We start from the raw sequence: 57,671 nt of genomic DNA on the forward strand, positions 1-57,671 counted from the left end.
CCTGGTCATGACCCGTTCGAGCGCCGCCGAGCGGGTGCCGCTCGTGCTCGTGGGCAGCGGGTTCGTGCTGTACACCGCGTCCGACGTCTCCTTCGCGCTGCTGTCCGCCGCCGGCGGCTTCACCTTCGGCAGCCCCGTCGACCTCGGCTGGGCCGGCGGCTACGTCGCCATCGCGCTCGCCGCCCGCCACCCGGCGGCGTCCGGCAGCTCGCAGGCCGCCCGGCCGGGGGACGGCACGCCGGTGCTCGGCACCGTGGTGACGTTCTGCATCTTCCTCGCGGCGGCCCTGGTGCGCGTCAGCCAGACCGACAAGCAGCTCCCGTGGGTGGCGAACATCCTGTGGGTCGCCGTGCTCGTCGCCGTCGTCGTGCGCCAGATCCTCGTCGTCGCAGACAACGAGTCGCTGCGTCACGGGCTGGAGCGGCGCGTGCAGGAGCGCACCCAGCAGCTGCGCTCGCTGGCGAGCGAGCGCGCGCTGACGCTCGAGTCCGTGGCCGACGGGATCTACGGGGTGGACCTCCAGGGGCGGGTGACCTTCGTCAACGCGGCCGCGGCGGACATGCTCGGCGCGTCCGCCGACGATCTGGTCGGCCACGACGCGCACGCCACGTTCCACGCGCCGGACGAGGACGGCAACCCGTACCCGGTCGAGGACTGCTACGTCACCGACGCCCTGCGCGACGGGCTGACGGCCGCCGCCGAGCAGGACGTCTACCGGCGCCTCGACGGCCAGGACGTGCCCGTGGAGGTCACCGCGAGCCCGCTGCGCGACGACGGCGGGGTCCGCGGCGCGGTCGTCGCCTTCCGCGACGTCACCGAGCGGCGTGCGATGGAGCGCATCAAGGACGAGTTCGTCTCCGTGGTGAGCCACGAGCTGCGCACGCCGCTGACGGCGATGCGCGGCGCGCTCGGGCTCATCGACAGCGGCGCCCTCGACTCCTCGCCCCAGCAGGCCGCCCGCATGGTCCGCATCGCGCTCGCGAGCAGCGAGCGCCTCGGCAGGCTCGTGGACGACATCCTCGACATCGAGCGCCTGGACGCGGGCACGACGCGGCTGGAGCTGGCAGAGCACCGTGTGGACGGGCTCGTGGCCACGGCGGTGGACCAGGTCCTGGTCCTCGCGGACCGCGCCGGGGTCGCCCTGCGGCTGGCGGGCACCGCCGAGGTGGTCCGGGCCGACGGCGAGCGCATCGTGCAGACCCTGACCAACCTGCTGGGCAACGCGGTGCGGTTCTCGCCGCCCGGCAGCACGGTCCGGGTGTCGGCCGTGGCGGCGGGCGAGCTCGTCGAGGTGCACGTCGACGACGAGGGCCGGGGCATCCCGGCGGACAAGCTCGAGACGATCTTCCGCCGGTTCGAGCAGGTCGACGCCTCGGACACCCGCGAGCGGGGCGGTTCCGGGCTGGGGCTGGCGATCGCCCGCACGATCGTGGAGCGGCACGGCGGGCAGCTGTGGGCGCTCAGCGAGGGCGAGGGGCAGGGGTCGAGCTTCCGGTTCACCCTCCCGCGTGCCACCCGGGCCGTGGCCGCCCCCGAGGCGCCGCGGGACGGTGCGTCGGCGCTGCCGCGGGTGATCGTGGTGGACGACGACCGGCAGGTGGTCGAGGTGCTGCGCACGGTGCTGGAGGGGCGGGGGTACGACGTGGTCGGTGTCACGGACGGGGAGGCGGCGCTCGAGCTCGTGGAGGACGAGCACCCGGCCGCGCTCGTGCTCGACCTCGCGATGCCGGGTACTGGCGGTGCGGAGGTGCTGAACCGGCTGCGGTGGTCCGCCGCGACCGCCGGGGTGCCGGTCGTCGTGGTGTCCGGGACGCGTCCCGTGGACGCGCTGGAGACGGCCGCGCTGGCGGACGACTGGCTCGTCAAGCCCGTGGAGCCCGCGCGTCTCGTCGAGACGGTCCGGAGCGTCGTCGGCCGCCGCCCGCACCACAACCGGGTGCTCGTCGTCGAGGACGACGACGACCTGCGGGGCGTGGTGGTGTCGGTGCTGGAGAACGGCGGGCTCGACGTCGCGCAGGCGGGTTCGGTGGCGGAGGCGCGGGACGTGCTCGCCCGCAGCGCCGAGCCCGACCTCCTGGTCCTGGACCTGGTGATGCCCGGCGGCAGCGGGCAGGAGCTCGTCACCGAGCTGCGCCGGGACGGGCGCCTGAGCCGGGTGCCGCTCGTGGTGTACTCGGGTGCCGAGGTGGGCTCTCAGGAGCGCGAGGACCTGCGCCTCGGGCGTACGGTCTTCCTGACCAAGGGTCGTGCGGCGCCCGACGTCGTCCTGCGTTCCGTGCTCGACCTGCTCGATGCCGCGGCTGGCCGCCCGGGGGGTGCCGGCAGACCGGACGAGCTCCATGTCCCGAGGACCTGAAGGACCTGATGACCGATTCCCTGACCGATTCCCTGACCATCCGGATCAGTGCCGGTACCGGTACCGGGCGGACCACGCTCGCCGCGTTCGACGCCGCCCTCGCCGCCGCGGGCGTCAGCGACTACAACCTCGTCCGGCTGAGCTCCATCGTCCCGCCGGGCAGCCGGGTCCTGGAGGTGGACGGCGGCGACCAGCTGCGCGGCGGCCACGGGGACGCCCTGTACTGCGTGTACGCGCGGGCGCACGCGTCCCTGCCGGGGCACGAGGCCTGGGCGGGGCTCGCCTGGTCGCGGCGCGACGACGACAGCGGGGCCGGGCTGTTCGTCGAGCACGACGGACCGTCGCCGGAGCAGGTCACCTCGGACCTGGCGCACAGTCTCGAGGACCTCTCGGTGACGCGCGGCGGCGTGTACCACCCGGAGGGGCGGCGGGTCGCAGGCATCACGTGCGTCGCGCTGCCGGTGTGCGCCGTGGTCGTCGCGACCTACCGGCGCGCGGGCTGGGGGGAGCTCGGCGGTGGCTGACGTCGCCTTCGAGCGGACCGTGGACGCCCGGGACGCAGAGCGCTTCTGGGACCTGTACCTCGAGGCGTTCGCGCCGCTGCGTACGCGTGCCGCCGCCCGGCACGTGCTGCGCCGTGACGAGTTCGACGAGGAGATGGCCGACCCGCGCGTGACCAAGCTGCTGGCCCGGGACGAGCACGGCGACCCGGTCGGGCTCACCACGCTCGCCACCGACCTCGCCGCGGTGCCGTGGGTGAGCCCCGAGTTCTTCGCCGCCCGCTATCCGGGGCACGCGGCGCGCGGGGCCGTCTGGTACATCGGGTTCACGCTCGCGCACCCCGGCCGGCGCGCCACGCGCACCTTCATGGACATGCTCGACGCGCTCGTCGCCCACCTCGCCGAGCACCGCGTCGTGTGCGCGTACGACGTGTCCCGGTTCAACGACGACTCGCTGCGGTTCGCCGAGCACCTGCGCCGCCACCTCGAGCGCACCCGGGACGTGACCGTCGAGACCGTGGACCGGCAGACGTACTACGCGACGACGTTCCACTGACCTGCGCCGTCGTCCCGCCTGCCCGCCGCGCGGCCCGACGACGGGCGGTCCGCCGCGTTCCTGCATACCGTGGGGGCCAGGCGATCGGGGGCGGGCGCTCCCCGAGGGGAGGGTCGATGGCGGACGTCACCGCCGGCACGTCCTCGGACGAACCGTCCGGGGTCTGGTCCGCGCTGGTCGTCGAGGACGACCCGGACGCGGGGGCGTTCACGCGCACCGTCCTCGAGGAGCACGCCGGGCTGCGTGTCGTCCTCGCGGCGGACGCGGACACCGCGCTGGCGGCCCTGCGGGCCGAGAGCTTCGACCTCGTGGTGATCGACGTCGAGCTCCCGGGGCGCTCCGGCCTGCAGATCCTGCCGGAGGCGCACCGGCTGGCCGCCGGCGTCCCGATCATCGTCCTGACCGCGCACAACCGCGTCGACTACGCGGTGAGCGCGCTGCGCGGCGACGCCGCCGACTTCCTGGTCAAGCCCGTCGACGTCGCCCGGCTCACCGAGCGGGCCACGACGCTCGCGGGCCAGGGCCGGGCGCGGCGCGCGGCGAACCGGAAGAAGACCGTGCTGGCGGTCGGCGCCCACCCGGACGACGTCGAGATCGGCGTCGGTGGCACGCTCGCCGCGCACGCGAGCGCCGGGGACCGGCTGGTGATCCTGACGATGTCGGGCGGCTCGGTGGGCGGGCCGGCGGAGACGCGGCAGCTGGAGTCGCAGGCGGCCGCAGGCATCGTGGGTGCGCGGCTGATCCACCTGGGCTTCGAGGACACGCACCTGGACCCGGCATCGGGCGTGATCGCCGCGGTGGAAGAGGCGATCCGGGACGTCCAGCCGGACCAGGTCTACACGCACAGCGAGCACGACCGGCACCAGGACCATCGAGCGGTGCACCAGTCCGTGCAGGTCGCGGCCCGTGCCGTGGCGGACCTGGCCTGCTTCCAGAGTCCGTCGTCGACCATCGCCTACCGGCCGGACCGGTTCGTGGACATCGCCGAGCACCTGGGCACGAAGCTGCGGATGCTGGGCGCGTTCGCCTCGCAGGCGCACCGGGACTACATGGCGGAGGACATCGTGCGGGCCACCGCGCGATACTGGTCGCGCTACACGCGGGGCCGGTACGCGGAACCGCTGGAGACCGTGCGGGCCACGATGCGGCTCCTGCCGTCCGGCCAGGGCCTGTTCGCGGAGGGCCTGGCCGCGGAAGGCTCGGCCGGGGAGCCGGAGCACGGGTGAGGACGCCGGGCGAGGGGTCCGGGGACGACGAGTTCATCGCCACGGTCGGTCACGACCTGCGCTCGCCGCTGACGCCGGTGCTCGGGTACGCCCAGCTCCTGGCCGCGGGCCCGCTGACCGACGAGCAGCGGCGGTACGTGGAGGTCATCGAGCGCAACGGGCGGCGCCTGCTGCGCCTGATCGACGAGCTGGTGGTGAGCATGGAGATCTCGGCGGGGAGGCTGGACGTCGCACGGCGGGACGTGGACCTGGCCCGGGTGGTGCGCACCTGCTGCGTCGGGCTCGATCAGGCGGCCCGGGCGGCGGGGGTGTCGCTCACGGTGACGGCGCCCGGTCCGGCGCCGGTCCAGGGTGACCAGGGCCTCCTGGCGCAGGTGGTCGAGAGCCTGGTGGGCCGGGCGATCAAGCTCACGCCGCGCGGTGGTGCGGTGACGGTCCGGGCCGGGGGGCGGGACGGGGCGCCGGAGGCGGTGCTCGAGGTCGCCGACACCGGTCCCGGCCTGGGCCCCGGCGAGCTGGCGCGGCTCGAGGAGACCTTCGGCCGGACCCGCGACGCCGCGGGCCGGCCGGCCGGTGGCGTCGGGTTCGGGCTGCCGGTCGCGCACGCCGTCGTGGAGGCGCACGGCGGCACCCTGGGCGTCGACAGCGCGCCCGACCAGGGGACGACGGTCACGGTGACGGTGCCGACGGGCTCGTCGTCGCCGACGGGCTCGTCGGCGGGAGCCGGGTCCACACCTCGCTGAGGGCGGTCCAGTGCGCGTCCGTCATCAGGACGTACGGGGTGACGTTGACCGCCGTGACGCCGTGCGTGCGAGCAGCGCGGACCGCGTCGGCCATCTCTCGCGGCGAGATCATCGCCTGTTCGGCGATGGTCGCGGCGGGCTCCAGGTCGGGGTTCTGCTCCCAGAGCCCCACCGAGACGGTGAGCTCGCTGATCGGGATGCCGGAGCGGGCGAGCGCCGCGGTGAGCCGCTCGACGTCGTCGGGCGTCTGGTTCGGGTGGGTCATGCCGACGAAGGCCCACAGCACCAGCCGGTCGGCATGCCGGGCGAGCACCTCGTAGTCCTGGCCGGCGTCGGGCCGTCCCGCGGCCGGGTCGTCCCAGTCGACACGGACGTCCACCGCGAGGGCGGGCCGCTTGCCCGTCTCCGCGGCCACGTCGTCCAGCACGACGGCCGCGCGGTCCAGGAAGCCGGCGATCACCTGTGACCGCCACCGCGCGAGCTCGGGCGCGTCCTCGTCGATGCTCCCGTCCTCGAGCCGCGGCCAGTCCGCCGCGCCCGTCATCTCCCGGTACAGGGCGGCGTCGTCGTCACCGAAGGTCTCGTCGTCGAACTTGAGCTCGGTGAACGTGATCTGGTCGGGCCGGTACCGGCCGGCGAGCTCCCCCAGGAGCTCGAGGTAGCGGTCCCCGACGGGGCCCTCGTGGATTGCCGTGGCCGACGGCTGGTTGACGGCGGGGACCCCGTCGGCGCCGATCCCTCCCACCGTCGGGTCCCGCGCGATCCAGCCAGGTGTCAGGGCGTCGATCAGGAGGTCGACGAACCGCGGCTCGCCCTCGGGGCCGCGTGCCGTCTCGGCGATCGCGTGGGCCAGGTGGTCCCGGCCGGACTCCGCCGCGACGTCGGGGTGGTCGGGCCAGTCGAACGCGGTCCACTCGACGCGGCCGGCCGCGAGGGTCACCGCGTTGGCGTGCACCTCGTCGAGCCGCTGCCGGACACCGTCCCAGTCCTGGTCCGGATCGACCACGTCCTCGATGCCCAGGCTGACCGACTGGAAGTCCGGCGCCTCCAGGAGCGCGCGGCCCACCGTCGGCGCCGTCGGCTCCCCGGAGCAGGCGGCGAGCGGTGCGGCGCACGCGACCGCGAGGACGGCGGCGATGCCGGGCGTCAGGGTGCGGCGTGCACGGTGGTCCATGGTTCCGTCCTCTCGTCTCCGGCGTCCTGTCCGGCGAGCCGCGCCCGGGCCTCTCCCGTGGCGGCGTCCCGGGTCCGCTATCCCGTGTCGACGGAGACGGTCCCGGTCCGGTCGAGCTTGTTCCACCGGTTCTCGGCACCGCGCAGCTCCAGCCAGGTCGCGCGGAGCATGACCAGGCTCATCAGCGCCGAGAAGAACGGCCACAGGGGCAGGGTCCAGGCGTACCGGAGGTCGCCGGGGGACCGGTCCAGGAGGACCGCGAGCAGGAGCAGGGCGAGCGACAGGGGCAGCCCGATGAACAGCAGCACCGCCCAGAACGTGTCCGGCACGGCGCTCGTCTCGCCCAGGAGCCCCAGGGCCAGGAGGATGACGAACGCGGCGACCTGGACCACGGGCACCAGCACCTGTGTGACGACGTTGAACGCCAGGTAGGGGCCGAACACCCCGTAGCGGGGGTTGCCGATCATGCTCCGGTGGATCCGGACGGCCTGCAGCAGGCCGCGCGCCCAGCGCACCCGCTGCTTCCAGAGCCCGCGCAGCGTGGACGGCGACTCCGCGTGGACCAGCGCGCGCGGCGCGAACGCGACCCGGTACCCGGCCCGGTACACCCGCCAGGTGAGCTCGAGGTCCTCACCCACGGTGTCCTCGCGCAGGGGACCGGTGCGTTCCAGGACGTCGCGGCGGAAGGCCCCGGTGTTGCCGGAGACGATCGGCAGGCAGTGCAGCACGTCCAGCGCACGGCGCACCAGCCCGGTGCCGACATGGCTGATCAGGGCCAGGTACCGGGTCTGCACCCGATCGAGGTTCACGGTCCGGTCGTCGCCGCACACGGCGCCGACGCCCTCGTCGGTGAAGGCGCGGACCATCTCGGTGAGCGTGTCGGGACGGAACACGCCGTCGGCGTCGACCAGCACGAGGATCTCGCCGTGCGCGTGCCGGACACCGTGGTTGAGCGCGGCGCCCTTGCCCCCGTTGGGCTGCGTGAACGCGCGGACGCCGGGCAGCTCGGCGGCGAGCGCCCGCAGCTTGGCGTAGGTGTCGTCGGTGGAGCCGTCGTCGACGCACACGACCTCGAAGTCGGGGTAGGTGCTGCGTGCGATGGACCGCACGCAGGCGTCCAGCACGACGCCCTCGTTGTACGCGGGCACGACGACCGAGATCGACGGCGGCGAGCCCGGCGTCGCGTCGTCGAAGAACGTCCCGACGTGCGGCGGGGTGCCGGCCGGCGGGGGCCGGTGGCGCACCTCGAACCACACGGAGCACGGGACGAAGAGCAGCCGCACGAAGCCGACCACGAGGATCGTGACGCCGAGCACGAGGGCGGCTGCCGACAGGGCCTGCGTCACCGGGCGACCTCCTGTGCGGGCGGGCCCGGTGCGGGTCTCGCCGACGCGGCGAGCGCGGCGTCCAGCAGCTCGGGGGCGTGCGCGCAGTTGGCGCCGAACCGCCCGTTGACCTCCAGCACGACGGGTGTGCCGGAGGCGTCGCGCCGGACGTCCAGGTCGACGGGGCCGACCAGCCCCAGGGCGTCGGCTGCCCGCCGGGCGGTCTCCTCGACGTCGGGCTCGGCACGTTCGGCGAGCCGCACCACGGCGGTCGCGTTGCCGACACGCCCCTGCTCGAGGGCGGTCTTCTCCAGGACCACCACGGTGCACGTGCCCGACGGCGTGCGGTACAGCTGCGGGCTGTACTCGGTCCCGCCGGCGAACGACTGCACGATCCAGGAGGCGTCGAGGCCGGCCCAGGCGGGGCCCGGCAGGTCCGCCGGCGACTCGACCAGCCGCACCCCGCGCCCGCCGCGCGAGACGCGGGGCTTGACCACCAGCGGCCCGCCGGCCCAGGCGAGCGCCTCGGGTACGCCCGGGAAGTCCGTGGGCGGCGCGTGGCGGGGGACCGGCACGCCCGCGCGGTCGAGCGCCAGCATGGTCAGCAGCTTGTCGGCGGCGATCGCGGCGGGGCCCGGGGAGGCCGTGAGCACCGTGCCGGCCGGGCCGTGCGCGGACCCCGGGGCGCGGCCGAGCGCCTCGGCGAGCACGGCGACCTGCGCCAGCTCGTCCTGCACGGTGGGGATCACGAGGCCCGGGGCGTGCCTGGCGATCAGGTCCCGCATGCCGGAGGCGTAGTCCCAGGCGTCGGCGCGCGGCGCGTGGTCGGTGACCGGGAAGTGCGGGTCGGTGACCGGGGCGATGTCGACCCCCACCCACGTCAGGTCGGCTCCCGCCGCGGCGCGGGCCGCGAGCTGCGCGCCGAGCGCGCGGCCCGCGGGACCCCCGGCACCGGTCACGAGCAGGGCGGTCATCGGACGGTCCGCATCGGCACGCTCCTTGGTCGGGTCTACGGCGAGTCTCGCGCGCAGCGGCGCGCGACGCACTCCGAACCGGTCAGGGGCGATGCCGGCGTGCGGTGGCCGCCGCGGCCCCGCCGCCCTGCCCGGGGAGCACCGGCCGGGCGGGCCGGCGCGCCGGGCCGGTGTGCTACAAAGGCCACGACAGACAGTGTCCGCCCGGGGCACGCCTCCTCAGAGAGCCCCCAGTGACCGACCATGCCAGGAGCCGCCGCGAGCGCGGCCGCCAGTACCGCCTGGAGGACGCGCTCGTCTCGGCCCGCGGCCTCCTGACGAAGCACGGGGTCGACGGCGTGACGATGACCGCCGTGGCCCGCGAGCTGAGCGTCAGCGGGCCCGCGCTCTACCAGTACTTCGACGGGCGCCCGGGCCTCCTGAGGGCGACGTACGACGACGTCACCGAGGAGCTGCTCGCGCACGTCGGGGTGGCGCTCGGCCGGCAGGACCCGGGAGACCTGGCCGCGCAGGTGCACGCGGGCACCCACGCGATCTTCGTGTGGTGCCGGGAGCACCCGCACGAGTTCGACCTCCTGATGGGCGCGTCGTTCCGCCGGCTCGTGCGCGAGTCCGCGGACGTCCGACAGGCGATCGCGCGGCGGCTCGGCGGCGCCTGGGTCCCGACGTTCGAGCGCATCTGGCGGTCCGGCGTCGAGTTCCGTCCCGACGAGGAGATCCCCGCCGCCCTGCGCGAGCAGCTCGTGGTGTACCGCCGCGTCCTGCTGCACGACCACCCCGAGGTGTCGCCCGGCTTCCCGCTCGGCGCGGTCTACGTGCTCTTCGTGGGCTGGAGGCAGATCTACGGGCTGCTGTGCATGGTGGGGTACGACCAGGTCGGCGACGTGTTCGGCGACTTCGAGGCCGTGTTCGCGGACCTGATGGACACCCTCTTCGACCTGATCGGCATCCCGCCGAGCGAGCACACCCGCCTCGCCTAGCCGTACCGGACCGACCCGCCCTGCCGGGCCGCGGCGGCGGGCGGCTCCCGCCGCGGGACCGCCTACCCGTCCGACCGCAGGATGCCCCGCACCCGCTCCAGCCGCTCGGAGACCTGCCGCTCGAACCCGCGGTCGCTGGGGGAGTAGTACTCCGTGCCCGCCAGCGTGTCCGGGAGGTACTGCTGCGGCGCCACCGCGTGCGGCCAGTCGTGGGCGTACCGGTAGTCGTTCCCGTGCCCGAGTCCCTCGGCCCCCGCGTAGTGCGCGTCGCGCAGGTGGAGCGGGACCGTACCGGCCTTCCCGGCGCGCACGTCGGCCAGCGCCGCGTCGCCCGCGAGGTACGCCGCGTTCGACTTCGGCGCGGTCGCCAGGTGCACCACGGCCTCCGACAGCACGATGCGCCCCTCCGGCATGCCGATCAGCTGCACGGCCTGCGCGGCGGCGACCGCCGTCTGCAGGGCGGACGGGTCGGCCACCCCGACGTCCTCCGCCGCGGAGATGACGAGCCGCCGGGCGATGAACCGCGGGTCCTCCCCGGCGGCGACCATGCGCGCGAGATAGTGCAGCGCGGCGTCGACGTCGGACCCGCGGATCGACTTGATGAACGCGCTGATGACGTCGTAGTGCTGGTCGCCGTCCCGGTCGTAGCGCACCGCGGCGACGTCGACCGCCCGCTCGACGTCGGCCAGCGTGATCTCCGGCGGGACGGTCTCCGGCGCGTCGCCGTCGGACAGCACCGCCCCGGCGGCGGCCTCCAGGACGGTCAGGGCCTTGCGGGCGTCGCCGCCGGCGAGGCGGACGAGGTGCTCGGCCGCCTCGCCCGCCAGCGTCACGGACCCGGCGAGCCCGCGCGGGTCGGCGACGGCGCGGCCCACGAGGTCGTGCACGTGCTCGGACGTGAGCGGCCGCAGGGTGAGCAGCAGCGAGCGCGACAGCAGGGGCGAGTTCACGGAGAACGACGGGTTCTCCGTGGTGGCGGCGACGAGCGTGACCCAGCGGTTCTCGACCGACGGCAGCAGCGCGTCCTGCTGCGTCTTGGAGAAGCGGTGCACCTCGTCCACGAACAGCACGGTCTCCGCCGCGCCCGTGGCCAGGCGCCGCCGCGCGTCCTCCACCACCTGGCGCACGTCCTTGACCCCGGCCGTCACGGCCGACAGCTCCACGAACCGGCGGCCCGACATCGTGGCGATCAGGTAGGCCAGCGTCGTCTTCCCCGTGCCCGGCGGCCCCCAGAGGATGACCGACGACGGCGCCGCGCGGCCGGGCTCCCCGGGCTCGATGAGGCGCCGCAGCGGCGACCCCGGCTCGAGCAGGTGCTCCTGCCCGGCGATCTCCTCCACCGCGGCGGGCCGCATCCGCACGGCGAGCGGCGCGGCGCCGCTCACCTCGGGCGTGCCGCGCTCCGTGGTCGTCGTGGCGGAGAACAGGTCCATGCCGCAAACCCTATGCCGGGAGGCTGACACGGCCGGCGCACGCGACGCCATCAGGCCCTTGATTGCTTTCTGGCCTGCCATTTCGTACTTGACAAAGCGCTGTTCGTTTCGTCGGGCGCACCTCCGGTGCGGAGTCGGACGCCTGTCGCCCGCCTCGGGCAGGTCCCGGGCGCGGGGGTGGCCACGGGCGCGACCGGGGCCGTGCTGTAGTCTGGTGCGGTTGCCCTGCCGGCTCCGGCCGGAACGGCGACTCCCTGGGACCTCGGCCCCGCGACGCGTGTGCGGCTCGCCCGTGCGACACGTCCGTCGGCTGGTCCCGCACCCGGCTGGTACCCCGTCCGTGGACGGCGCCGGCCCCGGGTGTGACCTATCAACCACGAAGGACAGGAATCACGTGACCTCTGTCACCCGTTCGCGGCGCCAGGTTCGCCTGAGCCGTAAGCTCGGCCTCCCGCTCACGCCGAAGGCCGTGAAGCACTTCGAGAAGCGCCCGTACCCGCCCGGTGAGCACGGGCGCGCCCGTCGCCGCACCGAGTCGGACTACGCGGTGCGTCTGCGCGAGAAGCAGCGCCTCCGGGCGCAGTACGCCCTGCGGGAGAAGCAGCTCCTCAAGGTGTACGAGAACTCCCGCAAGCAGCCCGGCCTGACCGGTGAGGTCATGGTCGAGGACCTCGAGACCCGTCTCGACTCCCTCGTGCTGCGCGCCGGGTTCGGCCGCACCATCCTGCAGGCCCGCCAGATCGTGACCCACCGTCACATCCTGGTGGACGGCAAGATCGTGGACCGTCCTTCCTTCCGCGTGAAGGAGGGCCAGACCATCCAGGTGAAGCCGAAGAGCCAGGCGACCACGCCGTTCCAGGTCGCCGCCGCCGGCGCGCACCGCGACGTGCTGCCGAACCTCCCCGGCTACCTCGAGGTGCAGCTGGAGAAGCTGTCCGCGACGCTGACCCGTCACCCGAAGCGCGCCGAGGTCCCCGTGACCTGCGACGTGCAGATGGTCGTCGAGTACTACGCACGCTGACACCTCCAGCGCAAGCCCTGGTCAGAGGCTGAATATCTGATCCGGCCACGGCCCGTGACGGCGTCCCCGGCAAGGGGGCGCCGGCGCGGGCCGTCGTCGTGCCCGGCGTGCTCAGCGGGGGCGGGTGGTGCGCGACGTCGCGGGGGCCGTCCACGGGTCCTCGGGCCAGGGGTGCCTCGGGTAGCGGCCACGCATCTCCTTGCGCACGTCGGCGTAGGGGCCGTTCCAGAACGACGCCAGGTCGGCGGTGACGGCGAGCGGCCGTCGGGCGGGGGACAGCAGGTGGAAGAGCACCGGCACGCGTGCGTCCGCGAGGCGCGGGGTGTCGGCCAGACCGAACAGCTCCTGCAGCTTGACGGCGACGACGGGGCTGCCCGCGGGGTCCGAGGAGTAGTCGATGCGGACCCGGGACCCCGACGGCACGGTGAGCCGCTCCGGCGCGAGCTCGCCGAGCCGGGACGCCTCGGGCCAGGGCAGCAGCGCCCGCAGCGCGGAGGTCAGGTCGAGGCGCGCCAGGTCGCCCGACGGCGGGAGCCACTCGTCGAGCCGGTCGAGCAGCGCCGCGTCGCCCACGTCTGGCCAGGGGCTCCCCAGCGCGCGGTGCAGCAGCGCGAGCCGTGCGCGCAGGCTCGTCGCGGCCTCGGACCACGGGATCGCGTCGAGGCCCTGGGCCCGCAGGAGGTCCGCCGTCGCCCGCGCGCGGTCCGCGGCGTCCGGCGTGACCGGGGTGGACGACAGGACGATCGCCCCGAGCGCCGTCTCCTCGCGCGCCCGCACGCGGCCGCCGGTGACGGTCGCGGCGCGCGCCCGAGAGACGAGCGGGCCGGCGACCCGCAGGGCGTCCCGTTCGTCGAGGTGCGCGGCGAGGCGGATCACGGCACCCGTGCCGGCGGCCGCGTGGCCGTCGGCCCGCTGCACGTCCCACACGGCGAGCCACGGCGAGCCGAGGAGCGCGCTGCCCGCGGGGAGCGCCGCCCGGGTCCCGCTCGCGAGCAGGTAGACGCGCGGGTCGCCGGGCGCGCGGCGCGCGATCCACTCCGGGCGCGCGAGCGCCGTGACGACGCCGGCGGCGTCCGTGCCGCCCTGTGCGCCGTCGTCGGCCGGGCCGGGAGCGGGCCGCCCGGCCGCGGCGAGCCGTTCGAGACGTCGCACGTCCTCGCGCCAGCGGGCAGCCCCCGGCACCCGGTCGCCGCGGAGGTCCCCGAGCAGCCGCGCGAGGTCCGCCCCCGTCGTCCGGTGCCCGCCCGACAGCGCCGCGACCACCTCGGCCGCGGCGCGTGCCGGGACGCCCGCGGCGCGTGCGGCCAGCAGCGCTCGCCCGGCGCGCACGCCGACCGGCATCCGCGCGACCCGCGCGCCCAGCGGCGTCACGCGGCCGGTCGCGTCGGTCACCTCGAGGTCGCGCAGCGTGGCGGTCGCGCGCCGCGTCGCGGCGGACGGCGGCGGGGTGAGCAGGTGCAGCCCCACGCCCCCCGGCGTGCCCCACGCCGCGAGGACGAGGGCCGCGTCGGTGAGGTCCGCGGTCGCGATCTCGGGCGTCGCCGCGGCGGGCATGCGCGCGAGGTCGGTCTCGGAGTAGGCGCGCACGACACGGCCCGGGCCCTGGCGCGCCGCCCGGCCCGCGCGCTGCTCGGCGCTCGCGCGCGACACGCTCACGGTGACGAGGCCCGTCATGTCGCGCGCGGCGTCCCGGCGGGGCTCGCGCGCCAGCCCGGCGTCGATCACCAGGCGCACGCCGGGCACGGTCAGCGAGCTCTCGGCGAGCGCGGTGCTCACCACGATGCGCCGCGGGTCGCATACCGTCGCGCGGCCCGCGGTCGCGCGGTCCTGCGCCGCCGGCGGGAGCCTGCCGTGCAGGGGCAGCACCTCGACGTGCCGGGCCCGCTCGCCGATCTCTCGCACCACCGCGTCGACCTCGCGCGCCCCCGGCAGGAACACGAGCGCGTCGACGTCGTCGGCGGCCTGGGCCTCGACGGCGAGCGAGGCGACGTGGGCGAGGAACTCCCGCGTCACGCCGTGCGGGCCGAGCCGTGGCGCGGTGCCGGGGGAGTGGTCCACCCGCAGCGGGTGCAGGACCGACGGGACGTCGACGACGGGCGCCCCGCCCAGCAGCTCCGCGACCGGCGCCGCGTCGAGGGTCGCCGACATCGCGACCAGGGCGAGGTCGTCGCGCAGCGCGCGGACCTCGGCGAGCATGCCGAGCAGCAGGTCGCCCTCGATCGAGCGCTCGTGCACCTCGTCCAGGACCACGGCGGCGACGCCGTCCAGCCCGGGATCCGCGAGCAGGCGCCGCAGGAGGACGCCCGGGGTGACGAACTCGACGCGCGTGGCGGCGCCGGTGTGCCGCTCGCCGCGCACCGTGTAGCCGACGGAGCCACCGACCGGCTCCCCGGCGAGCCGGGCGAGACGGCGCGCGGCGGCCCGCACCGCGACCCGGCGCGGCTGCGTGACCACGACGCGGCCGGGCACCTCGTTCGCGACGAGCGGCGGCACGAAGGTGGTCTTGCCGGTGCCGGGCGGGGCGGTGACGACGACGGCGCCGCCGCCCACCGCTCGCGCGACCCGGGTGCGGGCGGCCGCGACCGGGAGGCCCGCACCGATCGCCGCGAGGTCGAAGGGGCGGTGTCCGGTCACGGTCACGCATCCTATGCGTGCGCCGCCGCGCCCGTCCCGGCCGGGCGCGGCGCCGTCGTCCCGCGTTAGGGTTGCGGCCATGACTTTCTCCCTCGGTGACGTGGCGGGACTGCTCGCGGCGATCGCGTTCCTGCTGCTCGTGGGTTTCCTGGCCTATCCGCTGATCAAGCTCGGACGGGTGCTGGAAGAGGCGCGGGCCGGCCTGCGCGAGGTGACCGAGCACTCGGTGCCGATCCTGGACGAGACCGCGACGGCCGTCGCGAGCGCCAACACGCAGCTCGAGAAGGTGGACGTCGTGACCACCAGCGCGGCGTCCGTCAGCGAGAACGTGAGCGCTCTGACCGGCCTGTACGCCGCGACGCTCGGCGGGCCGCTCGTCAAGGTGGCCTCGTTCTCCTACGGCGTGCGGCAGGCGTTCGCCAGGGCGACCGGCCGGCACGACGGCAGCCCGGGCCGGCACACGGCGACCGAGGACGGCACCCGGTGAGGGCGCGGCTGTTCTGGATCGGGGTCGGCGTCGTGGCCACCGTGGTGGTGGTCCGGCGCGGGCAGCGGCTGGCCGCGCGGTACACGCCGGCGAACCTGGCCGCCGAGGCCGGTGCGAGGGCGGTGGACGCGGCCGACGCCGGTGCGGTACGGCTGGCGCGGGGCGCCCGTGGCTTCGCGGGCGACTTCCGGACCGCGCGTGCGGCGCGCGAGGCGGAGCTCATGGCCTCCCTCCTGTCCGACGGCGCGGGCGGCACCCACGACCTGGACGACCTGCGGCGCCGGACCGGCCGCTGACCACGGGCCGGCCTCCTGCCGGCCACTATCAGTTTCGTCTTTCCCGCCGGCGCGCGGGAGACTGGACCCACGGAAACCCACTCCGGCGCGCGAGCGCGCGCCGGACCACGAGACAAGGACCGCAACAGATGCGTACCGCCGAGATCCGCAAGCGTTGGCTCGACTTCTTCGAGGCAAGGGGTCACGCGGTGGTGCCGTCGGCGTCGGTGATCAGCCCGGACCCGTCCACGCTGTTCACGATCGCCGGCATGGTGCCGTTCATCCCGTACATGACGGGCCAGCAGACGCCGCCGTGGCAGCGCGCCACGAGCGTGCAGAAGTGCGTGCGCACGCTCGACATCGACGAGGTCGGCAAGACCACCCGGCACGGCACGTTCTTCCAGATGAACGGAAACTTCTCCTTCGGGGACTACTTCAAGGAGGACGCGATCCGGTTCGCCTGGGAGCTCCTCACGGGCTCCCGCGAGGACGGCGGCCTCGGCATCGACCCGGACCGGCTGTGGGCCACCGTCTACCACGAGGACGACGAGGCGCGCGAGCTCTGGAAGAAGGTCACGGACCTCCGGGACGACCGCATCCAGTCGCGTGGCAAGAAGGACAACTTCTGGCACACCGGCCAGCCGGGCCCGGGCGGTCCCTGCTCGGAGATCTTCTACGACCGCGGCCCCGAGTACGGTGCCGAGGGCGGCCCGGAGGCCGACGAGGACCGGTACATCGAGATCTGGAACCTCGTGTTCATGCAGTACGCGCTGGACGACGTGAAGGCGAAGGACGACTTCCGGGTCGTCGGTGACCTCACGGCGAAGAACATCGACACGGGCATGGGCCTGGAGCGGGTCGCCTTCCTGCTCCAGGGCGTGGACAACCTGTACGAGATCGACGAGGTGCGCCCGGTCATCGACGCCGCCGAGCGGCTGTCGGGCCGCACGTACGGCGCGGACCACGAGGACGACGTGCGCATGCGCGTCGTGGCCGACCACGTGCGCAGCGCCCTGATGATCATCGGCGACGGCGTGCGCCCCTCCAACGAGGGCCGCGGCTACGTGCTGCGCCGCCTGCTGCGCCGCTCGGTGCGCGCGATGCGGCTGCTCGGGGTCGACGGCGTCGCCCTGCCGTCGCTGCTGCCCGTGTCCAAGGACGCGATGAAGGCCTCCTACCCGGAGCTGGAGACGGACTTCGAGCGGATCTCCCAGGTCGCCTACGCCGAGGAGGAGGCGTTCCGCCGCACCCTGGAGTCGGGCACGACGATCCTGGAGGAGGCGGTGCAGCAGGTCAAGGCGTCCGCCCCCGAGGGCGCGCCCGGCCTCGTGCTGGGCGGCGACGCCGCGTTCCGCCTGCACGACACGTACGGCTTCCCGATCGACCTGACCCTGGAGATGGCCGCCGAGCAGGGCGTGCAGGTCGACGAGCAGGCCTTCCGCACGCTGATGGCCGAGCAGCGCACCCGCGCCCGCGCGGACGCGATGGCGAAGCGGCACGGCAACGTCGACCTCGGCGCGTACGAGTCGGTCGCCAAGGAGCTGGCCGCACCGGTCGAGTTCCTCGGCTACACCGAGCACGACGCGACGGTCCGGGTCGTGGGCCTGCTGTCCGGCGGCGTCCCGGCGCCGGCCGCCACTGCCCCCGCCGACGTCGAGGTGGTGCTCGACCGCACGCCGTTCTACGCGGAGGCCGGTGGCCAGCTCGCCGACCAGGGCACGATCGTGCTCGACGGCGGCGCCACGATCGAGGTGGACGACGTGCAGCGCCCCGTCAAGGGCCTCAACGTGCACCGCGGCCGCCTGGTCGAGGGCACGGTCACGCTCGGTGACCCGGGCACCGCCGCCATCGACACCACCCGCCGCACGGCGATCAGCAAGGCCCACTCGGCCACGCACATGATCCACAAGGCGCTGCACGAGCTCGTCGGCCCGGACCGGACGCAGGCCGGCTCGGAGAACGCCCCGAGCCGTATCCGGTTCGACTTCCGCTCGCCCCAGGCTGTCCCGTCGTCCTCGCTCGGCGAGATCGAGGAGCGGGTCAACACGCTGCTGACCGAGAACCTGGAGGTCACCGACCAGCAGATGTCCCTGGCCGCGGCCAGGGAGCAGGGCGCCATGGCGCTGTTCGGCGAGAAGTACGGCGACGTCGTGCGCGTCGTGTCGATCGGCGGGGACTGGTCGCGCGAGCTGTGCGGTGGCACGCACGTGCGGCTCACGGGCGAGCTGGGGCGGGTCACGCTGCTCGGGGAGTCGTCGATCGGCTCGGGCGTGCGTCGTGTCGACGCCCTCGTGGGCGACGGCGCGTACGGCTTCCAGGCCACCGAGCACGCCCTGGTGGGGCAGCTGTCCGGGATGCTGAACTCGCGTCCCGACGACCTGGCCGACCGGGTGGGCTCGCTCATGACCCGCCTGAAGGACGCGGAGAAGGAGCTGGCCGGCGTGCGCCAGGAGCGGCTGCTCGCCACCGCGGGCCGGCTGGCCGCCGACGCGCCGCGCGTGGGCGACGTGCGCGTCGTCACGCACGACGCCGGCGCCGCCGCCGCCGACGACCTGCGCGCCCTCGTGCTCGACGTGCGCGCCCGGCTCGGCGCGGCCGAGCCCGTCGTGGTCGCCGTGGGCGGCACGGCCAACGGGCGCCCGGCGATCGTGGTCGCGACCAACGAGGCCGCCCGCGCGGGCGGCCACCAGGCCGGCGCCCTGGTGCGTGCCGCGGCCCGCACGCTCGGCGGCGGGGGCGGCGGCAACCCCGACCTGGCCCAGGGTGGCGGCCAGGACCCGGCGAAGCTCGGCGAGGCGCTCGCCGGCGTCGCCGACGGCGTCCGCCTGGCCGCGGTCGGCGCGTGACCCCCGCGGCCGACGGCGGCGGCCCGGGGCGGGCCGGGAGCCACGAGCCCGGCCTGCCCCGGGGCGCCCGCCTGGCGCTCGACGTCGGCAAGGCTCGCGTCGGCCTCGCCGCGAGCGACCCGGACGGGCTCGTGGCCACGCCGGTCGAGACCGTCGGGCGCGTCCCGGAGACCGCCGCGCTGCGCCGCATCGCGGCCGAGGCGGCCGACCGGTCCGCCGCGGTCGTGTACGTCGGCCTGCCGCGGCACCTGAACGGCACGGAGGGCGCGTCGAGCGCGGACGCGCGCGGGTTCGCCGCCGGGCTCGCGCGCGCCCTGGAGGCCGCCGGGCAGGGCGCGTGCGAGCTCCGGTTCGTCGACGAGCGCATGACGACGGTCACCGCCACGCAGGCGCTCCACGCGGCCGGACGCGGCACCCGGAAGCACCGGTCTGTGATCGACCAGGCCGCAGCCGTTATCATTCTGCAATCCGCACTCGACGCCGAGCGGGCGACAGGAGTCCGCGCCGGTACGGGTGCCGACGCGGGATGAGCGCACCGCCTGTGCGCCCCCGGCACCCAGCCCCCAGAAGTGAAGGATCGACGAGGTGACGGACCTGTTCACTGCGCCCCTTGAAGCTCAGGGGCGCCCGCCGGCCAGCACTCAGCGACCCCGCCGCAGGGGCCGGGACGACCGCCGCCGCAAGCGGCGCCGCCGCCGTCAGGGGCGGTCGTTCGTCGTGCTGCTCGTGTGCCTCGGCCTCGTGGGCGGGGCGGGCTACCTGCTGTGGGGCCAGCGCGACACGCTGCTCTCCTTCGACAACCCGATCGCCGCCAAGGACTACCCCGGCCCGGGCACGGACCCCGTGGAGGTCGAGATCCTCGACGGGTCGACCGGCTTCGACATGGCCGAGGTCCTCCACGAGGCCGGCGTCGTGGCCAGCAAGGACGCCTTCACCAAGGCGTTCGAGGAGAACCCCGACGCCTCCGGGATCCGGCCCGGAACCCGCGACATGCTGACCGAGATGAAGGCGACCGACGCCGTCGCGCTCCTGGCCAAGAACGAGATGGCGCACCTCGAGGTGACCATTCCCGAGGGCTTCACCGTCGCCCAGACGGTCGAGCGACTCGCGTCCGTCTCCGGCATCCCCGTCGCGGACTTCGAGCGGGCGCTGGACCGGCCCCGGTCCATCGGCCTGCCGAAGCAGGCCGGGGGGAGCGCCGAGGGCTGGCTCCGCCCGCACACCTACACGGTCGACCCGGCCGAGGAGACGGCCGCCGAGGTCCTGGAGCGGATGGTGCGGAACACCGTCTCCGAGCTCGACGCCCAGGACGTGCCCGCCGGTCAGCGTCAGGACGTCCTGATCAAGGCCTCCCTCGTCGAGCGCGAGGCGCTGCTGGACGGGGACCGCCCGAAGGTCGCCCGGGCGATCGAGAACCGGCTCGAGGACGACATGCAGCTCCAGATCGACTCCTCCCTCGCGTTCGGCCTGGACAAGCCCGGCACGGCGCTGACGAACGACGACAAGGACGCCGACACGCCGTACAACCTGGAGCGGCACGTCGGCCTGCCCCCCACCCCGATCGCGAGCCCCAGCAGCGCCTCGATCGACGCCGTCCTGCACCCCGAGCCGGGCACCTGGAAGTTCTGGGTCACCGTGAACCTGGACACGGGGGAGACGAAGTTCTCCGAGACGTACGCTCAGCACCAGGAGTACGTGGCCGAGCTCCGTGAGTGGCAGGCCGCCCAGGACTGAGCGTGTCGTGCGCGGCCGGCGGGCCCGGGCCGACGGCCGCTGCGGCGCCGCGGCCTGGGTCTTCGCTGCCTTCCGGCGGTCCGGGGCCGGTTGCGGCCGCGCCCCGCCGACCTGATATAACCGTCTCGCCGCGGCGCGATCCTTGCGCCGCGGCGAGAGAGCACAGCACGAGAGACGGGTGAACCGCGCGCCGATGGCTGACGTGTCGAACGAAGGACCGCCGCGCCACTGGGCCGGGACGGGCAGAGGCCGCAGGAGCGGCGGGGCACGCACGTCGCGGGGCGGCCGCAGCGGCCGGGGCGACCGCCGCGGAGGGCAGAGCGGCGCGATGCGCGCGGTGGTGTTCGCCGTCGTGGGGCTGCTGGTCGTGGTCGCCGGCCTGGGTGCCTGGACCTGGAAGAACGACGGCTACCTGTTCGGCTGGGAGACCCCGCTCGCGGCCGAGGACTACGACGGGCCCGGCGGCGAGGAGCTCCCCGTCGAGATCCCCGAGGGTGCCAACGGCTCGATCATCGGGGAGCTGCTCGTCGCCAACGACGTCGTCGCCTCCTACGACGCCTTCAAGCACGCCTTCGACGAGAACCCGGACGCGCCCTCCATCCAGCCGGGCACCCACACGCTGCGCACGCGGATGGCCGCCGCGGACGCCGTGTCCGCGCTCGCGGCCAACTCGGTCGCCCGCGGCGGGCTCACCGTCCCGGAAGGCCTGACGGCGGCCCAGGTCCGCGACCGGATGATCGAGGCGGGCTGGCCGAAGAAGGCGACCCAGAAGGCGTTCTCGAACCTCGCCTCGCAGCTCCCGGAGCAGGCGGAGGGCAACGGCGAGGGCTGGCTGTTCCCGCAGACGTACGAGGTCGGTCCGGACAAGACGGAGCCGGCCGACGTCGTCGCGACGATGATCCAGATGACGGTCTCCCAGCTCGAGGACGCGGGCGTGCCGCCGGCCCGGTGGGAGGAGATCCTCACGCGGGCGTCCCTCATCGAGCGGGAGGCGCTGCGCCCGGAGGACCGGCCCAAGATGTCGGGCGTCATCCAGCGGCGGCTGGACGAGAACTGGTCGCTCGGCATCGACGCCGCCGTGCTGTACGGGACGGGGCGCACCAGCGGCGCCCTGACCCGCTCCGAGCTCGACGACGCCACCAACCCGTACAACCTGCGCATCCACAAGGGCCTGCCGCCCACCCCCATCTCGAACCCGGGCCGCGCGTCCATCGACGCGGCGCTGCACCCGGCGGACGGCGACGAGATGTACTGGGTCACGGTGGACCACGCCACCGGGCAGACGAAGTTCGCGACCACCGACGCCGAGTTCCAGGAGCTGGTCGCCGAGCTGCGGCAGTGGGAGGCCGAGCACCCGGACTGGAGCGAGTGAGCGGGCCTGCGTTGACGTAGCCTTTCGCCGTGGAACTGATTCGCCAGGGCAAGGTACGCGAGGTGTACGCGGACGGGCAGGACGTGATCCTGGTCGCCTCCGACCGGATGTCGGTGTACGACGTCGTGCTCCCGACGCCGATCCCCGACAAGGGCGCGATCCTCACGCAGCTGTCGCTGTGGTGGTTCCGCCAGCTCGCGGACCTCGTGCCGAACCACGTCGTCAGCGAGGACGTGCCGGCCCGGTGGAAGGGCCGGGCGATCCGCTGCCGGCGGCTCGACATCGTGCCGGTGGAGTGCATCGCGCGCGGCTACCTCGCCGGCCTGGGGCTGCGCTCCTACCAGGAGTCGGGCAGCGTGTCCGGCGTCACGCTCCCGCCCGGCCTCGTGGAGGCGGACCGCCTGCCGCAGCCCGTGTTCACCCCGTCGACCAAGGCCGACGACGGCCACGACGAGTACATCCCGTACGAGACGGTCGTCGAGACCACCGGGGCCGCCACGGCGGAACGGCTGCGCGACCTGACCCTGCGCATCTACGCCCGCGGCTCCGAGATCGCCCGTGAGCGCGGCGTCGTCATCGCCGACACGAAGCTGGAGTTCGGGCACGACGCCGACGGCGTCCTCACCCTGGCCGACGAGGTGCTCACCCCCGACTCCTCGCGCTTCTGGAAGGCCTCCGAGCACGAGCCCGGCCGGGCGCAGTGGTCGTACGACAAGCAGTACGTGCGCGACTGGTCCGGGACCACCGGCTGGGACCGTACCGCGCCGGGCCCCGAGATCCCCGCCGACGTCGTCGACCAGGCCCGTCGGCGGTACGTCGAGATCTACGAGACCCTCACCGGCGAGGCGTGGACGTGAGCGCGCGCCGCGCCGCCGTCCTCGGGCACCCGGTCGCCCACTCCCTGTCCCCGGCCCTGCACACCGCCGCCTACCGAGCCCTCGGCCTCGACGGCTGGGAGTACGGCCGCCACGACGTCACCGAGGACGGCCTCGAGGGCTTCCTGCGCGGCCTCGACCGGAGCTGGGCCGGCCTGTCCCTGACCATGCCCCTCAAGCACCGCGCGCTCGCGCTCGTGGACCATGTCGACCCGCCGGCCGCCGCGGTCGGCGCGGTGAACACGATCCTCGTCTCCCCGGCGGGCCCCGGCGACGCCGTCAGCCTCACCGGCGCCAACACCGACGTCCACGGGCTCGTCCAGGCGCTGCGCGAAGGGCTGCGGGACCGGGAGGCCGCCGAAAAAAGCCGGGGTGGTTCCGCGACGTCCGCCGCCGTGCCGTCCGCGGTCGTGCTCGGCGGGGGAGCGACCGCCGCCTCCGCCCTGGCCGCGCTCGCCGAGCTGGGCTGCACCTCCCCGCGCGTCCTGGTGCGCTCCCTGGGGCGCGTCGAGGAGCTGAACGCCGCGATCGCCCGCACGGGCGTCACCCCCGACCTCGTCGAGGCCGACCTGACCGGCGCCGACGGGGAGGCCGCGCGGATGCTCGCGGCGGCCGACGTCGTCGTCTCCACGCTGCCGCCCCGCGCCGCGGACCCCCTCGCGGCGACCCTGGCCGGCGCCGCCGGCCCGGAGGGCGTCGGCGGTGTCCTCCTCGACGTCGCCTACGACCCCCGCCCCACCGCCCTGCACACCGCCTGGGCCGCCGCCGGCGGCACCCCCGTGCCCGGCGAGCGCATGCTGCTGCACCAGGCCGTCGAGCAGCTGCGCCTCATGACCGGGCACCACGGCTCGACCGCCGGCGTGCTCGCCGCCATGGACGCGGCACTCACGACCGCGCTCGACGTGTCAGGATTGGGCGCATGCTGCGCTGGTTGACCTCGGGAGAGTCGCACGGACCTGCCCTGGTGGGGGTGATGGAAGGCCTGCCGGCCGGTGTCGCTCTCACGGGGGACGACATCCGTGCCGCACTGGCGCGTCGGCGCCTCGGCTACGGGCGCGGGTCCCGGCAGAAGTTCGAGCAGGACGAGCTGCGGATCCTGGGCGGCCTGCGCCACGGGATCACGCAGGGCGGCCCGCTCGCCGTCGAGATCGGCAACTCCGAGTGGCCGCGGTGGACCGAGGTGATGTCCGCCGACCCGGTGCCCCGCGAGGCCCTGCTGAAGGACGCCGGCACGGGTGACGAGAAGGAGATCGCCCGCAACCGGCCCCTGACCCGCCCGCGGCCCGGCCACGCCGACCTCGTCGGCATGCGCAAGTACGCGTTCGACGACGCCCGCCCCGTCCTGGAGCGGGCCAGCGCCCGCGAGACCGCGATGCGCGTCGCGCTCGGCACGGCGGCCGCCCGGTTCCTCGAGCAGGCCCTCGGCGTGCGGCTCGTCTCGCACGTCGTCGCGATCGGGACGGTCGAGGTGCCCGAGGACGCGCCCGTGCCCGGCCCCGACGACGTCGCCGCCCTCGACGCCGACCCGGTGCGCTGCCACCACGCCGCCACCTCCGCGCTCATGGTCGAGGAGATCGACCTGGCCAAGGCCGACGGCGACACCCTCGGTGGCGTCGTCGAGGTCGTCGCGCACGGCGTCCCCTCCGGGCTCGGCACCTACGTGCAGGGCGACCGCCGCCTCGACGCGCGCCTCGCCGCCGCGCTCATGGGCATCCAGGCCATCAAGGGCGTCGAGGTCGGCGACGGCTTCCGCACCGCCCGCCGCCGCGGCACCGCTGCCCACGACGCCATCCTGCCCGGGTCCGGCACCGGGCCGGGCGACGGCCTCGTCCGCGACACGAACCGCGCCGGCGGCGTCGAGGGCGGCATGTCCAACGGCGAGGCCGTGCGGGTGCGCGCCGCCATGAAACCCATCTCCACCGTCCCGCGTGCCCTGCCCACGGTCGACGTCGCCACCGGCGAGCCCGTCACCGCCCACCACCAGCGCTCGGACGTGTGCGCGGTGCCGCCCGCCGCCGTCGTCGCCGAGGCCATGGTCGCCCTCGTCCTCGCGGAGGCCGCGATCGAGAAGTTCGGCGGGGACTCCCTGTCCGAGACCCGGCGCAACGCCGAGGCCTACCTGGCCGCGATCCCGGAGACCCTGCGGTGAGCGGGACCACCACGCCCGGTCCGGTCCTCGTCCTGATCGGCCCGCCCGGCTCCGGCAAGTCCAAGCTCGGCCGCATCCTCGCGCACGGGCTCGGCCTGGACGTGCGCGACACCGACCACGACATCGAGGAGCGGGCGGGCAAGCCCGTCCCCGAGATCTTCGTGGACGACGGCGAGCCCGCGTTCCGCGCCCTGGAGCGCGAGGCCGTCGCCGCCGCGCTCGCGGGCCACGACGGCGTCCTGTCCCTCGGCGGCGGCTCGGTGATGGACGAGGCCACCGAGGAGGCGCTCACCGCGTACGCCGAACGGGGCGGCCGCGTCGTCTTTCTCGACGTGACGCTCGCCGTCGCGGCGCCGCGCGTCGGCATGAACCGTGCCCGGCCGCTGCTGCTCGGCAACCCGCGCCAGCGCTGGCAGGCCCTCATGGACGCGCGGCGCCCCACCTACGAGCGGCTCGCCACCCTGCGGATCGAGTCCACGGAGCGTCCCGCCCCGGAGGCGGCCGCCGACGTCCTGGCCGGTCTCGGGCTGGAGCCCGTCGCCGAGCTGCGGGACCCCAAGCACCTGGAGGACGACGCGCCCGGCGCGTGGACGGAGGACGGACAGCAGTGACCACCACTCGTGTCACGGTCCCGGGGGACCGGCCGTACGACGTCGTCGTCGGGCACCACCTGCTCGGCGAGCTGCCCGCGATGATCGGACGCGACGCCCGCCGCGTCCTGGTGATGCACCCCGCGTCGCTGGAGGCGACGGGCGAGGCGATCCGCGAGGACCTGGCCGCGCAGGGCTACGAGGCGTTCGTCGTCGAGCTGCCGGACGCCGAGGAGCAGAAGACCGCGCAGGTCGCGGCGTTCTGCTGGGGGGTCCTGGGGCAGGCGGACTTCACGCGGTCCGACGCGATCGTGTCCGTGGGCGGCGGCGCGACGACGGACCTGGCCGGGTTCGTCGCCGCGACCTGGCTGCGTGGCATCCGTGTCGTGCACGTGCCGACCACGCTGCTCGCGATGGTCGATGCCGCGGTCGGCGGCAAGACGGGCATCAACACCTCCGAGGGGAAGAACCTGGTCGGGGCGTTCCACCCGCCTGCCGGGGTGCTGTGCGACCTGGCGTCCCTCGCGTCGCTGGACCGGTGGGACCTCGTGGCGGGCCTGGCGGAGGTCGTCAAGACGGGCTTCATCGCCGACGAGGAGATCCTCCGGCTCGTCGAGCGGCACCACGCCGAGCTCAAGGGCTGGCAGGGGGCCGACGCGTCGCAGGAGACCTGGGACGTGCTCGCCGAGCTCGTCACCCGGTCCGTGCGCGTCAAGGCCGACGTCGTGGGCCAGGACCTCAAGGAGGCCGGCCTGCGGGAGATCCTCAACTACGGGCACACGTTCGGCCACGCCGTGGAGCTCGCCGAGCGCTACCAGTGGCGGCACGGTGCCGCGGTGGCCGTGGGCATGGTGTTCGCCGCCGAGCTCGCGCGGCTCGCCGGCAAGCTGGACGACGCCGTCGTGGACCGCCACCGCGAGATCCTCACCGCGCTCGGGCTGCCGACGTCGTACCGCGGGGACCGGTGGGACGACCTGCTCGCCGCCATGCGCCGCGACAAGAAGTCCCGCGGCGACATGCTGCGGTTCGTGGTGCTGCACGACGTCGCCCGGCCGGCACGGCTGGAGGGGCCGGACCCGACCATCCTGGCCGCCGCGCACGCCGAGGTGTCGAAGGAACCGCCGACGGGGCGCGAGACGCAGGTGTCGCTGGGCTGAGCGGGCACGGCGGCACCCGCCGCACACGTCCCTCAGGCCCACAGCCCCCGGGCGGTGAGCACGTCCCTGAGGACGTCGGCGCGGTCGGTGACGATGCCGTCCACGCCGAGGTCGACGAGGCGGTGCATCTCGTCGGCGTCGTCGACCGTCCACACGTGGACCTGCCGCCCGGCGCGGTGGGCGGCGCGCACGGTGGCGGCGTCCACGACCGTGAGCCGTCCCCCGAGCGGGACGCGCTGGGCCACGGGGACCTGGAGCGCGCCGACGTCGCGCAGGGCGCGGCGGGCCAGCGGCGCGAGGCGCGCGCGGGTCGCGGCCAGGAAGCGGGCGACCTCGCCGGTGCCGGCCGACGTCGCCACCGGGCGGGACAGGCGTGCGAGGGTGGCGCGGCGCCGGGCGGGGGAGAAGGAGGTGAGGCAGACGCGGTCGTGGGCGGCGGTGCGCTCGACCGCGTCGGCCACGGCGGCGACGCCGGAGGCGGCCTTGACATCGATGTTCACGCGCAGGCCCGGCCACGTGCCCAGGAGCTCGTCGAGCCGTGGCACGGGCTCGATGCCGCCGATGCGGGCGGTGCGCACGACGCTCCAGGGCAGCTCGGCGACGAGCCCGGCGGCGTCGGTGGTGCGGTCGAGGGACGCGTCGTGCAGGGCGACGGCGACGCCGTCGGAGGTGCCGTGGGCGTCCGTCTCGACGTAGGAGTACCCGAGGTCGACGGCGGCCGCGAACGCGGCCAGGGAGTTCTCGAGCCCGTTGTCGACGCCGCCGGGCCGCGCGAAGCCGCGGTGGGCGAGCGCGGCGAAGCCGTTCGGCGCGTCGAGGTAGCCGCCCGCGGGGGAGCGGCCGTCGTCGGCCTCGTCGTCGGTCACAGGCGTTCCTCGAGCCACGCGAACATCTTGCCGAGGTACTCGGTGCGTGGCCCGTCGGCGGACAGCGCGAGGTCGTGCACGCCGCCGGGCACGACGAGCGGGGTGACGTCGGCACCGAGCCGGCGGGAGCGGCGGGCGATCTGGTCGACGTCGAGCACGGTGTCCTGCGCGTCCAGCAGCGGGTTGTCGGGCCGGTCCGGCCCGGACGAGCCGGAGCGGGCCACGAGCACCGGGACGGAGATCTTGAGCCCGTTGGCGACCTGCATCTGGACCCGCCGCACGGCGCGCATCCACAGGGCGAGCGAGGGCTGCCCCTCGGGTTTCTTGAGCCGGGTGTCGAACTCCCAGCGGCCGCCGTTCGCGGCCAGGAGATGGGCGGCGTACACGCTCGGCCCGTTCGTGACGACCCGGTGCGGGCTCGCGGGTGCGGCGATGCGCAGCAGCCAGGTGCCGACGGTGCGGTCGAGCAGGGAGCTCGGCAGGTCGAGGAACGGGCTGTTCAGCACGAGGAGGTCGGGGCCGAGGTAGGAGCCGTCGGGGAGGGTGGCGCGCCGGGCGTGGGCCCACAGGGCCGCGGTGAGGCCGCCGGTGGAGTGGGCGTGCACCACGAGGGGGAGGCCGGGGCGCAGGCCGCGCACGGCGCGGGCGGCCTCGTCGATGTCGGCCGCCTGCTCGCGCAGGTCGCCGACGAAGTGCGGCACCTGGTCCGGGCGCAGGGACCGGCCGGCGGCGCGCAGGTCGACGGCGTGGAAGGCGTAGCCGGCGCGGGTGAAGGCGCGGGCGAGGTGCTCCTGGAAGAAGTAGTCGTTGTAGCCGTGCACGTGCAGGACGGCGGCGTGCGGCGGGACCGTCGTGTCGTGCGGCACGTGGCGCACGAGGGTCGCCGGGCCGAGCTTGCTCTGCTCGAACGGCTCGCCCAGCAGCGTGTCGGGCTGCCAGCGCAGTGGGACCTGCGACGACGCGGACGGCTGTGGTTCGGGCACGGATGGATGATAGCCCGCCGGGGCCGGGGTGCGGAGGAAAATTGCCGCCGGCGGCGACGTCCCGGAGCGTCTCGCCGCCGACGGCGTCCACCCGGCCCCGGCCGGGCTCCGGCGACCGGGTGCTACGACCGGCTGTCACGACCCGGCCGCGCACCGTTCCAGGGCGTGGTCCGGGTCGCCGGGGCCGACCAGGTCCCGGTCCCGCAGGACCGTCAGCGGGGCGCGGTCCGGGTCGTCGCACAGCGCGTCGAACGGCACGGGCAGGTGGTCGGTGTACTCGACCTGCAGCACGTGGTCGCCGTACGCCTCGCGGTACACGCCGCACTCGCTGTAGTCCGTCCCCGGGTCCTCGTCCCGCGCGTCGGCGCTCACGGCGCCGCACTCCTCGGCCACCGCGAAGTCGAACCCGAGACCGGCCCCGTCGCCCTCCAGCTCGGCCGTGTTCTTCTGCGCGACGGCGAGCCCCGCCTCGTGCGCGACCTCCGCGTAGGCGGCGGCGAGGGCGAGCGCGCCGGCCCGCTCCACGAGCCCGGTGGCCGGGTCGTCGTACCGCGTGAACGTGTCCAGGTTGTCGATCTCCACCGCGTCGAACCCGTCGTCGGCGCACCCGGTGATCACCGGCCCGAGGACCGCGACGATCCCGTCGCGCCGCTGCTGCGTTGACGGGTCGAGCACGAACTCGTCCGGCCAGTCGGGGTCGATCACCAGGCGGCCGTCCGCGTCGTGCAGCAGCAGGTCCTCGTTCCGGCCGGTCCACAGGTCTGCCTCGCCGGGCTGGGTCTGGAACCCGTTGACGTAGCACACGTTGTAGGCACCCGGCAGCGGATCCGCGGTGGCGTCCCGCACCACGACGTCCAGCCCGCCGTCCGGCACGTACGCCGCGCCGAGCTGGTAGTCGAAGCTGCCGCCGGTCGGGGGCAGCGCCGCCGGGGTCCCGGTCTCGACCGGGGTCTCGGCCGTGCTCCGCGCGGCCGTCTCGGCGGTGGTCGCCGCGCCGGCGGGGGAGCACCCGGTGAGCGCGAGGACGGTGATCAGTGCCAGAGAGGTTCGTGACATGCTGCCCACCGTAGAGGGGGATCCACCCGCCGGCCGTGAGGGGAATGCACAGACGTCGCGTGCACGCGACGTCCGCCCGACACCGCCGGCCAGACAATTCACCCCGCCGGGATTGTCGCCGCCGGTGGCTCGTGCCGTAGGTTCTGACGCTGTGACCGAGACGGCCTTCCCACCCCCAGCCGCCGCCCCGACGCCCTTCCCGGAGCCGGCGTCCGCGAAGAAGCCCAGGAGACGACGGGGCCGCACCAACTTCGTGATCGTCTCGCTGCTCGCGTTCCTGCTGGCCGTGACCTTCGGGGGCGCCTACTGGTACCTGGAGCGGGAGGCCGCAGACCTCGTCACGCAGGCGGAGTCCGCCCGCACCCTGCTGGACCAGTCCGAGGGCCGCGTCGCCGAGCCCGCCACCCGCGACGCCCTCGCGCAGCAGCTCGCCACCGCCGACGACGTCCTGGCCGGCGTACCGTTCCTGGGCCGACTCCCCGGCCAGGCCTCGGAGGCCACCGACGCGCTGATCGCCGGCTCGGACGTCGTGTGGTCCTCGATGGTGCAGCGTGCCCGGAGCGACGTCGCCGCCGGCCGCGAACGGCTCGGCGCCAGCCTCACCCGCGCCGGGAAGGTCTACACCGCCACCGACGGGCTCGGCGCCGACGAGCTGACCCGCTCCGCCCTCCAGGGCACCGTGGACTCCGCCGAGGTCACCCAGACCCGCACCGGCGACGACCGCCTCGCCGACGCCGGCCTGGCCGAGCTCGAGCAGGCCGTCGACGACCTCGGCTCCCGTCAGGCCGAGCTGACCTCCGCCACCGACACCATGCTCGCCGCCCAGGACGAGATCTCCTGCCCCGCCGCCGACCAGCTGTGGACCCCCGAGAGCGGCCGCCTCCCCGACCAGCGGCTCGCCCCCATCCCCTGGGACACCGGATACCGGGTCCGCGCCGACGTCCTCGACTCCCTCGTCGCGCTCAACACCGCCTACCGCACCGCGTTCGGCACCGACCTCACCATCAACTCCGCCTACCGCACCCTCGACGACCAGACCGGGCTCTACGACCCGAGCTCACCCATCGCCGCCGCCCCCGGCTGCTCCACCCACGGCCTCGGCGTCGCCGTCGACCTCGGCGGCGGCATCCAGACCTTCGGCAGCGCCCAGTACACGTGGATGAAGGCCAACGCCGCCGCCCACGGCTGGGTCCACCCCCGCTGGGCCGAACCCAACGGCCGCGTCCCCGAGGCCTGGCACTGGCAGTCCGAGAAGTCCCCCCAGGAAACCCTCTGAGCGAGGAAGCCCGCACATGAAGAACATCGGCCGGACAGTGCAGTCCGGCATCTACCGCGCAGGCGCCTACGGCCACCGCCCCGTCGTGCCCACCTCACCCGACCGGCTCGAGGCCGCCGCCCGCCAGGCCATGACCCGCCGCGGCGCCGCCTACATCGCCGACGGCGCCGGCGACCAGCGCACCGCCGCCGCCAACCGCGCCGCCTTCACCCGGCACCGCATCCTGCCCCGCCAGCTCACCGGCACCGCCGAGCGCGACCTCACCACCACCCTCCTCGGCCGCGACCTGCCCGCACCCCTGCTCTACGCCCCCGTCGGCGCCCTCGAGCTCGCCGTCCAGCACCGCCACGGCCGAGCAGGCACCCCCGCCGGCGCCGAACCCGAGCTCGCCCGCGCCGCCGCCCGCACCGGTCTGCCCGTCATCATCTCCACCCAGGCCTCCACCCCCATGGAGAGCACCGCCGCCACCCTCGGCGACACCCCCCGCTGGTACCAGCTCTACTGGCCCCGCTCCGCCGCCCTCGCCGAGTCCCTCGTCCGCCGCGCCGAGCACATCGGCGCCGAAGCCATCGTCCTGACCACCGACACCAGCACCCTCGGCTGGCGCACCCGCGACCTCGACCTCGGCAACCTCCCCTTCGCCCGCGGCGAAGGCCTCGCCCAGTACCTCACCGACCCCGCGTTCCAGGAGCTCGCCACCGCACGCGCGGCACACCCGCCACCGCCGCCCTCCGCCACCGACGGCACCCCCGGCCCACGCCCCACCCTCCGCGCCCTGGCCACCCTCCTGGCCCTGCGCCGCCACCACGCCACCCGCACCCACGTCGACACCTTCCTCGACACCTTCTCCGACCCCACCCTCACCTGGACCGACCTCGCCCGCCTCCGCGACCTCACCGACCTGCCCATCCTCGTCAAAGGCATCCAGACCCCCGACGACGCCACCGCCGCCCTCGACCACGGCGCAGCAGGCATCATCGTCTCCAACCACGGCGGACGACAGCTCGACAACGCCGTCGCCTCCCTCGACACCCTCCCCGCCATCGCCCACGCCACCCGCACCCACACCCCCGGCACCCCCGTCCTGTTCGACTCCGGCATCCGCACCGGCGCCGACGCCTTCGTCGCCCTCGCCCTCGGCGCCGACGCCGTCCTCCTCGGCCGCCCCTGGGTCTACGGCCTCGCCCTCGCCGGGGCCGACGGCGTCCACGCCGTCACCCAGCACGTCCTCGCCGAGCTCGAGATCACCATGGCGCTCGCGGGCACCGCACGGACCACCGACATCGGACCGCACCACCTCGCCGGGACGACACCGGCCGCACACCCGCCACCAGACGCCTGACGTGCGTTACCGTCCGTTCATCCGAGACCAGGAGAGTTCCGTCCCATGAGCGAGAACGCCGCCCCCACGACGGGGCTCGAGCGGCAGGCCGACACCGAGATCCCCCGCAAGCGCGTCCTGGCCTGGGCCCTGTGGGACTGGGGGACGCAGCCCTTCAACACGGTGATCCTCACCTTCGTCTTCACCGCCCTCTACCTCACCACCGAGTCCTTCCTCGCCCCCGAGATCATCCAGGCCGGGCAGGGGAGCCCCGCCTACGAGCGCGGCCTCGCCGACCTCACCAGCGGCCTCGGCCTCTGGACCACGCTCGCCGGCGTCCTCATCGCCGTCCTCGCCCCCGTCCTCGGGCAGCGCGCCGACGCCTCCGGCCGCCGCAAGGCATGGCTCGCCGGCGGCACCGTCGGGCTCGTCGCCTGCACGGCCGCCCTCTGGTTCGTCGAGGCCGACCCCCGCTACTTCGTCCTCGGCGCCCTCCTGATCGGGCTCGGCAGCGTCTTCGGCGAGATCGCGGGCGTCAACTACAACGCCATGATCGTCAGCGTCTCCACGCCCCGCACCGTCGGCAAGGTCTCCGGCCTCGGCTGGGGCCTCGGCTACGTCGGCGGCATCCTCGCCCTGGTCCTCGTCGTCGTCGCCGACAGCCTCGACTGGTGGGGGCTGCCCACCGACAACGGCCTGCCGTTCCGCCTCATCGCCCTCGGGTCGGCCGTCTGGGCGCTCGCGTTCGTGTGGCAGCTCTTCGTGTACGTGCCCGAGCCCCCGGCACGCCCGGACCGGCCGCGGGTCGGGTTCCTGGGCAGCTACATGGTGCTGTTCCGGGACGTGGGAGGACTCTGGCGCACGTCCCGGCCGACGTTCTGGTTCCTGCTGGCCAGCGCCGTCTACCGGGACGGGCTGGCGGGCGTCTTCGCGTTCGGGGCCATCATCGGGAAGGTGAGCTTCGGGTTCAGCAGCCAGGAGGTGATCGTGTTCGGGATCGCCGCGAACCTGGTGGCGGGCGTGAGCACGATGCTCGCCGGCCGCGCCGACGACCGGTTCGGCCCGCGCCTGGTGATCCTCTGGGCGCTGGGCGTCATCGTCGGTGCGGGCCTGTTCGTCGTCCTCGCGCGCGACGGCGGCCCGATCGTGTACTGGATCGGTGGGATGGTCCTGTCGGCCTGCGTGGGCCCGGCGCAGGCCGCGTCGCGCTCCTTCCTGGCGCGCGTGACGCCGGCGGGCAAGGAGTCGGAGATCTTCGGCCTGTACGCCACCACGGGGCGGGCGGCGTCCTTCATGGCCCCCGGGCTGTGGACCGTCATGATCGGGCTGACAGGAGCCACGATCTGGGGGACCCTCGGAATCGTGGCGGTCGTGCTCGCCGGGCTGATCCTCATGCTCTTCGTCAAGGCCCCGTCGGATTTCACCGGGCACGCCGCGCACCAGTAGCATCAGCCCCGGTCGAGCGGGCGTCCTGCCTGCTGAGAGCCGCAGGAAAGACCGGAAGAGAGCCGTAGCACGTGCCGTAGCAACCGCCGGCGGCCGCCGCCGAGATCCGCATGTGAGGGGGAATCACAGCGTGTCGACCGCAGCGAGCCCGGACGCGCCCGGAGCCGCGACGTTCACGTCGCTGCGTCCGGACGATCCCCGGCACCTCGGGCCGTACCGGCTGCTCGGCGTACTCGGCTCGGGCGGCATGGGCACGGTGTACCTGGGCCGGACCCCGGACGGGGAGACGGTCGCCGTCAAGGTGGTCCGCCTCGACCTGACCGGCGAGCAGGAGTTCCGTGAGCGGTTCGCGCGCGAGGTCGACGCCGCGCGCCGGGTGGACGGCAGCCACACCGCCGAGCTGGTCTACGCCGACCCGCACGGCCGTCTGCCCTGGATGGCGACGGCGTTCGTGCTGGGGCCGTCGCTGCGTGAGGCCATCAACGAGGGCGGCCCGCTGGACGTCGGCACGCTGCGGGCGCTGGGCCTCGGGCTGGCCGAAGGGCTCACCACGATCCACGCGGCCGGTCTCGTGCACCGCGACCTGAAGCCGGGCAACGTGCTGCTGACCAGCGGCGGCGCGCGCATCATCGACTTCGGTATCGCCCGGGCGCTGGAGGCCACCGCGATCACGTCCGTCAGCCAGGTGCTGGGCACGGCGTCGTACATGTCGCCCGAGCAGGTGCGCGGCTTCGAGGCGGGCCCGGCGTCCGACGTCTTCTCCTTCGGCTGCCTCCTGGTCTACGCCGCGACCGGCGTCGCCCCGTTCGGCACCGGGCACGCGGAGTCCGTCGCGTACCGCGTGGTGCACACCGAGCCCGACCTGGACGGCGTCCCGTCCGAGCTGCTCGTGCTGGTCAAGGACTGCCTCGCGAAGGAGCCGTCCGCGCGGCCCACGCCGCAGGAGATCGTCGCGCGGATCACCAGCCGCACGTCGCGGCCCGTGACCTGGCAGACCACCCCGGCGCTGAACACCATGATCGCGGCACGGGCGAAGGCGGTCCGCTCCCTGGAGGCCCAGGTCGACGCCGAGCCGACGGTACCGATGCGGCCGCTGACCGACGACGCGACGGCGCCGTCGCCGGTCACGTCGTCCCGCACGGCGTCGGGCACGACGTCGGTGCCGGTGCGGCACGGGCCGCTCAAGGTCGTCGCGGCGGCGCTCGCCGGCATCCTGCTCCCGGTGGGCGCGTGGATGCTGTACGACCGCCTCGCCCATCCGGCGGGCACGCCCTTCGTGGCGGACGGCTGGTACACCATGGAGGGCGAGCCGCTGGACGGGGACCCGTCGCCCGCCCACTTCGTCGAGATCGTGATCACCAGCGAGGATCCGGGCGAGCAGGTGCTCGTCGGGTACGCGGCGACGGTGATCACGGGGGAGCCGCCGTCCGGGGCGTCCGACGACGGCGGCCCGCAGAGCGTGGACACGACGCGGGTCGGCAACGAGGAGGGCTTCCTCGTGGAGACGCCGTGGCGCGGCAAGATCCCCATCGACGAGAGCGTGCTCGCGGTCGGCGCGACCGGCAGCGGCGCCGAGGGGGACGTGAGCTGCAGCATCTCGGTCGACGTCGAGACGGTGGTGACGTCCACCTCGCCGGGGACGGCGTCGTGCGTCACGCCGTTCGACGGGGACGGCGCCCTCGGGGAGAACATCAAGGCGTCGGGCCTGACCCCGCCCTCGCCCTCGTCGACGTCTCTGACGGCGTTCCCGACCGACCCGACGACGTCGCACCCCGCGGACGACGACCGGACGGGCGGGGAGGAGGGCACGGTCGGCGAGGACGACGTCTCCGTCGGAGGGACGGGCACCGCCGACGAGGAGGACGGTTCCACCGCGGACGACGGTGCGGCGGACGACCCGGCGGACGACGACGAGACGGACGAGAGCACCGGCGATGACGCCGAGGACCCGGACGACGAGACGGACGACCAGACGGACTCCGGCAGCAACGCGAACGAGAACGCGAACGAGAACGCGGGCAGCGGGAACAACAACAGCGGCGGGAACGGCAACGGCAACAACGGGAACGGGAACAACGGCAACAACGGGAACGGCAAGGGCCGGCGCGGCGACGGGAACGGGAGGCGCCGCGCCGGACGTCCGCCGCGGGAGCGCCCGTCCGTGGTCCAGCCCCGTGCGACGGACCGCCCGCCCGGACCGCGGTGCCGGCCCGGGCACCCTGCCGACGAGGCCGGGACGTCCGTGGCGGCATCCGGCCGAAAAAGTGTGCCTGGCGGGGTGTGACGACCTGGCGGAGGTATCACCCCTGGCCGCGCTCCGCCGCGCGGCGCGCCAGGTGCGCCGCGACGTGCGAGACGACGCCGTCGGCTGCGGCCTCGATCTGGTCGAGGCACTCCTCGAAGTCGGCCGGGCCGCCGTACCAGGGGTCGGCGATGTCGAGCAGCCGGTTGGCCAGGCCGGCCGCGGCGGGGTCGAAGGAGCGGTAGAGGCGCACCTCGGCGCCGGAGTCGAGGGCGCGCAGGCGGCGTGCGTGCTGGCTCGTCATGGCGAGGACCAGGTCGCGGGAGCCGACGTCGTCGCGGGTGACCTGCCGCGCGACGTGCCCGTCGCCGGCCGGGTGGCCGCGCCGGGCGAGCGCCGCGGCGGCCCGCGGGTCGATCGTGTTGCCGTGCTCCTCGTCGCTCACGCCGGTCGAGTCGACGACGGCGTCGAGCCCTGCGGCCGCGAGCCGGTGGCGGAGCACGACCTCGGCCATGGGGGAGCGGCAGATGTTCCCGGTGCAGACTGTCATCACGGAATAGGTCACACGGGTATTGTCGCGGACGGCGTCGCCGCGGAGCGTCTGGTCGCCGCCCGCGGCCGGACCGCGGCGCCCAGCATCCGCACGAGCTGCTCGCCGTCGACGCCCCACTTCTCCTCGGCCAGGTGGCCGCTGAGCCCCAGCCCGGCGATGCCGTGCGCGCTCGCGCCATCCGCCCTGAATAAAAGTGTGCCAAGCAGAGGGAAACACCGCGCTACCCTGGGACGTCACCTACCCTCGAATCCATGACGCGAGCGCTCATCCTCAACGGACCCAACCTCGGCCGGCTCGGCGTGCGGGAGCCGGAGATCTACGGACACGCCACGCTGGCAGACCTCGAGAAGGCGGCGAGGGAGTGGGGCGACGCCCTGGACCTCGACGTCGAGGTGCGCCAGACCGACGACGAGGCGACGATCATCGGGTGGCTGCACGAGGCCGTCGACACCCGCTCCCACGTCGTCCTCAACCCGGCGGCGTTCACGCACTACAGCTATGGCATGCGCGACGCCGCGGCCCAGATCACCGACGCCGGTCTCACCCTGGTGGAGGTCCACCTGTCGAACCCGGCGACCCGGGAGTCGTTCCGTCACCTCTCGGTGGTCGCCGCCGTCGCCACGGGTACGATCGCGGGCTTCGGCTTCCAGGGCTACCGGCTCGCCCTGGAGGCGGTGGCGTCACGCGTCGCCTGAGCGGTGCGGCTCCGCGTCACCCGAGCAGGCTCGCAGCGCTCACGAAGATCCCTGCCGTGGCGGCGGACGCCATCGCCCGACGGACGTTCAGGAACTTACGCACCACGACGTGAGACAGACGCCAGAGCTGATGGCGGGTACGTTCCTGGAGCGGGACGGCCGACCGGTCCAGCGCGGCCTCGATCTCGGGAAGCGTGTCGAACTGCGCTACGTGACCCCAGTACCTGATCCCGTCCGTCACGTCGGACTGGCGATAGCGCGGCCAGACGGCAGATCCGGCGAAGTAGGCGGCGATTGCTCCGGCTCCCATGCCGGCCCACCAGGTGCACCGGGCCCAGAGCGGAAGGTCGGACGGACGCCACGTCCCTTCGACCAGGCCCGAGAGGACGACGCCCAGCCCGATACCGAGAACCGCGAGAATCACGGAGGCCTTCTGGTCGGCGGACACTACTTCGTCGCGAGCCTCCTGCAGCATGATCGCTTCGACATCGACGGATGGTTCGTCGGTTCGGTCGTCATCGTCGACGTTCCGCAGTCTGGTGCGACGGCGTAGTCTCTCGCCGGGGAGCATTCGTCTCCGATCTAGTTCCCAGCCTTGATCTGGCAAACTCCAGGCTCTGTTGCGTATCGGCAACAGTACAGGTGAGACACTGGACGTGTGTACGTCCTGACGGTGGATCAACGGGGGAGCACGCGAGACGGTGACCGCGTGCCCCGGGTGCTGCCGCTCGTCGCGCAGGTCGTCCGAGGTCGCAATGGGGTTGTGCTCGATTTCGCACGCACGGTCGGGGACGAGATCCAGGGGGTTCTGGACGACGCCGCGCTGGTAGTCGACGTCGCGCTCGCACTGCTGCGCGATCAGGGCTGGAGCGTCGGTATCGGGGTGGGCGCCGTCGACGAGCCGCTGCCCGTCGAGTCGCGTGAGGCTTCCGGTGACGCGTTCGTGCGAGCTCGTGCTGCCGTCGAGGGCGCCAAGGCCCGGCCGAAGGGAAGCTCCGTCGCGGTCGACGGCAAGGGGGCTTCTGCCGGCGAGGTGGAAGCGCTGCTGAGGCTTCTCGGCGCGATCCGCTCGAAGAGGACTTCCGCCGGGTGGGAGGTCACCGATACGCTCGCGTCGCTGCTGGCAGAGGGCAAGCCCGCCGCACAGAAGGATGCGGCGGCGGTGCTGGGCATCAGTGAGCAGGCGGTGAGCCAGCGGGTACGCACCGCGCTGTGGCACGAGGAACAGGCTGTGCTGCCGGTCGTGGTGCGCCTGCTGACGGTACTCGACGAAGATGCGACGGAAGGCGACGGGTGACCTGGGAGACAGCGGCCGGGATGGCGCTCTGGCAGTGGTTCGCGGTGGCAGGGGTCTGGTTGGTGGTCCTCGGGCTGAGCACCGTCGTCGGGTCCTGGGTGGTCAACCTGGTGCTGCGCCAGGCTTCGAAGGGCGACCTGCCGTGGTCGAAGCACGATCCCATCCTCATCGCCCAGTCGGTACCGCTCGGCGACCGCAAGGAAGCCTCGAAGCGGTCTGCGGCGACCGGGACGATGGATCCGACCGCGATCAGTGTCCTGCGCGGTGGTGCCTGGATGGGGCTCCTCGAACGGCTCGCCATCACAGGGACGCTCCTCCTTGGCTACCCGACGGGTATCGCGCTGGTCATCGCGATCAAGGGCCTCGGGCGATATGCGGAGCTCCGCGCACAACCTCTCGCGTCCGAGCGGTTCGTGATCGGCACCCTGGCTTCGCTCCTCTGGGCCTCGGCCTGCGGATTTGTCGGCGCCGGTGTGATCGCCGTCGTCCTGGGGCCGCTTGGCTGAGCCCCGTGGGCAAGGGAGCCAGGGCCCTGAGCCCGACGGTGCGGTCAGACGGTCGGCAAGATCCGGTCACGCGCTCGCCCGACGTCGATGTGAGCGCGCTGCCTGGTCGCCGTTAGACTGAGGCGCTGCTCCCCGAACTTCCCGGCCGCGTCGTCCGTCGTCGTGCCCGGCCCATCACCCGAACTACAGGAAGACGAACGTGGCAACCTCGAACGACATCAAGAACGGCACCGTGCTCCGCATCGACGGTCAGCTCTGGACGATCATCGAGTTCCAGCACGTCAAGCCGGGCAAGGGTGGCGCGTTCGTCCGTACCAAGATGAAGAACGTGCTGTCCGGCAAGGTCGTCGACAAGACGTTCAACGCGGGTACCAAGGTCGAGACCGCCAACGTGGATCGTCGCGACTACCAGTACCTGTACATGGACGGTACGGACTACGTGTTCATGGACAACGACACGTACGACCAGATCATGATCACCCCCGCGACGATCGGCGACGCGAAGGACTTCATGCTCGAGGGCATGCAGGTCATGGTCGCCACGAACGAGGGCCAGCCGCTGTACCTCGAGCTGCCGCAGTCGGTGGTCATGGAGATCACCTACACGGAGCCGGGCCTGCAGGGCGACCGCTCCACCGGCGGCACGAAGCCCGCCACGCTGCAGACCGGCGCCGAGATCCAGGTCCCGCTGTTCCTGGAGCAGGGCACGAAGGTCAAGGTCGACACCCGCACCCGCGACTACCTGGGACGCGTCAACGACTGATGGGTGCCCGGACCAAGGCGCGCAAGCGCGCCGCCGACATCCTCTTCGAGGCCGAGCAGCGGGACATCGACCCCGTGAAGCTGGTCGCGGACCGCATCGTCACCCCGCACACCGAGGCTCCCGTGCCGCAGTACACCGTCGAGATCGTCGAGGGCGTGATGGACCACCTCGACCGGATCGACGAGGTGCTCGAGACGTACTCGCACGGCTGGACGCTGGAGCGGATGCCCGCCGTCGACCGCGCACTGCTGCGGATCGGCGTGTGGGAGGTGCTGTTCAACGACGACGTGCCGGACGCCGTGGCCGTGGACGAGGCCGTCGAGCTCGTCGCCAGCCTGTCCACCGACGAGTCGCCCGCGTTCGTGAACGGCCTGCTCGGACGGATCAAGGACATGAAGCCGAGCCTGCTCGCCTGAGCCCACCAGCGCGCCGTCGTCGTAGGGCGGTGTGCCGGGGCCGCGCAGCACGCACAGGAGTGTGAGGAACGCCGCTCGCCGCATCACGGCGGGCGGCGTTCTCGCGTCCGTGTGGCGGGATATGGTGACGATGCCAGACTCCCTTTAAGCCCGTCCCGTGAGGCGGGGAAGGAGGCCGTGCGGATGACACCTCGCGCCGCCGTGCCCGAAAACCCGGGCACCACCGTTCTCGAAGCCCCCGACATCGCCCGCGCACTGACGCGTATCGCGCACGAGATCACCGAGCGCAACAAGGGGGCGGCCGACGTCGTCCTCCTCGGTATCCCGACGCGCGGCGTGCCGCTGGCCCGCCGCCTCGCCGAGCGCCTCGCGGCGGTCGAGCCCACGTACGACGCCGGAGCCGTGGGCGAGCTCGACGTCACCATGTACCGCGACGACCTGCGCCACCACCCCACTCGCGCCGTCGGCGCGACGCTCATCCCGGGCACCGTGGACGGCCGCACCGTGGTGCTGGTCGACGACGTGCTGTTCTCCGGGCGCACCATCCGCGCCGCTCTCGACGCGCTGAACGACGTCGGGCGTCCGCGTGCCGTGCAGCTCGCCGCCCTCGTGGACCGCGGGCACCGCGAGCTGCCGATCCGGGCCGACTTCGTGGGCAAGAACCTGCCCACGTCCCGGTCGGAGCGCGTGAGCGTGCGCCTGACGGAGACGGACGGCGAGGACTCGGTGACGATCAGCGAGCGCCCCTCGTCGGGTGGGGCCGCGGCGTCGGCTGACGGCTCGGGTGCTGGCGTCGTGCCGGACGGTGGCGGGGAGGGTGTGCGATGAGGCATCTTCTGTCCACGGCGGACCTGGTGAAGGACGATGCGGTCCTGTTGCTGGACACGGCCGCGCAGATGGCGGCGACGCAGTCGCGTGAGATGAAGAAGCTGCCCACGCTTCGTGGGCGCACCGTGGTGAACCTGTTCTACGAGGACTCGACGCGGACGCGGATCTCGTTCGAGACGGCGGCGAAGCGGTTGTCGGCGGACGTGATCAACTTCTCGGCGAAGGGGTCGAGCGTGTCGAAGGGGGAGTCCCTCAAGGACACGGCGCTGACGTTGCACGCGATGGGTGCGGACGCGGTGGTGGTGCGGCATCCGGCGTCGGGTGCGCCGCACATGCTGGCGCACGCGGGCTGGCTCGATGCGGCGGTGCTGAATGCCGGGGACGGTATGCACCAGCATCCCACGCAGGCGCTGCTGGACGCGTTCACGATCCGGCGGCACCTGGTCGGTGGGGGGTCGGACGTCGGGACCGAGGGGAAGGACCTGGCCGGTCTGCGGGTGGCGATCGTGGGGGATGTGCTGCACTCGCGGGTGGCGCGTTCGAACGTGCATCTGTTGCACACGCTGGGTGCTGAGGTGACGTTGGTCGCGCCGCCGACGCTGCTGCCGGTCGGGGTGGAGACGTGGCCGTGCCAGGTGTCTTACCACCTCGATGAGACGCTCGCGCGGACGGCGCCCGACGCGGTGATGATGCTCCGTGTGCAGCGGGAGCGGATGAGCGGCGGTGCGGGGGGTGCGTTCTTCCCGAGCGTGCAGGAGTACAGCCGGAAGTTCGGGCTGGGTTCGCAGCGGCTGGCGATGCTTCCGGAGCATGCGCTGATCATGCATCCGGGTCCGATGAACCGTGGTCTGGAGATCAGTGCCGCGGCTGCCGACCATCCGCGGTCCGTGATCGTGGAGCAGGTGGCGAACGGTGTCGCGGTGCGGATGGCGGCTCTGTACCTGCTGCTGGCGGGCAGTGAGAGGACCGGTCGTGACAGCAGCCCCGGCTCTGCCCGCACCATGACCGCCCACGACGAGAGGAGCAGCCTGTGACCACCACGTACATCCTGCGGGGGGTGCGCCCGCTCGGGGACGAGCCGGCGGACGTCGTGCTGTCCGGCGGGCGGATCGTGCACGTCGGTGCGCCGGGTAGCGGGTCGGCGGAGGGCGAGGTCGTCGAGGTCGACGGGGGTGGCCGTCTCGTGCTGCTGCCGGGGCTCGTCGACCTGCACACGCATCTGCGGGAGCCGGGCCGGGAAGATGCCGAGACGGTGCGGTCGGGCACGCGGGCGGCTGCCGCGGGTGGTTTCACCGCGGTGTTCGCGATGGCGAACACGACTCCCACCCAGGACACGGCGGGGGTCGTGGAGCAGGTGTGGCGGCTCGGGCGGGACGCGGGCTGGGTGGACGTGCGGCCCGTGGGTGCGGTGACCGTGGGTCTGCACGGCGAGCGCCTCGCGGAGCTGGGTGCGATGGCGGACTCGGCGGCGGGGGTGCGGGTGTTCTCCGACGACGGGAAGTGCGTCCACGATCCGGTGCTGATGCGGCGGGCGCTGGAGTACGTGAAGGCTTTCGACGGCGTGGTGGCGCAGCATGCGCAGGAGCCGCGGCTGACCGAGGGCGCGCAGATGAACGAGGGTGTGGTGTCGGCGCAGATCGGGCTGGCGGGGTGGCCTGCGGTGGCCGAGGAGTCGATCATCGCGCGGGACGTGCTGCTGGCGGAGCACGTGGGGTCGCGGTTGCACGTGTGTCATCTGTCGACGGCGCGCAGCGTGGAGATCGTGCGGTGGGCCAAGTCGCGGGGGGTGGACGTGACGGCGGAGGTGACGCCGCACCACCTGCTGCTGACGGACGAGCGGGCGCGCTCGTACGATGCGCGGTTCAAGGTGAATCCGCCGTTGCGGACGGAGGCTGACGTGGAGGCGGTGCGTGAGGGGCTGGCGGACGGCACGATCGACATCGTGGCGACCGATCATGCGCCGCACCCGGTGGAGGACAAGGACTGTGAGTGGGCTGCGGCGGCGTTCGGGATGACGGGGCTGGAGACGGCGCTGTCGGTGGTGCAGTCGACGATGGTGGACTCGGGCAGGATGTCGTGGGGGGACGTGGCGCGGGTGCTGTCGCAGGCGCCGGCGCGGATCGGGCGGGTGGACGCGGGTCCGTGGGCGCAGGGGCGGCCGCTGGAGGTGGGGGAGCCGGCGAACGTGACGCTGGTGGATCCTGCCGCGTCGCGGCTGGTGGCGGGCGCTTCGCAGGTGACGGCGTCCCCGAACACTCCGCTGGAGGGGATGGAGCTGCCGGGTGCCGTGGTGGCGACGTTCCTGCGGGGGCGGGCGACGGTGCTGGACGGTGTGCCGGTGGCCGAGGGTCCGGGCCTGGAGGGCCTGGCCGGCCGGGCGAGCGAGACGGAAGGGGCGCGGGCGTGAACATGCCGATGCCACTGGCGGTCGCGATCTGGGTCGTGATCGGTCTGGTGCTGCTGTATCTGGTGCTGACGGGGCGCAGACGGCTCGCGTCGCGCACGAGGACGCTGGTCCCGGCGCCGCCGAAGGTTCCGGCGGAGGTGTCGGCGTCGCTCACCGGTGCGCTGGCGACGGGGCCGGAGCCAGTGTTCGGGCCGGTCGAGGCGACCTACGTGTCGAGCACGCTGCACGGTGACTGGCTGGCGCGGGTGGGGGCGCACCAGCTGGGTGACCGGGCGCTGGCGCGGGTGAGCGTGCTGGACTCGGGGGTCTTCGTGGAGCGGGACGGGACCCGGGACCTGTGGATCCCGCTGGCGTCGATCCGTTCGGCGCAGCTCGCGCCGGGGATGGCCGGGAAGTACGTGGGTCCGGACGGTCTGGTCGTGGTGTCGTGGGCGGTGTCCGACGACGGCGCGGAAGCGGGCTCGACACCGGATGCGGGCCCTGTCCTGCTCGACACGGGGCTGCGTACCCGGCACGCGACGGAACGCGGCGCGCTCGTGGACGCCGTCCGGCACCTGGTCGCGACCGGCCGGTCCGGCACCCGGGAACCCACCGTCTCCGACCCCGCTTCCTCCGACTCCACGACCTCCGACTCGACCACTTCGCACGACCAGGGGAACGCCCGATGACGACCACACCTGATTCCATGCGCGACCAGTCGCGTGCCGCGCTCGTCCTGGAGGACGGCAGCACCTTCACGGGCCGTGCGTACGGCGCCACCGGTGCGACGTTCGGCGAGCTCGTCTTCTCGACCGGGATGACCGGATACCAGGAGACGCTGACGGACCCGTCGTACCACCAGCAGATCGTCGTGATGACGGCCCCGCACGTGGGCAACACGGGCGTGAACGACGACGACCCCGAGTCGGGACGCATCTGGGTCTCGGGCTACGTGGTGCGGGACCCTGCGCGCCGCGTCTCGAGCTGGCGGGCGCGGCGGTCCCTGGACGAGGAGCTCGCCGGGCAGGGCGTGGTCGGGGTCAGCGGCCTCGACACGCGGGCGCTGACCCGGCGGCTGCGCGAGGAGGGCGTCATGCGCGCCGGGATCTTCTCCGGCGACGCCCTGTACGAGACGGGGCCGTCGGGCGAGGCCCGCGAGCGCCCGGCGTCGGACCTGGTGGCGCAGGTGAAGGCGTCGCCGCAGATGGTGGGCGCGCATCTGGCGCCAGAGGTGTCCACCACCGAGCCGTACACGGTCGAGCCGTCGGGCGAGTTCGCCGGGCGGGCGCCGGTGGCGACGGTGGTCGCGCTGGACCTGGGGATCAAGGCGATGACGCCGGTCAGGCTGGCGGAGCGCGGGGTGCGGGTCGTGGTGGTGCCGCAGGCGTCGTCGGCCGACGAGCTGCTGGGGTACCTGCCGGCGGACGGTTCGCCGAGCGGGGTGTTCTTCTCGAACGGTCCGGGGGACCCGGAGTCCGCCGGGCACGAGACCGGGCTGCTGCGCGCGGTGCTGGACCGGCGGGTGCCGTTCTTCGGGATCTGCTTCGGGAACCAGATCCTGGGGCGGGCGCTGGGGTACGGGACGTACAAGCTGGGGTACGGGCACCGGGGCATCAACCAGCCGGTGCAGGACCGCACGACGGGCAAGGTGGAGGTCACGGCGCACAACCACGGGTTCGCGGTGGACGCGCCGGTCTCGGACGCGTCGGGCGCCCCGGTGGTGTCGCCCGCGCCGCACGACGGCGGCCGGTACGGCCGCGTCGTCGTCTCCCACGTCGGGCTGAACGACCAGGTGGTCGAGGGGCTGACGTGCCTGGACCTGCCGGCGTTCTCCGTGCAGTACCACCCCGAGGCGGCGGCCGGCCCGCACGACGCCGCGTACCTGTTCGACCGGTTCGTCGGCCTGATGACGGACCCGGCGGCCTGGCCGCCAGAGATCCCCGAGGCGGACCGTCCGGTCCGGCTCGCCGAGCACGACTCCGAGGAGACTGACTGATGGCCCGCCGGAACGACATCTCCTCGGTCCTGGTGATCGGGTCCGGCCCGATCGTGATCGGGCAGGCGTGCGAGTTCGACTACTCGGGCACCCAGGCGTGCCGGGTGCTGAAGGAGGAGGGCCTGCGGGTCGTCCTGGTGAACTCGAACCCGGCCACGATCATGACGGACCCGGAGTTCGCGGACGCCACGTACGTGGAGCCGATCACGACCGAGGTGCTGACGTCGATCATCGCGAAGGAGCGGCCGGACGCGCTGCTGCCGACCCTCGGTGGTCAGACGGCGCTGAACGCCGCGATCGGGCTGCACGAGGCCGGCGTGCTGGAGGAGTACGGCGTCGAGCTGATCGGCGCGAACATCGAGGCGATCCAGAAGGGTGAGGACCGGGAGCAGTTCAAGCAGGTCGTGGAGGTGTGCGGCGGCGAGTCGGCGCGCAGCGAGATCGTGCACACGGTCGAGGAGGCGCTCGTGGCCGCGGACGTGCTCGGCTACCCGATGGTGGTGCGCCCGTCGTTCACCATGGGCGGCCTCGGGTCGGGCCTCGCGTACGACGAGAGGGACCTGCGCCGCATCGTCGGGCAGGGCCTGCACTACTCGCCCACCACGGAGGTGCTCCTGGAGGAGTCCATCCTGGGGTGGAAGGAGTACGAGCTGGAGCTGATGCGGGACAAGGACGACAACGTCGTGGTCGTCTGCTCGATCGAGAACGTCGACGCCGTGGGCGTGCACACCGGGGACTCGGTGACGGTCGCGCCCGCGATGACGCTCACGGACCGCGAGTACCAGAACCTGCGGGACATCGGCATCGCGGTGATCCGTGAGGTCGGGGTGGACACGGGCGGCTGCAACATCCAGTACGCCGTCGACCCGGCCACCGGGCGCGTCATCGTCATCGAGATGAACCCGCGCGTGTCGCGGTCCTCGGCGCTGGCGTCCAAGGCCACCGGGTTCCCGATCGCGAAGATCGCGGCGAAGCTCGCCGTCGGCTACACGCTGGACGAGATCCCGAACGACATCACCCGCGTCACTCCGGCGTCGTTCGAGCCCACGCTCGACTACGTCGTGGTGAAGGTGCCCCGGTTCGCGTTCGAGAAGTTCCCCGCGGCCGACGACACGCTGACCACCACCATGAAGTCGGTGGGCGAGGCGATGGCACTGGGCCGCAACTTCAGCGAGGCGCTCGGCAAGGCGCTGCGCAGCATCGACAAGAGCGGCGTCACGTTCCACTGGGACGGCGCGCCGCCGTCGGGCGACGAGCTCGCGACCCTCCTGAGGCAGATCGAGCGGCCCACCGAGGGGCGGCTCGTGCAGGTGCAGCAGGTGCTGCGCACCGCCACCCGGCCGGGCGCCGTCGCCGAGGACGTGCTCGCGCAGGTGTACGACGCCACCGGCATCGACCCCTGGTTCCTCGACCAGATCCTGCTCGTCAACGAGCAGGCCGACGCCGTCGCCGCGAGCGCCACCCTGACCGCGGACGTGGTGCGGGAGGCGAAGCGGCACGGGTTGTCGGACGCGCAGATCGCGCGGTTGCGGGGGATGGGTCCGTCGGGTGAGGCGACGGTGCGGGAGGTGCGGCACGCGCTGGGGGTGCGGCCGGTGTACAAGACGGTGGACACGTGCGCGGCGGAGTTCGCGGCGACCACGCCGTACCACTACTCGTCGTACGACCAGGAGTCGGAGGTGGCGCCGCGGGAGCGGGAGGCGGTGATCATCCTGGGGTCGGGGCCGAACCGGATCGGGCAGGGGATCGAGTTCGACTACTCGTGCGTGCACGCGACCCTGGCGCTGGCGGACCGGTACGAGACGGTGATGGTGAACTGCAACCCGGAGACGGTGTCGACGGACTACGACACGTCGGACCGGTTGTACTTCGAGCCGCTGACGTTCGAGGACGTGCTGGAGGTGTATCAGGCGGAGGCTGCTGCGGGGCCGGTCAAGGGCGTGATCGTGCAGCTGGGCGGGCAGACGCCGCTGGGGCTGGCGCAGCGGCTGGCGGATGCGGGGCTGCCGATCCTGGGGACGTCGCCGGAGGCGATCGACGCGGCGGAGGACCGTGGCGTGTTCGGGCAGGTGCTGGGGGATGCGGGGCTGCCGGCGCCGGCGTTCGGTACGGCGCGCACGCTGGGGCAGGCGACGGAGGTGGCCGAACGGATCGGGTATCCGGTGCTGGTGCGTCCGTCGTACGTGCTGGGCGGGCGTGGCATGGAGATCGTGTACTCCGGTGAGCAGCTGACCGAGTACGTGGTGCGGGCCCTGGAGGCGGCTGCCGCGGGTCACACGGGCGCGCCGGGCACGTTGCCCGCGCCGTTGCTGATCGACCGGTTCCTGGACGACGCGATGGAGATCGACGTCGATGCGCTGTACGACGGCGAGGAGCTGTTCCTCGGCGGGGTGATGGAGCACATCGAGGAGGCGGGCATCCATTCGGGGGACTCGGCGTGCGTGCTGCCGCCGGTGTCGCTGTCGGAGGCGGAGATCGAGCGGATCCGGCGGTCCACGGAGGCCATCGCGCGGGGCGTGGGGGTGCGGGGGCTGCTGAACGTGCAGTACGCGCTGGTGTCGGACGTGCTGTACGTGCTGGAGGCGAACCCGCGTGCGTCGCGCACGGTGCCGTTCGTGTCCAAGGCGACGGGGACGCCGCTGGCGAAGGCGGCGGCGCTGGTGATGGTCGGTGAGACGATCGCGGGCCTGCGTGCCGAGGGGCTGCTGCCGGCCGAGGGCGACGGTGGCACGCTGGACCTGGAGGCGCCGCTGGCGGTGAAGGAGGCGGTGCTGCCGTTCAAGCGGTTCCGTACCGGTGACGGTGTCGTGGTGGACACAGTGCTGGGGCCGGAGATGCGGTCCACGGGTGAGGTGATGGGCTTCGACAAGGACTTCCCGCACGCGTTCGCGAAGTCGCAGGCGGCTGCCTACGGGGGGCTGCCGACGTCGGGCACGGTGTTCGTGTCGGTGGCGGACCGGGACAAGCGGCACGTGGTGTTCCCGGTGAAGCGGCTGGCGGAGATCGGGTTCACGGTGCTGGCCACGGCGGGCACGGCGACCGTGCTGCGGCGCAACGGCATCGAGACGCAGGTGGTGCGCAAGTACTCGGCCGGCCGGGGGCCGGCGGGGGAGCCGACGATCGTGGACCTCATCCTGGACGGGCAGGTCGATCTCGTGGTCAACTCCCCCTCGGGGCAGGGTGCTCGCGCGGACGGGTACGAGATCCGTGCGGCGACCACGGCGGCCGACCGGCCCATCGTGACCACGGTGGACCAGCTCGCCGCGGCCGTGCAGGGCATCGAGGCGGTCCGTGGCGGGCCGTTCGCGGTCGCCAGCCTCCAGGAGCACACCGCGGCGACGCTCGCGCGCCGGGCGCGCCGGGCGGGCCGGGACGCGGGCGGGTCCGGGGGTGCGGGTCGCAGGCCGGAGCGGGGGGTGCTCGTATGAGCCTGCCGCCGGCCGGAGCGAGGGTGCCGTTCGGGGCGCGGCTGGCCGCCGCCATGGACGAGCACGGGCCGCTGTGCGTCGGGATCGACCCGCACGCGCGGCTGCTCGACGCGTGGGGGCTGGCGGACACGGCGGCGGGCGTGCGGGAGTTCTCGCTGCGTGTCGTGGAGGCCCTGGGCGGGCGGGTGGCCGCGGTCAAGCCGCAGACCGCGTTCTACGAGCGGCACGGGTCGGCCGGGCTGGCGGCGCTGGAGGACACGCTCGCCGCCGCCCAGGCGGCCGGCACGCTCTCGATCGTGGACGCGAAGCGCGGTGACATCGGCTCCACGATGTCGGCGTACGCCGACGCGTTCCTGCGGGACGGGGCGCCGCTGGCGGGTGACGCGCTGACCGTCTCCCCGTACCTCGGGTTCGGGTCTCTCACCCCGGCGGCCGATCTGGCCGCCGCCACCGGGCGGGGTCTGTTCGTGCTGTGCCTCACGTCCAACAAGGAGGGGCCTCAGGTGCAGCACGCCCGCATCGCCACCGACGCGGGCACCGTGTCGGTGGCGGCCGCCATGGCCGCGCACGCGGCCGTGCTCAACGCGGGGGCGGAGCCCATGGGCTCCGTCGGCCTCGTGGTCGGCGCGACCGTGGGAGACGCCGCCGCGTCCACCGGGACCGACCTGGTGGCCGTGAACGGCCCGCTGCTGGCGCCCGGGGTGGGTGCGCAGGGGGCGGGGGAGCGGGAGCTCGCCGCGGCGTTCGGCGACGCCCGGGACAGGGTGCTGGCGTCGTCGTCCCGCGGCGTGCTGCGGGCGGGCCCCGATGCCGCCGCGCTGCGCGCGGCAGCCCGCGACGCCGCCGCGCAGGCCGGCCGGGCCCTGCGCGGCTGAGCCCGGCCGCCGGCAGCGCCGCCACCGGCCGGGCGGAACCCGCCTGACCGGCAACGTCTCACGTGATGGACATCACAGCCATGGCACCCTCCGAAGGGTTGACAGGACGGCGACCAGGACTTTTTGCGCATTCCGTATACCCTTTACGGCGAAATGCTCTTGATGGGATGTTCGGTGGCCACCAAGGGCCTGCGTGAATGTGCGCCACGCGGCGGTTCTGGATTGCCGACCAGGGAAGTCATGACTACTTTCGAGGCAGCAGTCTCGAAAGACCCACGGACGGGCCAACCGTCCACAACCTGAGTAGGTGACTTGCGTGGCACTCCCTCCCCTCACCCCTGAGCAGCGTGCAGCCGCACTCGAGAAGGCGGCCGAAGCCCGGCGTGTACGCGCCGAGATCAAGAACAAGCTGAAGTACTCGCAGGGCTCCCTCAAGGAGGTCATCGAGAAGGGCCAGAAGGACGACGTCGTCGGCAAGCTGAAGGTCGTCTCCCTGCTGGAGTCCATGCCCGGAGTGGGTAAGGTGAAGGCGAAGGCGATCATGGAGGAGATCGGGATCGCCGAGACGCGCCGCGTGCGCGGCCTGGGGCCGCACCAGTCCGCGGCCCTGATCGAGAGGTTCGGCTGAGATTTCTGAGACAGAACCCGCCCGGCTGACAGTTCTGGCCGGGCCCACGGCAGTCGGCAAGGGCACCGTCTCCGCGGACGTCCGCGCTCGGTACCCGCAGGTGTGGCTCTCGGTGTCGGCGACCACCCGGTCGCCCCGCCCCGGTGAGGTGGACGGCGTCCACTACCGGTTCGTGAGCCACGACGAGTTCGACCGCCTGACCGCGGCCGGCGAGATGCTCGAATGGGCCGTCGTGCACGGCAAGAACCGGTACGGCACCCTGCGCGGTCCCGTCGAGGACAAGCTGAGGTCCGGTGTGCCCGTGCTCCTGGAGATCGACCTCCAGGGCGCGCGGCAGGTGCGCGAGGCCGTCCAGCAGATGGACGGCCTCGACGCATGCTTCGTGTTCCTCGCCCCGCCGAGCTTCGAAGAGCTCGAACGACGGCTCGTCGGGCGAGGCACCGAGAGCGCCGAGGAACGGATGCGCCGCCTGCGCACCGCACGCGTCGAGCTCGCCGCCGAGCGCGAGTTCGACGTCACCATCGTCAACGACGAGGTGCACCGCGCCACGGACGAGCTCATGTCCGTCATGGAGCACTGTCCCCGGCCGGACGTCGCCGCGGCGGCGGACGCCCGCGCCGCGCGTCCCCGCGTCGGCGCCGCCGATCCCGCGGGCGGGCACCGGTAGCGGCCCGCCCGCAATCACCGGACCACCGCGCGGACAGGTAGACTGACCGGCGGACTTTTCCCACGACCCCCAACCTTTCTGGAGCTGCATCATGGCTGGATCCGTCGCACAGCCCGAGGGCATCACCGACCCGCCGATCGACGAGCTGCTCGCTCACACCGAGTCGAAGTACGGCCTGGTCCTGTACGCGTCCATGCGCGCCCGGCAGATCAACGCCTACTACTCCCAGCTCAACGAGGGCCTGCTGGAGAACGTCGGGCCCCTCGTGGAGACCCGCAACCAGGAGAAGCCGCTGTCGATCGCGATGCGCGAGATCAACCAGGGCCTCCTGACCATCGAAGACGTCGACCCCGCCGAGGCGGAGGCACGCAAGCAGGCCGAGACCGAGGCGGCCCAGGCCCTGCCCGAGTTCCCGGGCTGACCCGGACTCCGGCGTGCGGATCCTGCTCGGCGTCAGCGGCGGCATCGCCGCCTACAAGGCGGTCCTGCTGCTGCGCCTCCTGCGGGAGCAGGGGCACGCCGTCCGCGTCGTCCCGACCGAGGCGGCGCTCCGGTTCGTCGGCGCACCCACCTTCGAGGCGCTGTCCGGCGAACCCGTGACCACCGAGGTGTTCGACGACGTCCCCGACGTCCAGCACGTCGCGCTCGGCCAGCACGCCGACCTCGTCGTGGTCGCACCCGCCACCGCCGACCTGCTCTCCCGGGCCGCGACCGGCCGCGCCGACGACCTGCTCACCAGCACCCTGCTCGCGGCTCGCTGCCCCGTGGTCATGGCCCCCGCCATGCACACCGAGATGTGGGAGCACCCGGCCACCCGCGCCAACGTCACCACCCTGCGCGAACGCGGCGTGCACGTCATCGAGCCCGCCAGCGGCCGGCTCACCGGCAAGGACACCGGCCCGGGACGACTGCCCGAACCCGAGGACATCGCCCGCCAGGCCCTGGCCGTGGTCGACCCGGCGCCCGCCACCGGCAGCGAGCCCACCGGCACGGAGCCCACCGGCACGGGCGACCGGAGCCTGGCCGGCCGGCACGTGGTGGTCTCCGCCGGCGGCACACGTGAGCCCCTCGACCCCGTACGGTTCATCGGGAACCGGTCCAGCGGCAAGCAGGGCGTCGCGCTGGCGGCCGCGGCCGCCGACCGCGGGGCACGGGTCACGCTCGTGGCCGCGAACGTCGAGGACTCCGTCCTGGGACCGCTCGCCGGATGGACTCAGGCCCCCGCCGAGGGAACGCGGCACGCGCTCGTGCGCGTCAGCTCCACCGCCGAGCTCGCCGACGCCGTGCACGCGGCCGCCACCACAGCCGACGTCGTCGTCATGGCCGCAGCCGTCGCCGACTTCCGCCCCGTGAGCCCCGGCGACGCCAAGATCAAGAAGGTCGCCGGGCAGACGCCCGAGCCGATCCACCTCGTCGAGAACCCCGACATCCTCGCCGGGCTGGCCCGCGACCGGCGCCGCCCCGGGCAGGTGGTGGTCGGGTTCGCCGCCGAGACCGGTGACGCCGACGCCGGCGTGCTCGACCACGGTCGGGCCAAGGCCCGGCGCAAGGGCGCGGACCTGCTCGTCGTGAACGCCGTGGGCCGCGCCGTCGGGTTCGGCACCGCGTCCAACGACATCACCGTGCTGGACGGCACGGGCGACGTCGTCGCGCGGGCCGCCGGGTCCAAGCGCGAGGTCGCGGACGCCGTGTGGGACGCGGTCCTCACGACGAGGCACTGAGGTGCGCCGCTGGTGAGCGGCGTCTCACCTGTCGGATGTCGGCATTCGCGTGATGAGACCGTACGCTGGTGTCCATGAGTGATCTGCGCCTGTTCACCTCGGAGTCCGTCACCGAGGGACACCCCGACAAGGTGTGTGATCAGATCTCCGACGCCATCCTCGACGCCATGCTCGAGCAGGACCCCTCGTCCCGGGTCGCCGTGGAGACGATGGTCACCACGGGGCTCGTCCACGTCGCCGGCGAGGTCACCACCGAGGCGTACGTCGAGATCCCGCAGATCGTGCGCGACGTGGTGCGCGGGATCGGCTACACCTCGAGCGCCGTCGGGTTCGACGCCGACTCGTGCGGCGTGTCCGTCTCGATCGGGCAGCAGAGCCCCGACATCGCCCAGGGCGTCGACAGGTCGATGGAGGGCCGCGACGAGCCCGCAGGCCCCGGCGAGGACCCGCTGGACACGCAGGGCGCGGGCGACCAGGGCCTCATGTTCGGGTACGCGTCCGACGAGACCGCCTCCCTCATGCCGCTGCCGGTCTGGCTGGCGCACCGCCTCTCCGAGCGGCTCGCGACCGTGCGCAAGTCCGGCGAGCTGCTCGGGCTGCGCCCCGACGGCAAGACGCAGGTGACCGTCGGGTACGACGGCGAGCGTGCCGTCGCCGTCGACACGGTCGTCCTGTCCACCCAGCACGACCCGGACGTCGTCCAGGAGAAGCTCGCCCGCGAGGTCGCCGAGAAGGTCATCGGTCCCGTGCTCGCCGACGCCGCCGCCGAGTCCGGGCTGCTCGTCGCCGACGCGCGGCTCATCGTGAACCCGACGGGCAAGTTCGTCGTCGGCGGCCCGCAGGGCGACGCCGGGCTGACCGGCCGCAAGATCATCGTCGACACGTACGGCGGGATGGCGCGGCACGGCGGCGGCGCGTTCTCCGGGAAGGACCCGTCCAAGGTGGACCGGTCCGCCGCGTACGCGATGCGCTGGGTCGCGAAGAACGTCGTCGCGGCAGGGCTGGCACGCCGGTGCGAGGTCCAGGTCGCCTACGCGATCGGCAAGGCGCACCCGGTGGGCCTGTACGTCGAGACGTTCGGCACCGAGACGGTCCCGACCCCCCGCATCGAGGCCGCGATCCGCGAGGTGTTCGACCTGCGGCCCGCCGCGATCACGCGCGACCTGGACCTGCTGCGGCCCGTCTACCGCAGGACGGCCGCGTACGGACACTTCGGCCGCGAGCTGCCCGGCTTCACCTGGGAGGCCACCGACCGCGTGGACGCGCTGCGCTCCGCCGTCGGCTGACCGCACGGCGCGGGCCGGGCAGAGCGGGGTGTCGGTCACTCGTGGTGGGATAGCACCCGTGGATCAGGACGTGCTGCCCGGGCTCGGCGACTCCGCGATGAACGCGGCGTCGGGTGACGGCGCGCGCTCCGAGGGGAAGGCCGGGAGCAAGAAGGCCGGCGGCGACCGGTCCGCAGGCGGGAAGGCCGCGGGCGGCAAGCCGGGAGCCGAGGCCGCCGGCGTGCCCGTCGCCGCCGAGCTGCCCGTGGCGCGCGTGGCCCTCGACCTGCAGCCCGCCCACCTCGACCAGCCGTACGACTACCTCGTCCCGGAGTCCCTGTCCGCCGAGGCCCGGCCCGGCGTCCGCATCAAGGCACGGTTCGGGAGGCAGGAGGTCTCGGGGTTCGTCGTCGCACGGCTCGCCGAGTCCGACCACGACGGGCGGCTCGTACCCCTCAAGCGCGTGGTGTCGGGCGAGAGAGTCCTGACGCCGCAGGTCCTGGACCTGTGCCGCGCCGTGGCGGCCCGGTACGGCGGGACGCTGGCGGACGTCCTGCGCCTCGCCGTACCGCCCCGGCACGCCCGCGTCGAGCAGGAGACGCCCGCCGCCCTCGCCGACGACGGCCCCGCGGGGGACTGGTCCACCGACCCCGGCGGCACCGGCACCTCCGCCTGGGCGCCCTACCAGGGCGGGGAGGCGTTCCTGCGGCGCGTCCTGGGTGGCGACGGACCCCGCGCCGTGTGGTCCGCCCTCCCCGGCGTCGACGAGACCCGGCCCGATGACGCCCCGGACGGCACGCCCGCCGGCCCCGGCGCCGGTGCCCCCGGGACCGGCGGTGCGCCCGGCGCCGACGGCCCCCGGTCCCGCGAGCCCGGGTCCCGCGAGTCGGCGAGCATCCCCGTGCCGCGCTGGTCGACGGCGGTCGCCGCCGCCGTCACCGCGTGCGTGGCCGGCGGCCGGGGAGCGCTCGTGGTCGTGCCCGACGCACGGGACGTGGCCCGCGTGCGCGCCGCCCTGGACGCCGCGGGGATCCCCGCGGGCCCGGGCGGGCACGTGCGGCTCATCGCCGATGACGGCCCCGCCCCCCGCTACCGCTCCTACCTCACGGCCCTGCGCGGTCAGGTGCCCGTGGTGGTCGGTACCCGGGCGGCCATGTTCGCGCCGGTCCAGGAGCTCGGGCTGGTCGTGCTGTGGGGCGACGGCGAGGAGACGCTCGCCGAGCCGCACGCCCCCTACCCGCACGCCCGCGAGGTCCTCGCGATCCGCGCCGCGCAGTCCGGCGCCGCGTTCCTGCTCGGCGCGCCCGGCCGCACCGCCCAGGCCCAGGCCCTGCTCGCGAGCGGCTGGGCGCGCGAGCTCGCCCCCGCCCGCGACACCCTGCGTGCTCACACGCCCCGGGTACGGGCGCTGACGTCGGTCGAGCTCGCGCGTGAGGGCGCCGCGGCCGCCGCGCGGCTGCCGTCGGTGGCCTGGCGCGTCGCGCGCGACGCGCTGGAGCACGGTCCCGTGCTCGTCCAGGTGCCCCGTGGTGGCTACCTGCCCGTCGTGGCCTGTTCCCGCTGCCGCACGGCCGCTCGCTGCGAGGCGTGCCACGGCCCGCTCGGCCTGCCACGTGCCGACGCGTCCCCGCAGTGCACCTGGTGCGGCCGGATGGCCGGCGGCTGGTCGTGCCCCGAGTGCGGCTGGACCGGGCTGCGGTCGGTGCGTGTCGGGTCCGCCCGAACCGCCGAGGAGCTCGGGCGCGCGTTCCCCGGTGTCCCCGTGCGGCTGTCCGCGGCGTCGGCTCCGGCCGGCGTGCTGGACACGGTGCCCGGCGAATCCTCGCTGGTCGTCGCCACCCCGGGTGCCGAACCTGTCGCCGGCGGCGGCTACCTCGCCGTGCTGCTGCTCGACGCCGCGGTCATGTCCGGTGGTACGCATCTGGCCGCGGGGACCGAGGCGCTGGGCCGCTGGCTCACCGCCGCCGCCCTGACCCGGCCCGAGGGGCAGGTGCTCCTCGTCGGAGACGGCGCACCCGGGCCCAGCCAGGCCCTCGTGCGCTGGGACCCCGGCGGGTTCGCCGCCCGCGAGCTCGATGAGCGCGCCACGCTGGGCCTGCCGCCGGCCGTGCGGGTGGCCGCCGTCACCGGGGACCGGGAGGCCGTGGCCGCCGTCGTCGGGCGCGTCGGGCTGGCGGGAGAGAACGTGCTGGGGCCGGTCGAGGTCGACGACGCCTCGCCCACCTCGGTCCGCCGTGCCGGCACCGGCACCCCGAAGAAGCCGGCCGGGCCGGAGGAGACCCTCGACGTCGCCCGGCCGGTGCGGACCGTGCTGCGCGTACCGCTCGCCCAGGGTGACGAGCTGGCGCGCCGGCTGCGCGCGTCGATGGCCGTACGATCGGCGAGGCGAGAACGCGGCACCGCCCGCACCAGGCTGGACCCCGAGGAGATGCTGTGAGCCGGAACCATCCTGAGCACGACCCCACGACGCCTGGCGGGGTCGCGGGCGGCGCCACGGTCGACACCGTCGTCCTCGACTTCGGCAACGTCCTGGTCGGGTGGGACCCGTACGCCGCCTACACCGATCACACCGACGCGGCCGGCCGTACCTGGGAGGTCGCCGACGTCGACGCGTTCTTCGACGAGATCGGGTTCGCCGAGCGCAACCACGAGGCCGACGCCGGACGGCCGTTCGCGGACATCGTCGCCCAGCTCGAGCAGACCCACCCGCACCGGGCCGCCGACCTGGCCGTGTACGTCGACCGCTACGCCGACACGCTCACCGGGCCGGTCCCCGGGTCCGAGGCGCTCGTCAAGGACCTCGCCCGCCTCGGCCTGCGCCTGTACGGGCTGACGAACTGGTCCGCCGAGACGTTCCGGCACGCCGAGCCCGCCGCCCCCGCGATCGGGCTGCTGCACGACGTGGTCGTGTCCGGGCGGGTCGGGCTCGCCAAGCCGGACGTGCGCATCTACCGTCTGCTCGCGCAGCGGTTCGACGTCGACCCGGCACGCGCCGTGTTCGTCGACGACAAGCAGGAGAACGTGGATGCTGCCCGCAGGTGCGGTTTCCACGCCATCCGGTTCACCGACGTCGCCGCGCTGCGCGGCCGGCTGCGAGCGCTGGGGCTCGACCTCGCCGACTGACGAGACCGAGGTCCCCGAGCGCCCGCCGCACCGTCCGGCGTGCCGTGGGAACGCGGCGTGTCAGACCACGGTCCGGCGGCGCAGGAAGACCGCCACCGCGACAGCCGCCAGGATGCACAGGCCACCGTTGACCCAGATCGCGCTGGTCACCCCGGACAGTACCGCCGCCGGCTCCCCGACACCCGTCGTCGAGAACGCCACCGCGGTGAGGACCGCGCTCATCACGGGCGTGCCCATGGTGATGCCGACCTGCTGGCTCATCGTCGTCAGCCCGGTCGCCAGACCGTGCTCGGACTCGGGCACGTCGCTGGTCGCGGTGACCATGAAGCCGACGATGACCACGAGATTCGCCACACCACCGACGAAGGTGGCCACCAGGATGAGCCAGATCGAGGACCTGGCCTCGGAGATGAGCACGAGGGGGAGCGTCGCCGCCGCCTGGACGAGGAAGCCGGCCACGATCGCCGCCTTGTTGCCGTAACGCCCGATGACCTTCGGCCCCACGAGCCCGCCGATCACCGTGCCCAGACCCAGTACCGCGAAGGACAGGCCGGCGGCCAGCGGCGTGTAGCCCAGCACGTTCTGCAGGTAGATGGTCAGCAAGAACACCAGGGACGTCTCGGTCGCGAAGGCGAGGAAGCCGGCGATGTTGCCCCACGCCACGCTGGTGCGAGTCAGCATCCGCAGCGGGACCAGCGGGTGGGAGACCACCCGCTCCACGCCGACGAACACGGCCAGCAGACAGACCGCCGCCGCCAGCGCGCCGAGGGTCACCGGGTCGGTCCACGAGGACTCCGCGGCGTTGGTCAGCCCGTACACGAGCGAGAGCAGGCCCAGCGTGACGAAGACGGCACCGGGTACGTCGAGCCGGGTGCCGCGGTCGCCACGGCTCTCCTTGAGGACCACGGGGGCCACCACCAGGACGGC

At 74.0% G+C, this 57,671-nt stretch carries 52 protein-coding genes (2 of these 52 only partly in view); 41 read left to right on the plus strand and 11 right to left on the minus strand.

Annotation, left to right across the window (positions count from 1 at the left end):
* From ACYU96_RS10435 to ACYU96_RS10455, 5 genes are all read left to right on the plus strand, one after another.
* On the plus strand, nt 1-2,356 hold the 3' portion of the coding sequence (locus ACYU96_RS10435; RefSeq protein ID WP_460752660.1) for a hybrid sensor histidine kinase/response regulator. Its footprint begins 542 nt before the window's first position; only the last 2,356 of its 2,898 coding nucleotides appear in the window; its start codon lies beyond the left edge, outside the window; it ends in the stop codon at nt 2,354-2,356.
* An 8-nt stretch (nt 2,357-2,364) separates the two neighbouring features.
* The gene (locus ACYU96_RS10440; RefSeq protein WP_460752662.1) at nt 2,365-2,880 is read left to right on the plus strand and encodes a pyruvoyl-dependent arginine decarboxylase; all 516 of its coding nucleotides are present in this window, start codon (nt 2,365-2,367) and stop codon (nt 2,878-2,880) included.
* A complete protein-coding gene (locus tag ACYU96_RS10445) occupies nt 2,873-3,412 on the plus strand; it encodes a hypothetical protein (RefSeq protein WP_460752664.1) in 540 nt (179 codons plus the stop codon). Before ACYU96_RS10440 ends, ACYU96_RS10445 begins: the two co-directional genes overlap by 8 nt.
* A 116-nt stretch (nt 3,413-3,528) precedes the next feature.
* Nucleotides 3,529-4,638, plus strand: coding sequence for a PIG-L deacetylase family protein (locus tag ACYU96_RS10450; RefSeq protein ID WP_460752667.1), 1,110 nt, complete (start codon nt 3,529-3,531; stop codon nt 4,636-4,638).
* Nucleotides 4,635-5,381 carry a sensor histidine kinase gene (locus ACYU96_RS10455; protein ID WP_460752669.1) on the plus strand — a complete coding sequence of 249 codons (747 nt, stop codon included), beginning with the start codon at nt 4,635-4,637 and terminating at the stop codon, nt 5,379-5,381. Before ACYU96_RS10450 ends, ACYU96_RS10455 begins: the two co-directional genes overlap by 4 nt.
* Here ACYU96_RS10455 and ACYU96_RS10460 read toward each other — a convergent pair.
* The 3 genes from ACYU96_RS10460 to ACYU96_RS10470 all read right to left on the minus strand — a co-directional run bounded on the left by ACYU96_RS10460 (nt 5,308) and on the right by ACYU96_RS10470 (nt 8,854).
* Entirely contained in the window at nt 5,308-6,555 is a 1,248-nt protein-coding gene (locus ACYU96_RS10460) for a hypothetical protein (RefSeq protein ID WP_460752672.1), read from the minus strand. The two genes, ACYU96_RS10455 and ACYU96_RS10460, sit on opposite strands and share 74 nt — an antisense overlap.
* 77 nt (nt 6,556-6,632) lie before the next feature.
* On the minus strand, nt 6,633-7,901 hold the full coding sequence (locus tag ACYU96_RS10465; protein WP_460752675.1) for a glycosyltransferase family 2 protein: 1,269 nt from the start codon (nt 7,899-7,901) through the stop codon (nt 6,633-6,635).
* Nucleotides 7,898-8,854: an ATP-grasp domain-containing protein gene (locus tag ACYU96_RS10470; protein ID WP_460752678.1), complete on the minus strand. Its 957-nt coding sequence runs from the start codon at nt 8,852-8,854 to the stop codon at nt 7,898-7,900. The genes ACYU96_RS10465 and ACYU96_RS10470 overlap by 4 nt, the downstream gene beginning before the upstream one ends.
* A 233-nt stretch (nt 8,855-9,087) precedes the next feature.
* On the opposite strand from ACYU96_RS10470, the gene ACYU96_RS10475 reads away from it, so the two are divergent.
* Nucleotides 9,088-9,834, plus strand: a complete 747-nt coding sequence (locus ACYU96_RS10475) for a TetR/AcrR family transcriptional regulator (protein WP_460752681.1) — start codon at nt 9,088-9,090, stop codon at nt 9,832-9,834.
* Between the two features lie 62 nt (nt 9,835-9,896).
* Here ACYU96_RS10475 and ACYU96_RS10480 read toward each other — a convergent pair whose 3' ends face one another.
* Entirely contained in the window at nt 9,897-11,267 is a 1,371-nt protein-coding gene (locus tag ACYU96_RS10480; protein WP_460752684.1) for a replication-associated recombination protein A, read from the minus strand.
* Nucleotides 11,268-11,661: 394 nt separating this feature from the next.
* Between ACYU96_RS10480 and rpsD the strand changes: the two genes are divergently transcribed.
* The gene (gene rpsD, locus ACYU96_RS10485) at nt 11,662-12,288 is read left to right on the plus strand and encodes a 30S ribosomal protein S4 (protein WP_460752687.1); all 627 of its coding nucleotides are present in this window, start codon (nt 11,662-11,664) and stop codon (nt 12,286-12,288) included.
* A gap of 111 nt (nt 12,289-12,399) precedes the next feature.
* On the opposite strand, the gene hrpB is transcribed toward rpsD, so the two are convergent.
* On the minus strand, nt 12,400-14,922 hold the full coding sequence (gene hrpB, locus ACYU96_RS10490; RefSeq protein WP_460752690.1) for an ATP-dependent helicase HrpB: 2,523 nt from the start codon (nt 14,920-14,922) through the stop codon (nt 12,400-12,402).
* Nucleotides 14,923-15,001: 79 nt separating this feature from the next.
* Between hrpB and ACYU96_RS10495 the strand changes: the two genes are divergently transcribed.
* From ACYU96_RS10495 to aroB, 11 genes are all read left to right on the plus strand, one after another.
* Nucleotides 15,002-15,409 carry a DUF948 domain-containing protein gene (locus ACYU96_RS10495; RefSeq protein WP_460752693.1) on the plus strand — a complete coding sequence of 136 codons (408 nt, stop codon included), beginning with the start codon at nt 15,002-15,004 and terminating at the stop codon, nt 15,407-15,409.
* A complete protein-coding gene (locus tag ACYU96_RS10500; protein WP_460752695.1) occupies nt 15,406-15,705 on the plus strand; it encodes a hypothetical protein in 300 nt (99 codons plus the stop codon). The genes ACYU96_RS10495 and ACYU96_RS10500 overlap by 4 nt, the downstream gene beginning before the upstream one ends.
* 128 nt (nt 15,706-15,833) lie before the next feature.
* On the plus strand, nt 15,834-18,530 hold the full coding sequence (gene alaS, locus ACYU96_RS10505) for an alanine--tRNA ligase (protein ID WP_460752698.1): 2,697 nt from the start codon (nt 15,834-15,836) through the stop codon (nt 18,528-18,530).
* Nucleotides 18,527-19,060 (plus strand): Holliday junction resolvase RuvX, encoded by a 534-nt coding sequence (gene ruvX / locus ACYU96_RS10510; protein WP_460752701.1) that lies wholly within the window; start codon nt 18,527-18,529, stop codon nt 19,058-19,060. Before alaS ends, ruvX begins: the two co-directional genes overlap by 4 nt.
* 55 nt (nt 19,061-19,115) lie before the next feature.
* On the plus strand, nt 19,116-20,264 hold the full coding sequence (gene mltG / locus ACYU96_RS10515) for an endolytic transglycosylase MltG (protein WP_460752703.1): 1,149 nt from the start codon (nt 19,116-19,118) through the stop codon (nt 20,262-20,264).
* A gap of 328 nt (nt 20,265-20,592) precedes the next feature.
* Nucleotides 20,593-21,636 carry an endolytic transglycosylase MltG gene (gene mltG / locus ACYU96_RS10520; protein WP_460752706.1) on the plus strand — a complete coding sequence of 348 codons (1,044 nt, stop codon included), beginning with the start codon at nt 20,593-20,595 and terminating at the stop codon, nt 21,634-21,636.
* A 29-nt stretch (nt 21,637-21,665) separates the two neighbouring features.
* On the plus strand, nt 21,666-22,493 hold the full coding sequence (locus ACYU96_RS10525; protein WP_460752708.1) for a phosphoribosylaminoimidazolesuccinocarboxamide synthase: 828 nt from the start codon (nt 21,666-21,668) through the stop codon (nt 22,491-22,493).
* On the plus strand, nt 22,490-23,446 hold the full coding sequence (locus ACYU96_RS10530; RefSeq protein ID WP_460752711.1) for a shikimate dehydrogenase: 957 nt from the start codon (nt 22,490-22,492) through the stop codon (nt 23,444-23,446). The genes ACYU96_RS10525 and ACYU96_RS10530 overlap by 4 nt, the downstream gene beginning before the upstream one ends.
* Nucleotides 23,431-24,660, plus strand: coding sequence for a chorismate synthase (aroC, locus tag ACYU96_RS10535; RefSeq protein WP_460752713.1), 1,230 nt, complete (start codon nt 23,431-23,433; stop codon nt 24,658-24,660). The genes ACYU96_RS10530 and aroC overlap by 16 nt, the downstream gene beginning before the upstream one ends.
* Nucleotides 24,657-25,271, plus strand: coding sequence for a shikimate kinase (locus ACYU96_RS10540; protein WP_460752716.1), 615 nt, complete (start codon nt 24,657-24,659; stop codon nt 25,269-25,271). Before aroC ends, ACYU96_RS10540 begins: the two co-directional genes overlap by 4 nt.
* Nucleotides 25,268-26,407: a 3-dehydroquinate synthase gene (gene aroB / locus ACYU96_RS10545; protein ID WP_460752718.1), complete on the plus strand. Its 1,140-nt coding sequence runs from the start codon at nt 25,268-25,270 to the stop codon at nt 26,405-26,407. The genes ACYU96_RS10540 and aroB overlap by 4 nt, the downstream gene beginning before the upstream one ends.
* Nucleotides 26,408-26,439: 32 nt before the next feature.
* On the opposite strand, the gene ACYU96_RS10550 is transcribed toward aroB, so the two are convergent.
* From ACYU96_RS10550 to ACYU96_RS10560, 3 genes are all read right to left on the minus strand, one after another.
* On the minus strand, nt 26,440-27,273 hold the full coding sequence (locus tag ACYU96_RS10550) for a glycerophosphodiester phosphodiesterase family protein (RefSeq protein WP_460752721.1): 834 nt from the start codon (nt 27,271-27,273) through the stop codon (nt 26,440-26,442).
* Entirely contained in the window at nt 27,270-28,256 is a 987-nt protein-coding gene (locus ACYU96_RS10555; RefSeq protein ID WP_460752724.1) for an alpha/beta hydrolase, read from the minus strand. The genes ACYU96_RS10550 and ACYU96_RS10555 overlap by 4 nt, the downstream gene beginning before the upstream one ends.
* Before the next feature lie 135 nt (nt 28,257-28,391).
* Nucleotides 28,392-29,312, minus strand: coding sequence for an endo alpha-1,4 polygalactosaminidase (locus tag ACYU96_RS10560; RefSeq protein WP_460752727.1), 921 nt, complete (start codon nt 29,310-29,312; stop codon nt 28,392-28,394).
* Nucleotides 29,313-29,463: 151 nt separating this feature from the next.
* Here ACYU96_RS10560 and ACYU96_RS10565 point away from each other — a divergent pair, with 151 nt between their 5' ends.
* The 4 genes from ACYU96_RS10565 (at nt 29,464) to ACYU96_RS10580 (ending at nt 35,639) form a co-directional block, all read left to right on the plus strand.
* Nucleotides 29,464-30,588 (plus strand): M15 family metallopeptidase, encoded by a 1,125-nt coding sequence (locus ACYU96_RS10565; RefSeq protein WP_460752730.1) that lies wholly within the window; start codon nt 29,464-29,466, stop codon nt 30,586-30,588.
* A gap of 16 nt (nt 30,589-30,604) precedes the next feature.
* Nucleotides 30,605-31,930, plus strand: coding sequence for an alpha-hydroxy-acid oxidizing protein (locus ACYU96_RS10570; RefSeq protein ID WP_460752733.1), 1,326 nt, complete (start codon nt 30,605-30,607; stop codon nt 31,928-31,930).
* Nucleotides 31,931-31,975: 45 nt separating this feature from the next.
* On the plus strand, nt 31,976-33,355 hold the full coding sequence (locus tag ACYU96_RS10575; protein WP_460752736.1) for an MFS transporter: 1,380 nt from the start codon (nt 31,976-31,978) through the stop codon (nt 33,353-33,355).
* Between the two features lie 130 nt (nt 33,356-33,485).
* Nucleotides 33,486-35,639, plus strand: coding sequence for a serine/threonine-protein kinase (locus ACYU96_RS10580; RefSeq protein WP_460752740.1), 2,154 nt, complete (start codon nt 33,486-33,488; stop codon nt 35,637-35,639).
* A 16-nt stretch (nt 35,640-35,655) separates the two neighbouring features.
* Here ACYU96_RS10580 and ACYU96_RS10585 read toward each other — a convergent pair whose 3' ends face one another.
* A complete protein-coding gene (locus ACYU96_RS10585; protein WP_460752743.1) occupies nt 35,656-36,162 on the minus strand; it encodes a low molecular weight protein-tyrosine-phosphatase in 507 nt (168 codons plus the stop codon).
* A gap of 239 nt (nt 36,163-36,401) precedes the next feature.
* Between ACYU96_RS10585 and ACYU96_RS10590 the strand changes: the two genes are divergently transcribed.
* The gene (locus ACYU96_RS10590) at nt 36,402-36,845 is read left to right on the plus strand and encodes a type II 3-dehydroquinate dehydratase (RefSeq protein ID WP_460752746.1); all 444 of its coding nucleotides are present in this window, start codon (nt 36,402-36,404) and stop codon (nt 36,843-36,845) included.
* Nucleotides 36,846-36,861: 16 nt separating this feature from the next.
* On the opposite strand, the gene ACYU96_RS10595 is transcribed toward ACYU96_RS10590, so the two are convergent.
* Entirely contained in the window at nt 36,862-37,320 is a 459-nt protein-coding gene (locus ACYU96_RS10595; protein ID WP_460752749.1) for a Pycsar system effector family protein, read from the minus strand.
* A gap of 183 nt (nt 37,321-37,503) precedes the next feature.
* Between ACYU96_RS10595 and ACYU96_RS10600 the strand changes: the two genes are divergently transcribed.
* From ACYU96_RS10600 to ACYU96_RS10685, 18 genes are all read left to right on the plus strand, one after another.
* Nucleotides 37,504-38,142, plus strand: coding sequence for a hypothetical protein (locus ACYU96_RS10600; protein WP_460752752.1), 639 nt, complete (start codon nt 37,504-37,506; stop codon nt 38,140-38,142).
* Nucleotides 38,139-38,648: a hypothetical protein gene (locus ACYU96_RS10605; RefSeq protein WP_460752755.1), complete on the plus strand. Its 510-nt coding sequence runs from the start codon at nt 38,139-38,141 to the stop codon at nt 38,646-38,648. The genes ACYU96_RS10600 and ACYU96_RS10605 overlap by 4 nt, the downstream gene beginning before the upstream one ends.
* A gap of 199 nt (nt 38,649-38,847) precedes the next feature.
* Nucleotides 38,848-39,411, plus strand: a complete 564-nt coding sequence (gene efp / locus ACYU96_RS10610; RefSeq protein ID WP_460752758.1) for an elongation factor P — start codon at nt 38,848-38,850, stop codon at nt 39,409-39,411.
* On the plus strand, nt 39,411-39,827 hold the full coding sequence (nusB, locus tag ACYU96_RS10615) for a transcription antitermination factor NusB (RefSeq protein ID WP_460752761.1): 417 nt from the start codon (nt 39,411-39,413) through the stop codon (nt 39,825-39,827). The genes efp and nusB overlap by 1 nt, the downstream gene beginning before the upstream one ends.
* Nucleotides 39,828-40,010: 183 nt before the next feature.
* Nucleotides 40,011-40,655, plus strand: coding sequence for a bifunctional pyr operon transcriptional regulator/uracil phosphoribosyltransferase PyrR (pyrR, locus tag ACYU96_RS10620; RefSeq protein ID WP_460752764.1), 645 nt, complete (start codon nt 40,011-40,013; stop codon nt 40,653-40,655).
* Nucleotides 40,652-41,689, plus strand: a complete 1,038-nt coding sequence (locus ACYU96_RS10625; RefSeq protein ID WP_460752767.1) for an aspartate carbamoyltransferase catalytic subunit — start codon at nt 40,652-40,654, stop codon at nt 41,687-41,689. Before pyrR ends, ACYU96_RS10625 begins: the two co-directional genes overlap by 4 nt.
* Nucleotides 41,686-43,062, plus strand: a complete 1,377-nt coding sequence (locus ACYU96_RS10630; RefSeq protein WP_460752769.1) for a dihydroorotase — start codon at nt 41,686-41,688, stop codon at nt 43,060-43,062. The genes ACYU96_RS10625 and ACYU96_RS10630 overlap by 4 nt, the downstream gene beginning before the upstream one ends.
* Before the next feature lie 2 nt (nt 43,063-43,064).
* Nucleotides 43,065-43,730: a PH-like domain-containing protein gene (locus ACYU96_RS10635; RefSeq protein WP_460754567.1), complete on the plus strand. Its 666-nt coding sequence runs from the start codon at nt 43,065-43,067 to the stop codon at nt 43,728-43,730.
* Nucleotides 43,727-45,037: a glutamine-hydrolyzing carbamoyl-phosphate synthase small subunit gene (gene carA / locus ACYU96_RS10640; RefSeq protein ID WP_460752772.1), complete on the plus strand. Its 1,311-nt coding sequence runs from the start codon at nt 43,727-43,729 to the stop codon at nt 45,035-45,037. Before ACYU96_RS10635 ends, carA begins: the two co-directional genes overlap by 4 nt.
* Nucleotides 45,037-48,465 carry a carbamoyl-phosphate synthase large subunit gene (gene carB, locus ACYU96_RS10645; protein ID WP_460752776.1) on the plus strand — a complete coding sequence of 1,143 codons (3,429 nt, stop codon included), beginning with the start codon at nt 45,037-45,039 and terminating at the stop codon, nt 48,463-48,465. Before carA ends, carB begins: the two co-directional genes overlap by 1 nt.
* Nucleotides 48,462-49,340, plus strand: a complete 879-nt coding sequence (gene pyrF / locus ACYU96_RS10650; protein ID WP_460752779.1) for an orotidine-5'-phosphate decarboxylase — start codon at nt 48,462-48,464, stop codon at nt 49,338-49,340. Before carB ends, pyrF begins: the two co-directional genes overlap by 4 nt.
* Nucleotides 49,341-49,656: 316 nt before the next feature.
* The gene (mihF, locus tag ACYU96_RS10655) at nt 49,657-49,968 is read left to right on the plus strand and encodes an integration host factor, actinobacterial type (RefSeq protein WP_460752781.1); all 312 of its coding nucleotides are present in this window, start codon (nt 49,657-49,659) and stop codon (nt 49,966-49,968) included.
* A 1-nt stretch (nt 49,969) separates the two neighbouring features.
* The gene (gene gmk / locus ACYU96_RS10660; protein ID WP_460754570.1) at nt 49,970-50,635 is read left to right on the plus strand and encodes a guanylate kinase; all 666 of its coding nucleotides are present in this window, start codon (nt 49,970-49,972) and stop codon (nt 50,633-50,635) included.
* A 91-nt stretch (nt 50,636-50,726) separates the two neighbouring features.
* Nucleotides 50,727-51,056, plus strand: a complete 330-nt coding sequence (gene rpoZ, locus ACYU96_RS10665) for a DNA-directed RNA polymerase subunit omega (protein ID WP_460752784.1) — start codon at nt 50,727-50,729, stop codon at nt 51,054-51,056.
* Nucleotides 51,057-51,069: 13 nt separating this feature from the next.
* Nucleotides 51,070-52,356 carry a bifunctional phosphopantothenoylcysteine decarboxylase/phosphopantothenate--cysteine ligase CoaBC gene (gene coaBC, locus ACYU96_RS10670; protein WP_460752787.1) on the plus strand — a complete coding sequence of 429 codons (1,287 nt, stop codon included), beginning with the start codon at nt 51,070-51,072 and terminating at the stop codon, nt 52,354-52,356.
* A 74-nt stretch (nt 52,357-52,430) separates the two neighbouring features.
* Nucleotides 52,431-53,642: a methionine adenosyltransferase gene (gene metK / locus ACYU96_RS10675; protein ID WP_460752789.1), complete on the plus strand. Its 1,212-nt coding sequence runs from the start codon at nt 52,431-52,433 to the stop codon at nt 53,640-53,642.
* A 58-nt stretch (nt 53,643-53,700) separates the two neighbouring features.
* Nucleotides 53,701-56,058 (plus strand): primosomal protein N', encoded by a 2,358-nt coding sequence (locus ACYU96_RS10680; protein WP_460752792.1) that lies wholly within the window; start codon nt 53,701-53,703, stop codon nt 56,056-56,058.
* Nucleotides 56,055-56,744 carry an HAD family hydrolase gene (locus ACYU96_RS10685; protein ID WP_460752795.1) on the plus strand — a complete coding sequence of 230 codons (690 nt, stop codon included), beginning with the start codon at nt 56,055-56,057 and terminating at the stop codon, nt 56,742-56,744. The genes ACYU96_RS10680 and ACYU96_RS10685 overlap by 4 nt, the downstream gene beginning before the upstream one ends.
* Nucleotides 56,745-56,804: 60 nt before the next feature.
* Here the strand turns inward: ACYU96_RS10685 and ACYU96_RS10690 are convergent, their stop codons facing one another.
* A protein-coding gene (locus ACYU96_RS10690; protein ID WP_460754572.1) for an MFS transporter crosses the window boundary here: on the minus strand, nt 56,805-57,671 show its 3' portion. Its footprint extends 519 nt past the window's final position; the window shows 867 of its 1,386 coding nt (coding positions 520-1,386); its start codon lies beyond the right edge, outside the window — the gene reads right to left on this strand; its stop codon occupies nt 56,805-56,807.

The organism is Myceligenerans cantabricum, assembly GCF_054777735.1.

Coding starts and splice junctions, on each gene's coding strand:
- ACYU96_RS10440 (WP_460752662.1), top strand. CDS start 2,365: ATGACCGATTCCCTGACCGATTCCCTGACCATCCGGATCAGTGCCGGT.
- ACYU96_RS10450 (WP_460752667.1), top strand. CDS start 3,529: ATGGCGGACGTCACCGCCGGCACGTCCTCGGACGAACCGTCCGGGGTC.
- ACYU96_RS10460 (WP_460752672.1), bottom strand. CDS start 6,555: ATGGACCACCGTGCACGCCGCACCCTGACGCCCGGCATCGCCGCCGTC.
- ACYU96_RS10470 (WP_460752678.1), bottom strand. CDS start 8,854: ATGACCGCCCTGCTCGTGACCGGTGCCGGGGGTCCCGCGGGCCGCGCG.
- ACYU96_RS10480 (WP_460752684.1), bottom strand. CDS start 11,267: ATGGACCTGTTCTCCGCCACGACGACCACGGAGCGCGGCACGCCCGAG.
- ACYU96_RS10495 (WP_460752693.1), top strand. CDS start 15,002: ATGACTTTCTCCCTCGGTGACGTGGCGGGACTGCTCGCGGCGATCGCG.
- alaS (WP_460752698.1), top strand. CDS start 15,834: ATGCGTACCGCCGAGATCCGCAAGCGTTGGCTCGACTTCTTCGAGGCA.
- mltG (WP_460752706.1), top strand. CDS start 20,593: ATGCGCGCGGTGGTGTTCGCCGTCGTGGGGCTGCTGGTCGTGGTCGCC.
- aroC (WP_460752713.1), top strand. CDS start 23,431: ATGCTGCGCTGGTTGACCTCGGGAGAGTCGCACGGACCTGCCCTGGTG.
- ACYU96_RS10560 (WP_460752727.1), bottom strand. CDS start 29,312: ATGTCACGAACCTCTCTGGCACTGATCACCGTCCTCGCGCTCACCGGG.
- ACYU96_RS10570 (WP_460752733.1), top strand. CDS start 30,605: ATGAAGAACATCGGCCGGACAGTGCAGTCCGGCATCTACCGCGCAGGC.
- ACYU96_RS10575 (WP_460752736.1), top strand. CDS start 31,976: ATGAGCGAGAACGCCGCCCCCACGACGGGGCTCGAGCGGCAGGCCGAC.
- ACYU96_RS10590 (WP_460752746.1), top strand. CDS start 36,402: ATGACGCGAGCGCTCATCCTCAACGGACCCAACCTCGGCCGGCTCGGC.
- ACYU96_RS10595 (WP_460752749.1), bottom strand. CDS start 37,320: ATGCTGCAGGAGGCTCGCGACGAAGTAGTGTCCGCCGACCAGAAGGCC.
- nusB (WP_460752761.1), top strand. CDS start 39,411: ATGGGTGCCCGGACCAAGGCGCGCAAGCGCGCCGCCGACATCCTCTTC.
- pyrR (WP_460752764.1), top strand. CDS start 40,011: ATGACACCTCGCGCCGCCGTGCCCGAAAACCCGGGCACCACCGTTCTC.
- ACYU96_RS10625 (WP_460752767.1), top strand. CDS start 40,652: ATGAGGCATCTTCTGTCCACGGCGGACCTGGTGAAGGACGATGCGGTC.
- ACYU96_RS10635 (WP_460754567.1), top strand. CDS start 43,065: ATGCCGATGCCACTGGCGGTCGCGATCTGGGTCGTGATCGGTCTGGTG.
- carA (WP_460752772.1), top strand. CDS start 43,727: ATGACGACCACACCTGATTCCATGCGCGACCAGTCGCGTGCCGCGCTC.
- carB (WP_460752776.1), top strand. CDS start 45,037: ATGGCCCGCCGGAACGACATCTCCTCGGTCCTGGTGATCGGGTCCGGC.
- pyrF (WP_460752779.1), top strand. CDS start 48,462: ATGAGCCTGCCGCCGGCCGGAGCGAGGGTGCCGTTCGGGGCGCGGCTG.
- rpoZ (WP_460752784.1), top strand. CDS start 50,727: ATGGCTGGATCCGTCGCACAGCCCGAGGGCATCACCGACCCGCCGATC.
- metK (WP_460752789.1), top strand. CDS start 52,431: ATGAGTGATCTGCGCCTGTTCACCTCGGAGTCCGTCACCGAGGGACAC.